General features: G+C 43.5%; 56 protein-coding genes (1 of these 56 running past the window's edge). 37 read left to right on the top strand and 19 right to left on the bottom strand.

What is annotated here, in order from left to right; all coding sequences use genetic code 11:
* Positions 1–660, top strand: partial view of a LysR family transcriptional regulator gene (locus EC846_RS17725; RefSeq protein ID WP_123775933.1) — the 3' portion only. The gene continues 270 nt to the left of window position 1, outside the view; the window shows 660 of its 930 coding nt (coding positions 271–930); its start codon lies beyond the left edge, outside the window; the stop codon is at positions 658–660.
* A 296-nt stretch (positions 661–956) separates the two neighbouring features.
* Complete coding sequence (locus EC846_RS17720) at positions 957–2,414, top strand: aldehyde dehydrogenase family protein (protein ID WP_123775932.1); 1,458 nt, start codon at positions 957–959, stop codon at positions 2,412–2,414.
* Between the two features lie 41 nt (positions 2,415–2,455).
* On the opposite strand, the gene EC846_RS17715 is transcribed toward EC846_RS17720, so the two are convergent.
* A complete protein-coding gene (locus EC846_RS17715) occupies positions 2,456–3,349 on the bottom strand; it encodes a LysR family transcriptional regulator (RefSeq protein ID WP_123775931.1) in 894 nt (297 codons plus the stop codon).
* A gap of 154 nt (positions 3,350–3,503) precedes the next feature.
* Here EC846_RS17715 and EC846_RS17710 point away from each other — a divergent pair, with 154 nt between their 5' ends.
* The 11 genes from EC846_RS17710 to EC846_RS17655 all read left to right on the top strand — a co-directional run bounded on the left by EC846_RS17710 (position 3,504) and on the right by EC846_RS17655 (position 12,444).
* A complete protein-coding gene (locus tag EC846_RS17710; RefSeq protein WP_123775930.1) occupies positions 3,504–4,595 on the top strand; it encodes a cupin domain-containing protein in 1,092 nt (363 codons plus the stop codon).
* Positions 4,592–5,227, top strand: a complete 636-nt coding sequence (maiA, locus tag EC846_RS17705) for a maleylacetoacetate isomerase (protein ID WP_123775929.1) — start codon at positions 4,592–4,594, stop codon at positions 5,225–5,227. The genes EC846_RS17710 and maiA overlap by 4 nt, the downstream gene beginning before the upstream one ends.
* A gap of 38 nt (positions 5,228–5,265) precedes the next feature.
* A complete protein-coding gene (locus EC846_RS17700) occupies positions 5,266–5,964 on the top strand; it encodes a fumarylacetoacetate hydrolase family protein (protein WP_004773265.1) in 699 nt (232 codons plus the stop codon).
* 107 nt (positions 5,965–6,071) lie between these two features.
* Positions 6,072–7,415: an MFS transporter gene (locus tag EC846_RS17695; protein ID WP_123775928.1), complete on the top strand. Its 1,344-nt coding sequence runs from the start codon at positions 6,072–6,074 to the stop codon at positions 7,413–7,415.
* A gap of 64 nt (positions 7,416–7,479) precedes the next feature.
* Positions 7,480–8,748, top strand: a complete 1,269-nt coding sequence (locus tag EC846_RS17690) for an OprD family outer membrane porin (RefSeq protein ID WP_416332323.1) — start codon at positions 7,480–7,482, stop codon at positions 8,746–8,748.
* Positions 8,749–8,941: 193 nt separating this feature from the next.
* The gene (locus EC846_RS17685; protein WP_123775926.1) at positions 8,942–9,469 is read left to right on the top strand and encodes a PadR family transcriptional regulator; all 528 of its coding nucleotides are present in this window, start codon (positions 8,942–8,944) and stop codon (positions 9,467–9,469) included.
* A gap of 146 nt (positions 9,470–9,615) precedes the next feature.
* Positions 9,616–9,918, top strand: a complete 303-nt coding sequence (locus EC846_RS17675) for a DUF3861 domain-containing protein (protein ID WP_004773258.1) — start codon at positions 9,616–9,618, stop codon at positions 9,916–9,918.
* Between the two features lie 31 nt (positions 9,919–9,949).
* Positions 9,950–10,210: a DUF2798 domain-containing protein gene (locus EC846_RS17670; protein WP_228200691.1), complete on the top strand. Its 261-nt coding sequence runs from the start codon at positions 9,950–9,952 to the stop codon at positions 10,208–10,210.
* 139 nt (positions 10,211–10,349) lie between these two features.
* A complete protein-coding gene (locus tag EC846_RS17665; protein WP_123775925.1) occupies positions 10,350–11,297 on the top strand; it encodes a pirin family protein in 948 nt (315 codons plus the stop codon).
* Positions 11,294–11,692, top strand: a complete 399-nt coding sequence (locus EC846_RS17660; protein ID WP_123775924.1) for an OsmC family protein — start codon at positions 11,294–11,296, stop codon at positions 11,690–11,692. Before EC846_RS17665 ends, EC846_RS17660 begins: the two co-directional genes overlap by 4 nt.
* 98 nt (positions 11,693–11,790) lie before the next feature.
* Positions 11,791–12,444, top strand: a complete 654-nt coding sequence (locus tag EC846_RS17655; RefSeq protein WP_062846337.1) for a glutathione S-transferase family protein — start codon at positions 11,791–11,793, stop codon at positions 12,442–12,444.
* Between the two features lie 53 nt (positions 12,445–12,497).
* On the opposite strand, the gene EC846_RS17650 is transcribed toward EC846_RS17655, so the two are convergent.
* The 3 genes from EC846_RS17650 to EC846_RS17640 all read right to left on the bottom strand — a co-directional run bounded on the left by EC846_RS17650 (position 12,498) and on the right by EC846_RS17640 (position 16,313).
* Positions 12,498–13,106 (bottom strand): SPOR domain-containing protein, encoded by a 609-nt coding sequence (locus EC846_RS17650; RefSeq protein WP_004773251.1) that lies wholly within the window; start codon positions 13,104–13,106, stop codon positions 12,498–12,500.
* A 322-nt stretch (positions 13,107–13,428) separates the two neighbouring features.
* The gene (gene argS, locus EC846_RS17645; RefSeq protein WP_123775923.1) at positions 13,429–15,219 is read right to left on the bottom strand and encodes an arginine--tRNA ligase; all 1,791 of its coding nucleotides are present in this window, start codon (positions 15,217–15,219) and stop codon (positions 13,429–13,431) included.
* Positions 15,220–15,392: 173 nt separating this feature from the next.
* The gene (locus EC846_RS17640) at positions 15,393–16,313 is read right to left on the bottom strand and encodes a Dyp-type peroxidase (RefSeq protein ID WP_123775922.1); all 921 of its coding nucleotides are present in this window, start codon (positions 16,311–16,313) and stop codon (positions 15,393–15,395) included.
* Between the two features lie 156 nt (positions 16,314–16,469).
* On the opposite strand from EC846_RS17640, the gene EC846_RS17635 reads away from it, so the two are divergent.
* Positions 16,470–17,093 (top strand): LysE family transporter, encoded by a 624-nt coding sequence (locus EC846_RS17635; RefSeq protein WP_123775921.1) that lies wholly within the window; start codon positions 16,470–16,472, stop codon positions 17,091–17,093.
* A 7-nt stretch (positions 17,094–17,100) separates the two neighbouring features.
* Here the strand turns inward: EC846_RS17635 and znuB are convergent, their stop codons facing one another.
* From znuB to EC846_RS17620, 3 genes are read right to left on the bottom strand one after another with little or no spacing between them, the layout of a single operon-like run.
* Positions 17,101–17,910: a zinc ABC transporter permease subunit ZnuB gene (znuB, locus tag EC846_RS17630; RefSeq protein WP_123775920.1), complete on the bottom strand. Its 810-nt coding sequence runs from the start codon at positions 17,908–17,910 to the stop codon at positions 17,101–17,103.
* Positions 17,911–17,913: 3 nt separating this feature from the next.
* Positions 17,914–18,702, bottom strand: coding sequence for a zinc ABC transporter ATP-binding protein ZnuC (znuC, locus tag EC846_RS17625; protein ID WP_069579211.1), 789 nt, complete (start codon positions 18,700–18,702; stop codon positions 17,914–17,916).
* Entirely contained in the window at positions 18,675–19,172 is a 498-nt protein-coding gene (locus tag EC846_RS17620; protein WP_004773240.1) for a transcriptional repressor, read from the bottom strand. The genes znuC and EC846_RS17620 overlap by 28 nt, the downstream gene beginning before the upstream one ends.
* A 220-nt stretch (positions 19,173–19,392) precedes the next feature.
* On the opposite strand from EC846_RS17620, the gene EC846_RS17615 reads away from it, so the two are divergent.
* The 11 genes from EC846_RS17615 to EC846_RS17565 all read left to right on the top strand — a co-directional run bounded on the left by EC846_RS17615 (position 19,393) and on the right by EC846_RS17565 (position 28,187).
* Complete coding sequence (locus EC846_RS17615; protein ID WP_123775919.1) at positions 19,393–20,232, top strand: metal ABC transporter substrate-binding protein; 840 nt, start codon at positions 19,393–19,395, stop codon at positions 20,230–20,232.
* Positions 20,233–20,402: 170 nt separating this feature from the next.
* The gene (locus tag EC846_RS17610; protein WP_004773236.1) at positions 20,403–20,801 is read left to right on the top strand and encodes an ATP synthase subunit I; all 399 of its coding nucleotides are present in this window, start codon (positions 20,403–20,405) and stop codon (positions 20,799–20,801) included.
* Between the two features lie 99 nt (positions 20,802–20,900).
* Complete coding sequence (atpB, locus tag EC846_RS17605) at positions 20,901–21,776, top strand: F0F1 ATP synthase subunit A (RefSeq protein ID WP_004773235.1); 876 nt, start codon at positions 20,901–20,903, stop codon at positions 21,774–21,776.
* A gap of 82 nt (positions 21,777–21,858) precedes the next feature.
* The gene (gene atpE, locus EC846_RS17600; RefSeq protein WP_000424060.1) at positions 21,859–22,104 is read left to right on the top strand and encodes a F0F1 ATP synthase subunit C; all 246 of its coding nucleotides are present in this window, start codon (positions 21,859–21,861) and stop codon (positions 22,102–22,104) included.
* A 39-nt stretch (positions 22,105–22,143) separates the two neighbouring features.
* On the top strand, positions 22,144–22,614 hold the full coding sequence (locus tag EC846_RS17595; RefSeq protein ID WP_004773233.1) for a F0F1 ATP synthase subunit B: 471 nt from the start codon (positions 22,144–22,146) through the stop codon (positions 22,612–22,614).
* Positions 22,615–22,625: 11 nt separating this feature from the next.
* Entirely contained in the window at positions 22,626–23,162 is a 537-nt protein-coding gene (locus EC846_RS17590) for a F0F1 ATP synthase subunit delta (RefSeq protein WP_004773231.1), read from the top strand.
* A gap of 42 nt (positions 23,163–23,204) precedes the next feature.
* The gene (gene atpA, locus EC846_RS17585) at positions 23,205–24,749 is read left to right on the top strand and encodes a F0F1 ATP synthase subunit alpha (protein WP_004773229.1); all 1,545 of its coding nucleotides are present in this window, start codon (positions 23,205–23,207) and stop codon (positions 24,747–24,749) included.
* Positions 24,750–24,826: 77 nt separating this feature from the next.
* Complete coding sequence (gene atpG / locus EC846_RS17580; protein WP_004773227.1) at positions 24,827–25,696, top strand: F0F1 ATP synthase subunit gamma; 870 nt, start codon at positions 24,827–24,829, stop codon at positions 25,694–25,696.
* Between the two features lie 30 nt (positions 25,697–25,726).
* Positions 25,727–27,121 carry a F0F1 ATP synthase subunit beta gene (atpD, locus tag EC846_RS17575; RefSeq protein ID WP_004656517.1) on the top strand — a complete coding sequence of 465 codons (1,395 nt, stop codon included), beginning with the start codon at positions 25,727–25,729 and terminating at the stop codon, positions 27,119–27,121.
* 28 nt (positions 27,122–27,149) lie between these two features.
* Complete coding sequence (locus EC846_RS17570; RefSeq protein WP_005228378.1) at positions 27,150–27,569, top strand: F0F1 ATP synthase subunit epsilon; 420 nt, start codon at positions 27,150–27,152, stop codon at positions 27,567–27,569.
* A gap of 132 nt (positions 27,570–27,701) precedes the next feature.
* Positions 27,702–28,187, top strand: a complete 486-nt coding sequence (locus EC846_RS17565; protein WP_069579207.1) for a DUF2846 domain-containing protein — start codon at positions 27,702–27,704, stop codon at positions 28,185–28,187.
* A gap of 60 nt (positions 28,188–28,247) precedes the next feature.
* Here EC846_RS17565 and EC846_RS17560 read toward each other — a convergent pair whose 3' ends face one another.
* From EC846_RS17560 to EC846_RS17540, 5 genes are all read right to left on the bottom strand, one after another.
* A complete protein-coding gene (locus tag EC846_RS17560; protein WP_123775918.1) occupies positions 28,248–28,844 on the bottom strand; it encodes a hypothetical protein in 597 nt (198 codons plus the stop codon).
* Positions 28,845–29,017: 173 nt separating this feature from the next.
* Positions 29,018–29,563: a glutathione peroxidase gene (locus EC846_RS17555; protein ID WP_123775917.1), complete on the bottom strand. Its 546-nt coding sequence runs from the start codon at positions 29,561–29,563 to the stop codon at positions 29,018–29,020.
* Positions 29,564–29,680: 117 nt separating this feature from the next.
* The gene (locus EC846_RS17550; protein ID WP_123775916.1) at positions 29,681–30,454 is read right to left on the bottom strand and encodes an AraC family transcriptional regulator; all 774 of its coding nucleotides are present in this window, start codon (positions 30,452–30,454) and stop codon (positions 29,681–29,683) included.
* A 16-nt stretch (positions 30,455–30,470) separates the two neighbouring features.
* The gene (locus tag EC846_RS17545) at positions 30,471–31,685 is read right to left on the bottom strand and encodes an MFS transporter (RefSeq protein ID WP_123775915.1); all 1,215 of its coding nucleotides are present in this window, start codon (positions 31,683–31,685) and stop codon (positions 30,471–30,473) included.
* 315 nt (positions 31,686–32,000) lie between these two features.
* A complete protein-coding gene (locus EC846_RS17540) occupies positions 32,001–33,221 on the bottom strand; it encodes an MFS transporter (protein WP_123775914.1) in 1,221 nt (406 codons plus the stop codon).
* Positions 33,222–33,357: 136 nt separating this feature from the next.
* On the opposite strand from EC846_RS17540, the gene EC846_RS17535 reads away from it, so the two are divergent.
* Both EC846_RS17535 and EC846_RS17530 read left to right on the top strand, forming a co-directional pair.
* Positions 33,358–34,011, top strand: a complete 654-nt coding sequence (locus EC846_RS17535; RefSeq protein ID WP_171254662.1) for a TetR/AcrR family transcriptional regulator — start codon at positions 33,358–33,360, stop codon at positions 34,009–34,011.
* Positions 34,012–34,114: 103 nt separating this feature from the next.
* Positions 34,115–35,035: a DMT family transporter gene (locus tag EC846_RS17530; RefSeq protein WP_123775913.1), complete on the top strand. Its 921-nt coding sequence runs from the start codon at positions 34,115–34,117 to the stop codon at positions 35,033–35,035.
* Positions 35,036–35,432: 397 nt separating this feature from the next.
* Here EC846_RS17530 and EC846_RS17525 read toward each other — a convergent pair whose 3' ends face one another.
* From EC846_RS17525 to EC846_RS17515, 3 genes are read right to left on the bottom strand one after another with little or no spacing between them, the layout of a single operon-like run.
* Positions 35,433–36,002, bottom strand: coding sequence for an L-threonylcarbamoyladenylate synthase (locus EC846_RS17525; protein ID WP_123775912.1), 570 nt, complete (start codon positions 36,000–36,002; stop codon positions 35,433–35,435).
* Positions 36,003–36,040: 38 nt separating this feature from the next.
* Complete coding sequence (gene dprA / locus EC846_RS17520) at positions 36,041–37,171, bottom strand: DNA-processing protein DprA (protein WP_123775911.1); 1,131 nt, start codon at positions 37,169–37,171, stop codon at positions 36,041–36,043.
* A gap of 8 nt (positions 37,172–37,179) precedes the next feature.
* A complete protein-coding gene (locus tag EC846_RS17515) occupies positions 37,180–38,331 on the bottom strand; it encodes a LysM peptidoglycan-binding domain-containing protein (protein ID WP_004773213.1) in 1,152 nt (383 codons plus the stop codon).
* A 123-nt stretch (positions 38,332–38,454) separates the two neighbouring features.
* Here EC846_RS17515 and def point away from each other — a divergent pair, with 123 nt between their 5' ends.
* From def to EC846_RS17500, 3 genes are all read left to right on the top strand, one after another.
* Positions 38,455–38,985 (top strand): peptide deformylase, encoded by a 531-nt coding sequence (def, locus tag EC846_RS17510; protein WP_004773212.1) that lies wholly within the window; start codon positions 38,455–38,457, stop codon positions 38,983–38,985.
* A gap of 24 nt (positions 38,986–39,009) precedes the next feature.
* Positions 39,010–39,441, top strand: a complete 432-nt coding sequence (locus EC846_RS17505) for a DUF2946 family protein (protein ID WP_004773211.1) — start codon at positions 39,010–39,012, stop codon at positions 39,439–39,441.
* 73 nt (positions 39,442–39,514) lie between these two features.
* Positions 39,515–41,635, top strand: a complete 2,121-nt coding sequence (locus EC846_RS17500) for a TonB-dependent copper receptor (RefSeq protein WP_123775910.1) — start codon at positions 39,515–39,517, stop codon at positions 41,633–41,635.
* A gap of 47 nt (positions 41,636–41,682) precedes the next feature.
* On the opposite strand, the gene EC846_RS17495 is transcribed toward EC846_RS17500, so the two are convergent.
* Together EC846_RS17495 and EC846_RS17490 are read right to left on the bottom strand one after the other, a co-directional pair.
* Entirely contained in the window at positions 41,683–42,444 is a 762-nt protein-coding gene (locus EC846_RS17495) for a hypothetical protein (RefSeq protein WP_123775909.1), read from the bottom strand.
* Between the two features lie 315 nt (positions 42,445–42,759).
* On the bottom strand, positions 42,760–46,254 hold the full coding sequence (locus EC846_RS17490) for a PAS domain-containing hybrid sensor histidine kinase/response regulator (protein WP_171410050.1): 3,495 nt from the start codon (positions 46,252–46,254) through the stop codon (positions 42,760–42,762).
* A 184-nt stretch (positions 46,255–46,438) separates the two neighbouring features.
* Between EC846_RS17490 and EC846_RS17485 the strand changes: the two genes are divergently transcribed.
* Positions 46,439–46,771: a DUF485 domain-containing protein gene (locus EC846_RS17485; RefSeq protein ID WP_004773206.1), complete on the top strand. Its 333-nt coding sequence runs from the start codon at positions 46,439–46,441 to the stop codon at positions 46,769–46,771.
* A gap of 1 nt (position 46,772) precedes the next feature.
* Positions 46,773–48,488 (top strand): cation acetate symporter, encoded by a 1,716-nt coding sequence (locus EC846_RS17480; RefSeq protein ID WP_032810733.1) that lies wholly within the window; start codon positions 46,773–46,775, stop codon positions 48,486–48,488.
* 49 nt (positions 48,489–48,537) lie between these two features.
* On the opposite strand, the gene EC846_RS17475 is transcribed toward EC846_RS17480, so the two are convergent.
* Positions 48,538–49,746 (bottom strand): oxygenase MpaB family protein, encoded by a 1,209-nt coding sequence (locus EC846_RS17475; protein ID WP_123775907.1) that lies wholly within the window; start codon positions 49,744–49,746, stop codon positions 48,538–48,540.
* Between the two features lie 85 nt (positions 49,747–49,831).
* Between EC846_RS17475 and EC846_RS17470 the strand changes: the two genes are divergently transcribed.
* Both EC846_RS17470 and EC846_RS17465 read left to right on the top strand, forming a co-directional pair.
* Entirely contained in the window at positions 49,832–50,428 is a 597-nt protein-coding gene (locus EC846_RS17470; protein ID WP_004773202.1) for a TetR/AcrR family transcriptional regulator, read from the top strand.
* Between the two features lie 46 nt (positions 50,429–50,474).
* Entirely contained in the window at positions 50,475–51,158 is a 684-nt protein-coding gene (locus EC846_RS17465) for an ion channel (RefSeq protein WP_004773200.1), read from the top strand.
* Here the strand turns inward: EC846_RS17465 and EC846_RS17460 are convergent.
* Complete coding sequence (locus tag EC846_RS17460; RefSeq protein WP_123775906.1) at positions 51,152–52,108, bottom strand: LysR family transcriptional regulator; 957 nt, start codon at positions 52,106–52,108, stop codon at positions 51,152–51,154. The two genes, EC846_RS17465 and EC846_RS17460, sit on opposite strands and share 7 nt — an antisense overlap.
* Before the next feature lie 228 nt (positions 52,109–52,336).
* Here EC846_RS17460 and EC846_RS17455 point away from each other — a divergent pair, with 228 nt between their 5' ends.
* From EC846_RS17455 to EC846_RS17445, 3 genes are all read left to right on the top strand, one after another.
* Positions 52,337–53,545: an acyl-CoA dehydrogenase gene (locus EC846_RS17455; RefSeq protein ID WP_123775905.1), complete on the top strand. Its 1,209-nt coding sequence runs from the start codon at positions 52,337–52,339 to the stop codon at positions 53,543–53,545.
* Between the two features lie 134 nt (positions 53,546–53,679).
* Positions 53,680–54,903: a CaiB/BaiF CoA transferase family protein gene (locus EC846_RS17450; RefSeq protein WP_123775904.1), complete on the top strand. Its 1,224-nt coding sequence runs from the start codon at positions 53,680–53,682 to the stop codon at positions 54,901–54,903.
* A gap of 231 nt (positions 54,904–55,134) precedes the next feature.
* On the top strand, positions 55,135–57,111 hold the full coding sequence (locus EC846_RS17445) for a BCCT family transporter (protein WP_123775903.1): 1,977 nt from the start codon (positions 55,135–55,137) through the stop codon (positions 57,109–57,111).
* Positions 57,112–57,671: the final 560 nt, after the last annotated feature.

Below are 57,671 nucleotides of genomic sequence, written 5' to 3'. Positions count from 1 at the left end.
GGTAACTTCCGCTTATCTGTACCTCAGGGATTTAGCATTCGGTATCTAGCTGCTGATCTGGCAGAATTCATGAAAATGTATCCTGATCTGAAACTGGATATAGAGTCGTCTGATTATTTTGTGAATTTGAATAATGGAAATTATGATGTGGCCATTCGTATGGGAGAGTTACCTGACTCTAACTTGATCAGCCAAACCATCGCTGAAAATCGTCATTATATTTGTGCGAGCCCAGATTACTTACAGACCCATGGTACTCCAACACATCCAAATGAGCTTTTCCGACATCGTGGTTTGCTTTACCTGCCGCGTGAACCTCATGGGATGTGGCAATTGCCCGTAGATGGGGAAAGGGCGTTTTTCCGGATTTCTCCTTATATGCGCAGTGACAGTGGTCATCAATTACTGGAGGCCGCAAAACTGGGGTTAGGGATTGCGATTTTGCCAGGTTTTTTGGCAGCTGATGCAATTTGCCAGCAACAACTCAAAGTCATCTTGCCCGCATTTTCTCCATCGGGAGGCAATATATCCGTCGTTTATCGCGTATCGAATCGGGCTTCACCAAAGATTCAGGCTTTGGTTCAATTTCTATCAAAAAAAATCGGGCATACCCCAAGTTGGGATATCGCCATTCAAAAAACCCTACAGCAGTCGGTTTAAGTGATCGTTCGAAAAAAACGAATCCAGCTTTTGTTGATCGTGGTCTAGTGAATAAAAAACTTCATTTGTTAGGGTATTTTTCTCTCTTTGAAATCGACCTGCTTATCAGTTGACGTCAGAGAAGATTGGGATTTCAGTTGTCAGATTTTACCGAATCAATGCAATGACTCATCCTGTGGCTCATAAAGTCCCTGAGCTGAAGCTAGGCAGAAGGCAGAGTTAAGTACGGTAAAAATAAGAATATTAGATGGAATATCTAAGCTGATCCTCTCTTGTTTTCTTTTTAGGATGTACAAATGGATAGACTCGCGAAGAACTGGATTAATGGTGAATGGATTGACTCTCAACAGTACGTACAATCCATCAATCCTGCAACATATGAAGTAATTGGGCAGTACGCAGATGTCACTACAGAACAGGTAGAACAAGCTATATCCGCTGCTAAAACCGTATTTAAGAAGTCAGGCTGGAAGCGTGATCGTCATTTGAGAGCAAAAGTCCTAAATGAGATGGCAGATGCGTTTGAGCGACATGCTGATGAGCTGATTGAGATTCTTGCAACTGAAAATGGAAAAATTAAGCCTGAAGCAACTTTTGAAGTCACGATGATTCCTGCCAAGTTACGTTACTATGCTGCTGTGACGTTGACAGAATATGGACGCGCACTGGAACCCAAGCCAGGAAGCTACTCAATGGTTTTACGTGAACCGATGGGGGTAGCAGGTATTATTGTGCCCTGGAATTCTCCTGTTGTGTTGATGGTTCGTTCACTCGCGCCAGCTTTAGCCGCAGGGGTGACAGCGGTCATTAAGATGCCTGGTCAAACCGCACAAACAAATGCACTCATTGCCCGAATTTTTTCGGAACTACCTGCTCTACCAAAAGGGGTGATTCATTTATTTAGTGAATCTAAAAGTCTTGGAGCTCGCCTGCTGATCGACTCGCCAGATGTCCCTGTGATCAGTTTTACAGGGAGTACCGCAACAGGCAAAGCCATTTCAGCAGCAGGTGCCCAACATTTGAAGCGGTTTGGACTGGAATTAGGCGGTAAAACACCAATGATCGTATTCAAGGATGCAGATCTGAATCTGGTTTTGCCGAAGCTAGAAAAAGCTGTGACGATTTTTGCAGGACAATTTTGTATGACAGGTTCACGTTTGCTGGTACAGCGTGAAATTGCAGAGGAATTGAAACAAAAACTGGCGCAACGTTTAAGTGCCGTTAACGTTGGCCCAGCCGCCGATCCAAACAGTGATATGGGACCATTAATCGATAAGAATAATGTGGAACGCGTGAATGCCACTGTCGAAAAGGCGATTGCGGAAGGCGCTAAAGTGATTGTGCGTGGTGGGCCAGTCACGGAAGGTGAATTGGCAAAAGGTGCTTTTTATCGTCCTACCTTCCTAGAAGTGCATGACAATTCACTTCAAATTATTCAGGAAGAAACCTTTGGTCCTGTCTTGACTGTACAGGTATTTGATACCGAAGAGGAAGCGATTGAGTTGGCAAATGACAATCAATATGGATTAGCTGCGTCGGTCTGGAGTCGAGATGTCAATTTGCCATTGCGAGTGGCGGCTGAACTTGAAGCTGGAACCATTTGGATTAACGACTGGGCTGTTGTTTATGATGAGTTTGAAGAAGGTGGTTTTAAAAATTCGGGCTTAGGGCGAATGAATGGAATGGCTGCGATGGATGATTTTATCGAGTACAAACATATCACCATTTCAACAGGCATCGCTGGATCTGAATAAAGTGTGAGGGGGCGGGCTAGTGTCTGCCTGATGCGCTTTATTTATGATGAGAACAGCTTAAAACAAACTTGTCTTAGCCATTGGTTGCTTGGTGTCTGATGTACACGCGAGTGCCAATGCTGCTTTACACTGAACTGAGGAAATTGATAAGGAGGATCAAAACTTTTGAATCCTCCTTGTGACATTAATACCTGAGCCAGATAATTTGGGATCGTCGCAATCGCATCTGTATCTCTGACGATAAGCCCCACGCCTAGATAGCTGGGTAAACGCACCAGAATATTTCGATTTACGCCATGTTTCTGTAGTTCATGTTCAACCACAAAATGTCCTCCAGTCGCCAGAATGTCAACATGTAACTCCTGACAAAAATCCTCGGATGAAAGATGTGTACCTGTAAGCCTTGGATGGTGTTGACTGGCAATACAAGTGTAATGTTGCTGAAAAAAGGTCTGCTGATAAAAACCCGCTTCGAGCTGTGGTAGGAAACCAATGGCGAGGTCAATATCTCCATTTGACATCATGAGTGCGGTCTGGCTATCAATGGGTAAGATTTCCAGACGAATTGAAGGTGCATGCTGACGTAAGTAATTAATCAGACGAGGCAAAAACACTAGATGACTGATATCGGTCATGCTAATGCGAAATTGATAGGCTGAGGTCTGCGGATCAAAATCAATATTGTAATTTTCTACCAGTTTTAAGCGGTTCAAGATTTCTACGATCATTGGGTAGAGTTGTTGAGCCAATTCGGTGGGCTGCATTTTATTTCCAATGCGTACAAACAATGGATCATGAAAATGTGCTCTCAGTTTATTCAGGGCAATGCTTAAAGTCGGTTGCCCAATTTCAAGTTGTTCAGCTGCTTTGGAAATACTTTTGTATTGATAGATTTCAAAGAAAATTTTGAGCAGTCGTGTATCCAGATCAAACATATCAATGAATCACCGTATTGATTTTATCAATACAGCCTATTGTTTTTTGTGCATAGATTCAACACATCCTGATTGTTACATTGATCCAATACCAGATTTTGATGAAATTATGGGCATTGGGATTGCGCTTAATGCAACAAGAAAGGAATGACAGATGGAACAGTTAGGCACATTAGAAGAACTACCTGAACGTTATCGTGAACAACTTGAGGCATCTAATCTGGTGCCATTATGGCCTAATTTAAGAAACTTTATCCCCCCTCATGCTCCACAGCCCCACACTCTCGCAACTGCTTGGTATTTCCACCAGATTAAACCTTTGTTGTTACAGGCGGGTGAGCTAACTCCGATTGAAAAGGCTGAGCGTCGAGTTTTGGCTCTCGCAAATCCGGGGCATGGTTTGGACAATATGAAAGTCAGTCCTGCCATGTATTTGGGGATGCAATTGTTACTTCCTAAGGAATGGGCACCAGCGCATAGACATACACCGAATGCGGTGAGATTAATTATCGAAGGTGAGGGGGCTTACACCACGGTTGAAGGACAAAAATGCCTTATGGAGCATGGTGATATGATCCTGACGCCTTCCGGGCTGTGGCACGAACATGGGCATGACGGGGATCAGCCAGTCATCTGGATGGATATTCTGGATCTCCCGCTGGTTTATTACATGGAGGCTTCTTTTGTAGAAGAAGGACGCCGTCAAGAAGTTGATCGGATTAATCAGGGAAGTACCCATAATTATGCGGCAGGGATTGTCCCAACCCCTCATTTCACTCGTGAAGACGCTGTTTATCCAATGTTGCGTTATGCATGGAAGGATACCAAAAAAGTGCTGGACGCTTTAGCTGCAGGCACAACGCGGCAAGAGGTGATACAGGTCGCATATGTTAATCCTGAAACTGGCCGCGATTGTCAAAATATTTTGGGCTATTCCGCTTTACTGTTACGTGCCAAAGAGACGGTATCTTTACCTTTGCGTTCTACTGCACAGGTCTTTCATGTCATTGAAGGTGAGCTAAAGGTCAATATAGATCAGCAACATTTTAGTTTGGCCAAAGCGGATACCGCATGTTCCCCTTGTTTTGCTGCTATTGATTTAATCAATACATCTGAGCAGCCATGTTATGTCTTTATTGCAGATGAAGCGCCTTTGCAACGTAAGTTAGGACTTTATTCAATACGTGAGCGTCAGCTGAGCCATGAACGCTTTACAAAGATTGCGGTTGAGGAGGCTGGAATATGAAACTTTATAGTTTTTTCCGCAGCGGGACATCGCATCGTACCCGTATCATCCTGAATCTAAAAGGATTGAATTATGAGATGGAATATGTCTCTCTGGCCAAAAATGAACATCATCAATCGGAATTTAAGGCGCTGAATCCACAAGGTTTTGTGCCAGTACTGGATACAGGATCAGAGAGATTATTACAAAGTCCCGCGATCATTGAATGGCTTGAGGAGCAATACCCTGAGCCGGCCTTATTACCTAAAGATGCGCTTGCTAAAGAAAAAGTACGTGCCATCGCGGCCTTGATAGGCTGCGATATTCATCCTCTAAACAATAAGCGTGTACTGGAACATCTACGCCAACTTGGTCTGGATGAGAGTCAGGTAAATGCGTGGTGTGCCAGATGGATTCAGGATGGGTTTTCAGCTTTAGAGAATATTTTGGAACAAGACCAGAATCGCGGAAAGTTCTGCTATGGCAAGCAACCGACCATTGCAGATGCCTATTTAGTTCCACAAGTTGTATCTGCCCAGCGTTTCAACCTCGACCTTTCAGCCTATCCACTGATTCATGAAGTTTATCAGCATTGTATGACGCTTGAGGCGTTTCAAAAAGCTGCACCTGAACAGCAGGCAGATGCTTTTTAAGTCTCGTATGTGAATCTATTATCAAAAAGGAACAAGCCATGTCATTTATTTTCCAGCCAATGACACCAGCGGGCCTATTTATTCATGGCTCAGAACTGCAATTTCCCGTACGTCGTGTTTACTGTGTGGGTCGTAATTATGCAGCACATGCCCGTGAAATGGGCTTTGATCATCGTGATCCTCCCTTCTTTTTCTGTAAGCCAAATGATCTGGAATCAATTGTACCTGTTCAACAGGAAGCGGTAGATATTCCATATCCAACTGAAACGTCTAACTATCACTATGAAATTGAGCTTGTGGTTGCGATTGGACAAGATGCCAAGAATGTCTCGGTAGAAGATGCAGCACAATATATTTATGGCTACGCAGTAGGCTTGGACATGACGCGCCGTGATTTGCAAATGAATATGCGTGAACAGGGACGGCCATGGGAAGTTGGAAAGGCTTTTGATTTTTCTGCACCCATTGGCCCAATTCATCCAATTTCGGAAGTCGGTGAACTCAATCAGGCGGATATTCATTTAACCGTCAACGGTAAAACTGAACAGCGTAGTGATATTAGTCATTTGATTTGGTCTGTTTCTGAAACCATTGCCAACCTGTCAACTTTATTTGAACTTAAAGCTGGTGATTTGATTTTTACAGGGACACCTGAAGGCGTGGGTGCAGTGGTGCGTGGTGATGTGATGCGTGCCGAAATTACAGGACTGACGGGGATTACTGTAAACGTCAAATGATCGCCCTAATTTGAGGAGATAACCAGATGTCCAGATCAAAGAATAAATAAAACTGGACATCTTCGCTAAGGATTGCAAGTGCCATGGTATTGGCAAAAGGAGTAAATATGTCTAGGCAAAGCATGGATGTACAACATTTTATTGATGAAATGCCGTTATCAACCCTACAGAAACTCATTACTTGTTTATGCTTTCTCATTGTTGCAATTGATGGTTTTGATACCGCAGCAGTGGGCTTTATTGCGCCTGCATTAAAGGCAGAGTGGGGATTGCAAACCACTGAACTCGCGCCGTTATTTGGCGCAGGTTTATTTGGACTGATGGCGGGCGCACTTATTTTTGGCCCTTTATCTGACAAATTAGGACGTAAACCGATTTTGATTGGTTCGGTGATCATGTTTGGTTGTGCCAGTATTTTTGCAGCCTTTTCATCCGATCTTCAAACGCTGATTATTTGGCGATTTGTGACTGGATTAGGTCTAGGGGGAGCGCTGCCGAATGCGATTACCTTAACCTCAGAATATGCGCCTACTTCTCGCCGTTCTAATTTGGTCACCATGATGTTTTGTGGATTTACGATTGGTTCAGCATTGGGTGGGATTTTTTCTGCTCAACTCTTACCGCAGATGGGTTGGCAGGGCATTTTGTTGATCGGGGGCTTTGCACCGTTATGTATGGTTCCATTTTTGTATTTTCTATTACCTGAATCGCTTCGCTTTTTAGTTTTGAAAAAGAAAAGTATAAAGAAAATTGAAAGTATCATGCACCGTATTGCGCCGCACGCCAGCAACATCCCAGCTTTGGTAGCCCCTGTAAATGACGTAGAAAAGTCGAGTTTAAAAGACTTGTTCGGTAAAGGGCTGGCTTTGGGCACTTTTCTGATTTGGTTCACCTTTTTTATGAGCTTGCTGATTATTTATATGATCTCAAGTTGGATGCCAACATTACTGACCAATGCAGGTTTTAATTTGTCTCATGCATCGTGGCTCACTTCTATCTTTCAGGTGGGTGGAACCATAGGTGCCATCGTATTGGGCTTACTCATGGATAAGTCAGATGCCACCAGAATCCTCAGCAGTGCTTATGTTTTAGGTGGGATGTTCCTCATCTGTTTAGGTTTTGGGATTGAACATGCGAATACCTTGTTATTGATGCTTGCCACGTTTGGGGTAGGCGTAGGGATTAGTGGTTCACAAGTGGGTGCGAATGCTTTTTCATCTGGTTTTTATCCAACCCATTGCCGTGCTACAGGGGTAAGTTGGGCCAATGCGGCTGGACGGGCAGGCTCTGTCGTCGGATCAATCATGGGGGGCTGGTTAATGTCATTAGATCTATCTAGTTTTACGATTTTGAGCCTTCTTGCGATCCCTGCATTTTGTGCCGCTATCTCAATGCTATTGATTAAACGCCTTAAAAAAGACCAGCCTAAGATTGCAGCGGCTTTAGGCTAAGGTCAAATAATCACCCTAAAAATAAATTGCTGTCTCAAAGGATGATACAGCGTCTTTGCTATGGATGACCTATCTTATGTACACGTTAAAAAGACATACGCTAACGTTTGGTTTATGCACATTGATTTCTGGTGTAAGCCCGACATTGTGGGCTTTTGATCCAAATCAACCTATTCAGGATGAATGGAAATTTACTTTAAAGAATGCGCTGATCAATCGAGATTATCAGAATCCAGAGGTCAAGGATTTTGGAAGCTGGTCACAAGGGGCTTCATTGTTTTATACCTCAAATTTGCGCGATACCCCTTTACATATTTTAGATCAGCCGATTCGGATTGGTGCTGATGCTTCGGTTCAATATGCTGTCCGTTTAAGTGCTGATAAGCATGTCTCTGATACGGTTTTACCTTTTGATAGACAAACCCAGTCGCAGGCAAGTGACTATCTAAAATATGGAGCGACTTTAAAACTCGCTTATGACAAAACTCTGCTGAGTGTGGGTGAATTATGGCTAGATTTACCCGTAACCACTTCAGATGCTAGCCGTCAGTTAATTACATCTTACTGGGGAACAAATTTAAAGTCGCAGCTTTCTGATCAGTTGTATGCTGAAATTGGACGGGTAGAAAAAGTTTCTCCACGTAATGAAGAGGACTTTCGCCGCTTCTCCTTTACCTCGAATGGTCGAACGGAATACTCTGATGGCTTGAATTATCTTGATCTGCGTTATCAGTTCACACCTAGTCTTAAAGGGGAGTACTATTTTGGAAATCTGGAAGATTTATATAACAAACACTATGTTGGTCTAGAGCATATATGGAAACAGCCAAGTTTTTCGCTTAATTCCAAGCTTAAATATTTTAATGCCAAAAATGATGGCAATCACTTCAAGATTGATGCCCAAAATCTTGGGGTGCTGGAAATGCTAAAAGTGAATAACCAGAGCTTTGGTGTGGGTTACCAGCAAATTATTGGTGAATCAGCTTATCCATTGCCTGATGGTTTTTTGCCTGAACTGTATTTTATTAACTGGAATACTACTGGATTCTTTAAAAAGGATGAAAAATCATATCATGTGATGTACGGTTATGATTTTAAAGATTATGTTCCGGGTCTGAATGCTTTAGTGAAGTATGTGTATGGACATGATTTTAAAACGGCCAATGGTGAGAAAAACCATGAAACTGAATCAAATGTTATTTTAAATTATGCATTTCAACAGCCCTTTTTAAAAGGCTTTGCACTTCAGTACTTACGTATTGATTATGATGTAAAACATGGAAATGACTTTAGTGAAAATCGTTTTTTTGTGAACTATACAAAGCGGTTTTAATCGATATGTATGTTGTTAAAAGAGTGCTTATGTACTCTTTTTTATGACTTAACTTTTCTAAATCTCTATTTTTAAAATAAATAACTCATTCAATATCAAAATCTTAAAGTTTAAAGATATATCTTAACTTGTTTTAAGATAAATTAAGATATATCTTACTATTCATAATTTGAGCAATACGAGAAAAATAAAGATGAAACAGGCATCCGATCATCACGAAAGCGAACGTGATCTCCAGCATAGAGAACATCACCGTTCTGGTCGTCGTGGGCGTCTATTTGAATCTGGCAGAATGAAACTGTTGGTGCTGCATCTCATTCAGCAAAGCCCAAAGCATGGTTATGAAATTATTAAAGAAATTAGTGATCTGGTCGGCGATGGTTATTCACCCAGTGCAGGCACGATTTATCCAACCTTGACTGCATTGGAAGAAATGAATTGCATCTCATTACTCGATGCTGAACGTAAGCAATATCAAGTCACCGAATATGGCGAAACTTATCTAAAAGAACAGCAAGAGATGTTGCTGGCGCTTCTGCAAAAATTACGCTTGAGACGTGAAATTCATAACAATGATCAACTGATTGATATCCATCGTGCTATGGAGAACCTTAAAACTGCATTGCGTTTAAAGCTGAATGTTGCTGATCTAAAGCCTGAGCAAATTCATCAAATTGCAGAACACATTGATCAGGCCGCGATTGCCATTGGGCGGTTATAAGGCGGGAGCGAAAGCTGTTAGCGCGACAGCAGAAAATCAAAAGGGCGCAATTGCTGCATTCATTAGACGTTGTATTTAACCAAGATCAAGTTGACCTGATGCAGGTCGAAATTAAAGAGAGTGCTTAAGCATTCTGGAGCATAGCGATGAAACAACATCAATATCATGTGACAGTCCAACACTTAAAAGATAACAAAGGGCAAGCCTCAACCTATACCGAACGTCTGGAATTCTATACAGGCAATCATGATGACATTTTCGAGATTGTTGAGCGTTTAAAGAAGGGCGAGTTCTTTGATGATCAAACCACTAAGTCATTTGCAGTTGGCTTAAAACTGTTTAGTGAAGTCATGCTAGAACATCGGGATCATCCACTATTTGAAGATTTTTGGCCGCACTTTGGTCAGTTTATGAAGAACCTAAAACAGCAAGTGAAAAATTCTGCATGAATATTTCCAGCTTTGAATTGAGTGTGATCTATTGAAAACGTCCAAACCATTCATCCGTAAATTACCTGCTCAATATGCAGCATGGATTATTCCGCTCTTCTTGTCTTGCCTGATGAGTGGCACATTATCCTTTGTAAATCTGTTGATGAACCTCGGTTTTTCAACAGCATTGATCAATCAATGGCTGAGCACATGGATGGTTTCATGGGCGATTGCCTATCCGCTGGTTTTCATTTTCTTGCCTTTGGTGAGGCGATTGACCAGCCTGATTGTGGAAATGCCCCCTCATTAATATTTGAATGAAAGGGCGGTGGGATTGTCTCATGAATGGCACTCTGCGTATTACCAAAAGACTATATTGAATGAGGTGGGTGTTGTTAAGATCAATAAAACAACTCATTGCAATAGCATAGGTAAAAGAGAGCAAAATCATGAGCAATAATAATGACTACGATATTTCTGACTCAAAAGACTGCGAAACGTATATCAATCAATTTATTCAGGAATTTACCATTCGCTCAGCGGAAATTGGCAAAGGAACTGTCATCAAACGTGCGTTACCCAGCCGTCATAAGCGCCTAGTTGGCGCATGGTGTTTCCTTGATCATGCAGGGCCTGTCAGCTTTCCTGCTGGCGATGGGCTTGATGTTGGCCCACATCCACATATTGGTTTACAGACCTTTACGTGGATGATTGAAGGCACCATGATGCATACCGATAGTCTGGGTTCAAAACAGTTGATCCGTCCAAAACAAGTCAACTTGATGACTGCGGGCCAAGGCATTTCGCATACTGAAGTGGCACCTGATAGTGAAACTAAAATGCATGCGGCACAGCTCTGGATTGCCTTGCCAGATGATAAGCTCAATATTGACCCTAAGTTTGAGCATTATCCAGAATTACCTGTGGTCAGCAAAGATCAGGTTGAATTTACGGTATTGGTCGGCGATTTTTTAGAAACAGCGTCACCTGTTCAAGTGCATACACCGTTGGTCGGTGTTGATTTAACGGCACAAGCCGATACCAAAACCCGTATTCCATTGAATCCAAAGTTTGAATATGCCTTTATGGCTTTGGAAGGTACAGCGCGTGTGAATGGGCATGAACTTACAGCCGATAACATGGTGGTGCTTGAAACTGGATTGACTGAAATTGAGGTTGAGTTAACTCAAGGTCATCGTTTGCTGTTAATTGGAGGTGAACCATTTGAGTCCCCAATCTTGCTATGGTGGAATTTTGTCGGACGTACCATGCAAGATTTGCAGCAGGCACGAGAAGACTGGATTAACCATGATGCACGTTTTGGTGAAATTCCAGATTATCAAGGCAAGCGCTTAGAAGCTCCGGTATTACCAGACCAGATGAGGGCTTCAAAATGAGCATCATTGCCAGCAGCAAAGTCCTGACCTTAGCTGAACCTTGGAAAGGTGAGGTGAGTAGCGGTACACATCAGTTCCTCACCGATAAGCCTGAGCAGTTTGGAGGACATGATACAGGCCCAGCGCCGTATGATTTCCTGACCGCGAGTCTGGCCTCATGTACCATGATCACCTTGCGTATGTATACGCAGCATAAGGGAATCGATCTGGGTGAATTTACAGTTGAGGTTGATTTTCATACCAATCGCGAGCAGCAGGAGCGTATAGAACGTCGAGTTGTGTTCAAACAAACTGTTGCACAAGACTTGCAAGAAAAACTTCTCAATGTCTGTAGCAAAACACCAGTAACTAAAACTTTGTTACGTAGTTTAGACATTCATACCATGATTCTTTAAGACTAAAGTGCTATTGTGCTGGGGCAAAACATAATTCTAAGTGCAATTGTGAGAGGGACCTAAAATCGCAATTGCACAGCAAAAAAGCAGGCACAAAAATGATTACCTTACATTATCTACAATGCTCACGTTCGTTCCGCATCCTGTGGGCATTAGAAGAACTTGGGATTGATTATCAGGTTGAGTATTATCAAAGGTTACCAAGTTATGGTGCACCGGAAAGCCTCAAGAATATTCATCCTTTAGGTAAAGCCCCGATTTTGGTAGATGATGAAGAGGTGATTGTTGAGTCTGCTGTGATCTTGGATTATTTGCAGCAAGAATATGATTCACAACAGCAATTCAAACCACAATCAGCCAAAGAACAGCGACAATATGCTTACTGGATGCACTATGCAGAAGGCTCTTTAATGCCTTTGTTGGTCATGACTTTGGTGATGAATAGTGTCAGTAAACATGTACCTTGGGTGATTCGTCCGATTGCCGAAAAAATCACGGGTGGTGTAAAAGCAGGTTTTGTTCGGCCACGGGTGAAAGAACATATTCTGTACCTTGAGCAATATTTATCAGAACATGATTATTTTGCGGGAGATTTTTCCTTCGCAGATATTCAAATGGCATTTCCATTAATTGCGATTCAAAACCGTTTGCATGGCAAGTATCCGAATATTCAAGCCTTCGTACAACGTGTACAGCAACGTTCCGCATTTCAAAAGGCAGAGCAGAAAAGCTTACATTCGCAGTGTGCCTAAATCTGAACAATAAAAAAGGGAGCAAGTCGCTCCCTTTTTTATTTGATATTTGATTAGTGTTTGATCACGATTGAATCAATGCCACTATGTTGTAAAGTTTGTTGAGCTGCAAGCGCCGACTCTTGGCTATCATAAGGGCCAGAGAAAACACGATACCATGTCTGACCATTTTCAACACTTTTTACCACATCCGCAGACAAGCCATTCAAGATGATTTCTGCACGACGTGCATCGGCACTATCAGGATCAGGATAGCTGCGTACTTGTAAAATGTAGGTTGCGCGTGCTGGTGCAACAGGTTCACTTGGGGTGAGGCCCGCTGGATCTTCTGCTGTGGTGGTTTCAGGTTTTGGTGACTCAATAATCACAACATTACCTTGTTGCTTGGTCTCTGGCACCGCCTGTTCAGGGATTGGTGTGACTTGCTGCTGAGGGAGCAAATCATAGAAACGGTAGTCTTTATTGGTATTTTCTTCTTGGTAATGCTCGGAAGTAACCTGATTTTTGGTTGGGACAGGTTGCCAAGGCTGCCAAAGCATCAGCATAACAGCTGCACATAGGATCGCAAGAATAGCGACAAGCATTCCTAACCACTTCGGAATGAGCGGTTTTTTAGGCTTGTTTGGTCGTTCAGATACACCACGTTGCGTTTTTCCAAACACCGGAAATTCCTCTTGATCCTATTCGTTTATTTGTAACTTGAATTTACTTAAAAACAAAGCATTATGTTTAAAAATAATGCTTTGTTTACCATATTGTTTAACAATGATGGCTTAAGTTTACATGGCTTTAAGCTTTGCTGATTAAGGTTCACCTCAGGTATAGCCTAGCCATGTGTGAAGCTATCATTTCACTTATATTGCATGACTACTTCGGGCATAGCCCTCCGTCTTGCGACGATGTGCAAAGCGATGCTTTGCTGTTTTACCACCTCAAGCATAGCTTTCGGTCTTGCAGCCATGTGTGAAGCTTCGCTTCACTTTATTACATGGCTTCAGGAGCGGATACACCGAGCAATTCTAAGCCATTGCGTAACACTTGCTGTACGTTGATTGAAAGCAATAAACGCGCTTGTGTCAGTGCAACATCATCGCCCAATACTTTATGTTCATTGTACCAAGCATGGAACAGAGCAGCTAACTCTTTGAGGTAGTTACCAATCTGATGCGGTTCATAGGCATTGGCTGCACGTACCAGAATATCTGGATAAGCGGCAAGTTTAGACAAGATCTCGGTTTCAGCATCGAGTTCTAAACGGTTGGCATGTTCGCGTGCTGCTGTTGGGTCTAAATTAAGACCTGTTGTCGCTGCTTTTTCTAACATACGGCAAATACGTGCATGGGCATATTGGATGTAATACACCGCATTGTCTTTGCTTTGTGAAACTGCAAGATCAAGGTCAAAGTCGATGTGCTGTTCAGATTTACGCATCACATAGTAGAAACGGGCAGCATCGTTACCTACTTCCTTACGCAAGTCACGTAAAGTCACGAACTGACCTGAACGAGATGACATTTGCACCATCTCACCGCCACGCCATAAGCTCACGAACTGAACCAAAAGTACCGTCAATTTCTTCGAGTCATAACCCATTGCATCAATGGCAGCTTTTACACGTGAAATATAACCGTGGTGGTCTGAGCCCCAGATATCAATCAGGTCAGTATAGCCACGTTGTAATTTATTCAGATGGTAAGCAATGTCAGATGCAAAGTAAGTGGTTTGACCGTTACGACGTTTTACAACACGGTCTTTTTCATCACCAAATTCAGTTGATTTAAACCAGATGTTGCCGTCTTTTTCGTAGAGGTAACCACGTTGATCTAGCGTTTCAAGTGCTTCATCAATCTTGTCAGTCAATGAATCTTCGCTGAACCATTTGTCGAAGGTTACACCAAAGTCAGCAAGGTCATCTTTAATATCATCCAGAATGGCATGTAAAGCTGCCTGATGGAACACGCGATAAGCTGCACCCAAGTGTTGTTGCGAGTTCGCAATCAAACCATCAATGTGCTTTTCTTTATCGCCTGAAAGCACAACTTTATTGCCTTCAGCATCAAGTTCTTCAGCATATTGCACATCTTCTGGTACATCTTTATAGATGTCAGCAACGGCACGAACGTGTGCATCGCCATCTTTATCAATAATTTCTTGTGCGATTTCTTTAACGTAGTCGCCTTGATAAGCATTTTTAGGGAAAACCAGTGTTTGCCCAGTCAATTCTAAATAACGTAAATAAGTTGAAGTCGCCAAGATATCCATCTGACGGCCAGCATCGTTGACATAGTATTCGCGATCAACTTTTGCACCCGTTGCTTCGAGTAAGTTCGCAACGGTCATGCCATACGCTGCACCACGGCCATGACCGACATGCAGGCTAGAAGTTGGGTTTGCAGAAACGAATTCGACCTGAATTTTTTTAGTCGCATTGGCTTGGCTACGACCATATTCATTTTTTTGTGCCTGAATCTGGTCGAGCACTGCATAACGTTGGTCTGCATTTAAAAAGAAGTTAATAAAACCAGGACCTGCAATTTCTGCTTTGGTAATATCAGCCACTTCTGGAAGTGCTGCCAGAATTTTTTCAGCAAGATCACGTGGTTTCATGCCTGCGGCTTTAGAACCGATCATGGCAATATTTGAAGCAAAGTCTCCGTGACTTCGGTCTTTGGTACGGGTTAAATGGCTCGTGTTGGTCCAATCTGAAGGGAGTACACCTTGCTGTTGCAGGGTTTGTACCGCATGATCAAGAGCTGCTTGTATTGCCGTATTCATAGTTACCGAAAATAAATGTCGCGGAAAAACGTCAAATATAGCAAACTTTGCAGGCTTAAGGGGAGAGTGATTTAGCTGGAATTCACATATTCCAGTAAATCTTTTGTCAGTTCTTGTTTTTGTATTTGCAGAATAGATGCTATGCCATTGAATAACATAGCATCTTTGGTTTTTTAATCTTCTAAAACCTGTTCCAGCAATTCATCGCTTGGCGCAAAATAATAAGCGCCGTCGATTGCAGTGGTAAAATGCAATAAGCGGTCATGAATGCCATCTCCAGCTGTTCCAAACATGCGCTTAAGCATTTCATCAATAATGCTTAAATTGTTGGTATAAGCCACAAAGAAAAGTCCTTGTTCGCCTTTACCATCTCCATAAGGTAGGCTGTGACGCAAGATTTCCATTTCTTCGCCTTCATCATCTTCAACGACTGTACGGGCGACATGTGAGTTTTCTGGTTTTACGTCATCATCGAGTTCAATCGATTCAAGTTTGGTACGACCAAATACATGTTCTTGTGCATCCACTTTGAGCTGGCGCCATTTGACTAGGTCATGCGTATAGCGTTGAGCAAAGATAAAACTGCCATCTGCAAAAGCACCGGCTTCTTCAGGAAGTAAAGCCGCCTCAGCACGATCATCAGGGAATTGTGGATTCTCTGTTCCATCAATAAAGCCTGTCATGTCGCGACCATCGAAGAAACGGAAGCAGGCACGCTCATCCAGTACTTCAACTTTATCCTGAATGCCAGTAAAGAAGGTCTGGCTCATGGCAAAGCAGATATCTGCACGCGCACTGGCAATATGAATAAAGACATCAGCTGGCACCACTGGCATGTTAAATGCCCCACTTTGAGGGTCAAGTTGCTTAAACCCTTCAGGTGTTTGTGCATAAAGTTTTGCCCAAAGTTCAGGACCGAAGGCGATTGCTGTTTTGATCTGGTCATTGGGATGTTGAGTGATTAAACGATCGCGCGTTGAAAGTAGAGCTTCAATCTGTTGTTTTAATTCGGCAATGCTTAGGTCTTTTAAACGTAACACAATAAAGCGTGCATGATCAGAAGGTAATGGAAGAATGACAGATTGCGCAGTCATTAAAATCTCCTTAGTGTTTAAGGGATAAAAAAAGAATTATTGTGCCTGATGTTACGAGAGCTGAGTAGCTTATTTATGCAATTTTGTTGCCTAAAAAATCATCGCAACTTGCCAATAAAACAGTATAATTCACCTTTTTGTTTTGATGCTGTGGTTATGTCTTTGCAGGTTTGGTTTGCTTTTATGTTGGCGTGTTGGGTGATTAGCATCTCGCCGGGCGCAGGCGCAATTGCATCTATGTCGAGTGGTCTCAATTATGGTTTTCGGCATGGCTACTGGAATGTGATTGGATTACAGATCGCATTGATGATTCAATTCTTGATCGTGGCCGCAGGGGTAGGGGTGCTGTTTGCGACAACACCGTGGGCTTTTCAGGCGGTGAAATGGTTTGGTGTCGCTTATCTGATTTATCTGGCATATAAACAGTGGACTGCACCCATTCAAACGATTGAGATTCAGCAGGAACAATATCAATCGGCTTTCGCCTTAATCTTGAAAGGCTTTGTGGTGAATATGAGTAATCCGAAAGCAATTGTCTTTTTGCTCGCTGTTTTGCCTCAGTTTCTGGATCTGAGCCGACCACAGTGGCTGCAATACCTGATTATGGCGATCACGATGGTGATCATTGATCTGATTGTGATGGCGGGATATACGGGACTGGCATCGAAAGTACTTAGACTACTGCGCTCACCCTCACAGCAAAAGTATTTAAATCGTGGTTTTGCTGTGATGTTTAGTGGCGCGGCACTGTTGTTAAGTGCGATTCAACAGTCAAGCTAATGGCCGATTAGGCAGATTGAGCTTGGCTTTTTAATTTTTGTACAAGAAAAATAGTGGCAAAGCAGAGTGCCATACATAAAACAATGCTTAAGCCCGTCGAAATATTGAGCGCCGCACTAGACCAAAGACCGACCGTCACGCCGAATTGAGCCAGTATAAAGGCCCAGATCACCATTTGTTTTGGAGAATGAGCCAATAGGCGAGCGCTCAGCGCTGGAATCACCAGCAAAGCACCCATCAATAATGAACCCACCGCACGTAATGCCAGTACTGTAAATAATGCCAGTAATAACATGAAGATTAAACGTTGCCAGTTGGCGCTGACGCCTTCACTCATGGCAATATCTGGATCAATGGCAATTTGGATCTGCGCTGACCATGAACGATAGAGTACGATCAATGCTGCCGCAATGACGACCGCAAACATAGGCAAGTCAGTCCATTCAATGCTGAGCAGATCGCCAAACAAATAGCTAAGCAATTCTGGACGCAAGCTTGGCACTTGCTGGATCAATAGCAGGCCAGAACAGAGCAGGGTGGCAGAGCTTAAAGCCAGCAGTGCATCATTCGGTAAGCGTGAGTCGTGTAATACCCAGAGAATCGCCACCAGTAATAATGCCAGACAGGCGACGCCTAACCAGAACGGTAAATTGAGGATTCCAGCAATTGCGACGCCGAGCAGGGTGCCATGTGCCATGGTATCGGCAAAGAAAGACATTCTGCGCCAAAGCATTAGGCAACCGAGTGGTGCGGTCAGGAAAACCAGCAGTGAACCCATGATCCAAGCAGGTAAGAGGAGTTGTAACCATTCCATCATGGCTTAGACCTTCGGCTCAGGGTGAATATGTGGGCGTGGATCATGGGTGCAAGGCTCGGCATGATCGCTGTGACCGCAGTGGTTGTGATGATGCTGATAGAACATCCGTTGCGTACCAAAAATGGCCTGATACTCGGGGTGCTGCTGAATACTTTCAGGTAAACCGCTACAGCAAATATGTTTGTTCAGACAGACGACACGATGAGTCCCTTGCATGACCCATTGCAAATCATGCGAGACCATCAATACGGCACAGCCATAACGTTCTGGCAGGCTACGTACATATTCGTATAGTTCTGCTTCGGACTGGATGTCCAGACCTTGCATGGGTTCATCCAGCACCAGAATATCTGGCTGACGTAATAAGGCTCTCGCAAGTAAAACGCGTTGCCGTTCGCCACCAGACAGTTGCTGTACTTTAGATGACTGTAACTTCTGGATGCCCGTATCGCGAATGATTTCTGCCCGAAGCGATGCTTCGCAAACTTCCAGATCCAATAAGTCCTGTACACGTAAGGGTAGACTGGCAGAAGGATTAAACTTCTGTGGTACGTAAGCCAGCTTTAATTTCTTTGAGAAATGTATGTTGCCTTTAGTCGGTGACATGATCCCGAGCAGAACTTTAATTAAAGTTGATTTACCTGCACCATTGGGACCGATCAGCGTCACAATCTCTTTTGCTTGTAGCGAAAAATCGACATTTCTCAAAATATCCCGTTCATCCAGTCGAACCGAGATACCCTCCAGTTGAATAAGTGGAGTGCTTATTGAAGTGTGCTGCACTGATGACATTTTCCAGAAATTTCAATAATGCTATGTTGAGCAGAAAACTGGTCTGAGGCAGCAAGTTGATCAAGTTGTTGGATCAGTCCCTGAGCGGAGGCTTCTTTTACAGAATGACATTCAGTGCAAATCAAAAATGCAGCCTGATGTCCTTCACGTGGGTGACAACATGGAATATAGGCATTAATAGATGTTAAGCGGTGAATCAGACCTTTTTCTAATAAGAAGTCTAAAGTGCGGTACACCGTAGGTGGCGCAGCAGGTCGATCTGCCTGACCTTTTATTTTAGCCAGCAAGTCATAAGCACCCATTGGTGCAGAGGCATTCAAAATGAGTTCAAGGACTTCTTTACGTAAAGGTGTTAGGCGTGCGCCAGTCGCAGTACATAAAATTTCTGCTTCGGCAAGTCGCGCTTTAATATCGTGATGACCGTGAACACCATGTAAAGCATTGTCATGTTCATGTGAACAAGAACTCATAGATTGACCTCATTGTTTTTGTAGAGTCTATTGATTCTTCACTGGCACAGAATGGCTCGCTGATGTCTCAATAGCCCTGCTATCATAACATGCAATTTATGATAACTATCTATATAAGTGAAGCGCACGACGGATAGTGCGGCAAATCTGAAAATAGACATAGGTATTTTGCAACTTTTGTTATATTATAACATGCTTCGCCAAATTGAGTAATATTGTGATGTCCCGCCTAATTGTTCTCGTCTTGTTTTCAATATTAAGCACATGGGGCTGGACACAAAGCTTGGTGGTTTCAACACATCCAATTTACCTGATTGCGAAAGAAGTCACGGAAGGGGTGGAAGAACCTGTTCTTTTGTTGAAAGACCAAAGTGGTCATGATGTACAACTAACACCTGCACACCGTAAAGCGATTCAGGATGCCTCTCTCGTTATCTGGTTGGGCAAATCGCATGAAGCGCCTCTCGAAAAGATGTTGAACCAGAACCGTAAAGCGATTGCGCTATTAGACTCGGGTATTTTAACCGTTTTGCCACAGCGTAATCTGCGTGGTGCATCTTTGGCGAACACAGTGGATAGCCATGTCTGGTTAGAACCAAATAATGCCGTACGTATTGCATTCTTTATTGCAACTTTACGTTCACAACAACATCCAGAAAATAAAGCCAAATATCTTGCCAATGCCAAAGCATTCTCACAACAAATGTTGCAGGCATCACAACAATATGAAAGCTCAAGCAAGGCGAAAAACTATTGGTCTTATCACGATGCCTATCAGTATCTGGAAAGAGCATTAAATCTAAAATTTGCGGGCGCTTTGACCGATGATCCACATATTGCACCGACAGCAGCGCAAATTAAGTACTTAAGAGACAATCGTCCGCAGAATAAAATGTGCTTATTGGCCGAAACGACAGCAAGTTCGAGTCAGTACCAAAAAATGAACCCAGTAGTTTTCCAACCCGTCGATGAAAGCATGCGTGGTGAAGACGATTTTGTAACAGCGTGGAAAAAATTGGCTTCAAAAACCGATAAATGCGTAATAAGTGCACAAAATTGATGAAAAAAATAAAAATCAATTGACTCTAGCGTCAAAAAATATGGTAACGAAAAAACCAGACTTAAGTCGAGAAAAGATTGCATGTTCAGGGGTGTAACTCTATAATGCCTGCGATTCGAAACGATCATGATTAAAACTTGTCAAGCAGTTCTGCTGTAAGTGGGTAAAAAATGAGCCAAACTAGTCGCATGATTGACCGACGATTAGCAAAAGCTTTGGTCTTCTTACAAGCATGTATGATTCCCGTTGCCGCTTTACTGGCATGGGCAATGAAAGACACAACTGCTGCTTTGAGTGCTGCGCTTGGGGCTTTGGTATGTTGGTTGGCACATTGTTATTTTGCTTGGCAGTCGTTTAGAACGGCAGGCGCAAGAGCATCAAAACAAGTCATGCTGAATATGTACCGAGGGATGCTCGGTAAGTTTGCGATTGTGATCGTGGGTTTTATATTAATTTTGAGCAATGTTAAACCGCTGTCACCGGTTGCATTGTTTTGTGGATTTATTCTCGTACAAGCGATGTCGTGGGTCGCGCCATTTTGGGTGGCACGTCTACAAAAACGAGTTTAAGACACATTTTAAGATTTTTGGAAGTAGAAGCGGAATCATTGCCATCCGCACGATTCGTTTCTCTTCTTTTTAATGATTGACATTGACCAGGTGTGATTTATGGCTGCTGAAGAACATGCCCTGACTTCGACCGAGTATATCAAGCATCACTTGACCAATATGACCTATGGCAAAATGCCTGACGGTACATGGAAATTGGCTGAGACTGCTGAAGAAGCTCAATCGATGGGGTTCACTGCAATTCACTTGGATTCAATGGGTTGGTCTATCGGACTTGGTGTGATTTTCTGTTTGATGTTCTGGATCGTTGCGAAAGCTGCTAACGCAGGTGTTCCAACGAAATTCCAGTCAGCAATCGAAATGATTATCGAGTTTGTTGACTCAAGTGTTCGTGATACTTTCCACGGCAAATCACGCTTAATTGCGCCATTGGCATTAACCATTTTCGTGTGGATTTTCCTCATGAACTTAATGGACTTAATCCCTGTTGACTGGGTTCCTTATCTAGCTCAACAAATTGGTGCAAGTGTGTTTGGTATGGACCCTCACCACGTGTATTTCAAGATTGTTCCATCTACTGACCCTAACATTACTTTAGGTATGTCTTTGTCAGTATTTGCCTTGATCTTGTTCTACAGTATTCGTGAGAAAGGGATCGGCGGTTTCGTCGGTGAATTGGCACTTAACCCATTCAACCCAAGTAACAAATTTGCAAAAGCGTTATTGATTCCAGTGAACTTAGTTTTGGAATTAGTAACTTTCCTTGCTCGTCCAGTTTCGTTGGCTCTACGACTGTTCGGTAACATGTATGCGGGTGAGTTGATCTTCATCTTGATCGCATTATTGCCGTTCTGGATCCAGTGGGCGTTATCTGTGCCTTGGGCTATCTTCCACATTCTCGTAATCACGCTGCAAGCATTTATCTTTATGATGCTGACCATCGTTTACTTGAGCATGGCAAGCGAAAAGCATTAATGGTATTGCCTAACTGTCACCTGATGGTTGGGCTTAAATTTTAGTTTAATTTGGTAATAACCTAACCTCTGAGGAATTTTTCATGGAACTCACTTTAGGTCTAGTTGCAATTGCATCTGCTATCTTGATCGCTTTCGGTGCTTTAGGTACTGCGATTGGTTTCGGTCTTTTAGGTGGTCGCTTCTTAGAAGCTGTTGCTCGTCAACCAGAATTGGCTCCACAACTTCAAACTCGTATGTTCTTAATTGCGGGTCTTCTTGATGCTGTGCCTATGATCGGTGTTGGTATTGGCTTGTTCTTCATCTTCGCTAATCCATTTGTAGGTTAATAGCTTAATTCCTAAATCCACATATTGAGGAATAGCGAAATGAATATCAACCTCACATTGATTGGCCAAGCGATTGCATTTGCGTTTTTTGTCGCATTCTGCATGAAGTTTGTTTGGCCACCACTAATCAATGCGATTAGTGAGCGTCAGCGTAAAATCGCTGATGGCTTAAATGCTGCTGAAAAAGCAAAAGCTGACCTTGCTGATGCGCAAGCACAAGTTAAGGCAGAATTAGACGCAGCAAAAGCACAAGCGGCTCAATTGATCGAACAAGCGAACCGTCGTGCAGCACAATTGGTCGAAGAAGCGCGTACCCAGGCATCTGCTGAAGGTGAGCGTATTCGTCAACAGGCGAAAGAAACTGTTGATCAAGACATCAATTCTGCTCGCGAAGAATTACGTCAACAAGTTGCTGCTTTGGCAGTTGCTGGCGCAGAAAAAATTCTGAACCAACAAGTTGACGCAGAAGCTCATAATGCCATGCTGAATCAGCTGGCTGCTAAACTTTAAGCGAGGCGAATATGGCTGAACTCTTGACGTTAGCACGCCCGTACGCCAAAGCAGCATTTGCTTATGCATCTGAGCAGAATGCAACTGACGCTTGGTCAAATGCGTTACAACTGCTCGGTGCTGCGGTGCAAGACGAAGCATTTTCCGCTTATTTAAATCGCCCTGAGCTGACTCCTGCGGAACAAGTAGGTCTTTTTGCAAAGGTTTTAGGTGAAGATCAATCACAATCAGTGTCTAACTTTTTGACATTGCTTGCGGATAACGATCGTTTGGTTTTATTGCCTGAAATCGCTGCAGAATACGAATTACTTAAATCGCAGAACAACAACACGTTGGAAGTAGAGATTGAATCTGCTTTTCCAATGGATGCGACACAAGAGCACATTTTGGCTCATGCGCTTGAAAAACGTTTTAACAGAACCGTTCAGGTTACTGTCAACGTTAATCCAGCGTTAATCGCAGGTGTTGTGATTCGTGCAGGCGACCAAGTGATAGATGACTCTGCGCTTAACAAGCTTGAAAAAATGCGGACTCGTCTTCTTGCCTAACAGCAAAAAGACTGAACTTAAAAAAGATTGAGGAATAGCGCAATGCAACAACTGAATCCATCCGAGATCAGTGCGCTCATTAAACAGCGTATCGGCGATCTGGACACCAGCGCGACCGCTAAGAATGAAGGTACCATCGTCATGGTATCTGACGGTATCGTGCGTATTCACGGTCTTGCGGATGCAATGTACGGTGAAATGATCGAATTCGACGGCGGCTTATTTGGTATGGCACTGAACCTAGAACAGGATTCAGTGGGTGCCGTTGTTTTAGGTAACTACCTAAGCCTTCAAGAAGGTCAAAAAGCTCGTTGTACAGGTCGTGTATTAGAAGTTCCGGTTGGTCCTGAACTTCTTGGCCGTGTCGTAGACGCTTTGGGTAACCCGATTGATGGTAAAGGCCCTATTGATGCAAAACTTACTGATGCTGTTGAAAAAGTAGCACCAGGTGTAATTTGGCGTCAGTCTGTCGACGAACCTGTTCAAACTGGTTATAAATCAGTTGATACCATGATCCCTGTAGGTCGTGGTCAGCGTGAGTTGATTATTGGTGACCGTCAAACTGGTAAAACAGCAATGGCGATCGATGCGATCATCGCTCAGAAAAACTCTGGCATTAAATGTGTATACGTTGCGATTGGTCAAAAACAATCAACAATTGCAAACGTTGTACGTAAGCTAGAAGAAACTGGCGCTATGGCGTATACAACTGTTGTCGCAGCTGCGGCCGCTGATCCTGCAGCAATGCAGTATTTAGCTCCGTACTCTGGCTGTACAATGGGTGAATACTTCCGTGATCGTGGTGAAGACGCGTTAATCATTTATGATGATTTGTCTAAGCAAGCTGTTGCTTACCGTCAAATTTCATTACTTTTACGTCGTCCACCAGGTCGTGAAGCGTATCCAGGTGACGTATTCTATCTTCACTCGCGTCTTCTTGAGCGTGCTTCGCGCGTTTCAGCTGATTATGTTGAGAAATTCACGAATGGTGCAGTAACTGGTCAAACTGGTTCTTTAACTGCATTACCGATCATTGAAACTCAAGCTGGTGACGTATCTGCATTCGTACCAACGAACGTAATTTCGATTACTGACGGTCAGATCTTCTTAGAAACATCATTATTCAACGCAGGTATTCGTCCTGCTGTGAACGCGGGTATCTCTGTATCTCGTGTTGGTGGTTCTGCGCAAACTAAGATCATCAAAAAATTGTCTGGTGGTATCCGTACCGCTCTAGCGCAATACCGTGAATTGGCTGCGTTTGCTCAGTTTGCTTCTGATCTTGACGAAGCAACTCGTAAGCAACTTGAGCATGGTCAACGTGTAACTGAGTTAATGAAGCAAAAACAATATGCTCCTTACTCAATCGCTGACCAGGCTGTATCTGTTTATGCATCTAACGAAGGCTATATGGCTGACGTAGAAGTGAAGAAAATCGTAGACTTTGATGCTGCGTTAATCTCTTACTTCCGTTCTGAATATGCTGCGTTAATGCAACAGATCGATGAAACTGGTGATTACAACAAAGACATCGAAGCAGCAATCAAATCAGGTATTGAGAGCTTCAAAGCGACTCAAACTTACTAAGTTTATCTTTAGTTAAGTTTGGTTCACGGATCAACCTTCGGAAGCTCGAAAGAGCTTTCGAATACTAGGTTAAGCGTATGGCAAATTTAAAAGAAATTCGCGCCAAAGTAGCTAGTATCAAGAGCACGCAAAAGATTACTCGCGCGATGCAAATGGTAGCTGCTTCGAAAATGCGTCGTGCGCAAGAGCGCATGGCTCAGGGCCGTCCGTATGCCGATAATATGCGCCGTGTAATTGCTCACTTGGTACAAGCAAACCCTGAATACAAACATCGTTATATGGTTGAACGCCCAGTTAAGCGCGTTGGCTATATCGTTGTATCTTCAGATCGTGGCTTGGCGGGTGGCTTGAACATTAACTTGTTCAAGAAAGTTGTGCAGCATGTCAAAGCACAACAACAGCAGTCAATTGAAGTTGAATTTGCTTTGATTGGTCAAAAAGCGGTTTCGTTTTTTAAGAATTACGGCGGTAAAGTGCTTGGTGCAACGACCCAACTTGGCGATGCGCCGAGTTTGGAACAGTTAACAGGCTCAGTACAAGTAATGCTTGATGCATTTGATAAAGGCGAACTAGATCGTATCTATCTCGTTTCAAATGGCTTCATCAATGCAATGACTCAGCAGCCTAAAGTAGAACAACTTGTTCCTTTAGCACCGGCAGAAGAAGGCGATGACCTCAACCGTACTTATGGTTGGGACTATATCTACGAACCAGAAGCAGAAGAATTGTTAAATGGTTTGTTGGTTCGCTATATCGAGTCTATGGTTTATCAAGGTGTGATTGAAAACGTTGCATGTGAGCAGTCAGCTCGTATGGTCGCGATGAAAGCAGCGACAGACAACGCAGGACAACTGATTAAAGACCTACAACTCATTTACAACAAGCTGCGTCAAGCCGCGATTACTCAGGAAATTTCCGAGATCGTTGGCGGTGCCGCTGCCGTTTAACATTATTAAGTTTGAATTGAGGAGACAGCAATGAGTAGCGGTCGTATCATTCAGATCATCGGCGCGGTTATCGACGTCGAGTTTGAGCGCAATAGCGTTCCTAAGATCTATGACGCTCTCCAAGTTGACGGTACTGAAACTACTTTAGAAGTTCAGCAACAGCTTGGCGATGGTGTTGTTCGTACCATCGCAATGGGTTCTACAGAAGGTCTTAAACGTGGCCTTAATGTAACTAGCACAAATGCACCGATTTCTGTTCCAGTAGGTCCAGCGACACTTGGTCGTATCATGGACGTATTGGGTCGCCCTATCGATGAAGCAGGTCCTGTAGCGACTGAAGAGCGTTTGCCGATTCACCGTCAAGCACCTTCTTATGCTGAACAAGCAGCTTCGACTGACCTTTTAGAAACTGGTATTAAAGTCATCGACTTACTTTGCCCGTTCGCGAAAGGTGGTAAAGTTGGTCTGTTCGGTGGTGCCGGTGTTGGTAAAACCGTTAACATGATGGAGTTGATCAACAACATCGCGAAAGCTCACTCAGGTTTATCTGTGTTTGCTGGTGTTGGTGAGCGTACTCGTGAAGGTAACGACTTCTATCACGAAATGAAAGATTCTAACGTTCTTGACAAAGTAGCAATGGTCTACGGTCAGATGAACGAGCCACCAGGTAACCGTTTACGCGTAGCGTTAACTGGTTTGACTATGGCTGAATACTTCCGTGATCAAAAAGACGAAAATGGTAAAGGTCGTGACGTATTATTGTTCGTCGACAACATCTACCGTTATACACTTGCGGGTACTGAAGTATCAGCATTGTTAGGTCGTATGCCATCTGCAGTAGGTTACCAACCGACACTTGCAGAAGAAATGGGTGTTCTTCAAGAGCGTATTACGTCTACTAAATCTGGTTCGATCACATCGATCCAAGCAGTATACGTACCTGCCGATGACTTAACAGATCCATCGCCAGCAACTACGTTTGCTCACTTGGATGCTACAGTTGTATTGAGCCGTGACATCGCATCTTCTGGTATTTACCCAGCGATCGATCCACTTGACTCAACTTCACGTCAGTTAGACCCATTAGTGGTTGGTGCTGAGCATTATGAAATTGCACGTTCTGTACAGAACGTATTGCAACGTTATAAAGAGCTTAAAGACATCATCGCAATCTTGGGTATGGACGAGTTAGCAGAAGAAGATAAATTGGTTGTTTACCGTGCGCGTAAAATCCAACGTTTCTTCTCTCAACCGTTCCACGTAGCTGAAGTCTTTACTGGTGCACCTGGTAAATTAGTACCACTTAAAGAAACGATTCGTGGCTTTAAAGGTCTATTAGCTGGTGAATACGATCACATCCCAGAACAAGCGTTCTATATGGTTGGTGGTATTGACGAAGTGATTGCTAAAGCCGAGAAACTTTAATTAGCAACTCTAATTTAAGGAGATTCTCATGGCGACTATGCAATGTGATGTTGTAAGTGTTAAAGAGTCGATTTACTCTGGACAAGTTACGATGTTAATCGCAAAAGGTGCGGGCGGTGAGCTTGGTATTTTACCAGGACATGCGCCACTCGTAACTTTGCTCCAACCGGGCCCGATTCGTGTTCAGTTGGAAAATGGTACAGAAGAAATCGTTTATGTATCAGGCGGTGTGTTAGAAGTTCAACCTCACGTTGTGACCGTGCTTGCAGATACTGCAATTCGCGCTGACAACTTGGATGAAGCTGCAATTATGGAAGCTCGTAAACAAGCTGAACAATTGTTAGCCAACCAAAAGAGTGATTTGGATTCTGCTGCTGCACTTGCTTCGCTTGCAGAAACTGCAGCTCAGCTTGAAACGATTCGTAAAATCAAAAACCGCGCACTTTAATTATTGCAGGTTCGAGATTGAAAAAAGCCACCGTCAGGTGGCTTTTTTTATTTAGATATCTTGAATAATTATAAATTTTCTATAAATTACCAAGCATATTTAGAATTATTAAACCAAAGAGTAAAAATCATCATGAAAATGATAAAAAGTCTTCCATTGTTCATTGCTGTGGCTTTTGTGGGGTGTGCATCGGTACCACCAGCGAACAATCAACTGAACGAACAAGCCAAGAAACTTGCAGCTCCTTCTGAGGGTAATGCCGCAATTTATGTTTATCGTTCAAATAGTGTTGTGGGTGCGGCACTCAAGAAAGATGTATGGGTAGATGGGGAATGTTTAGGTGAAACTGCTCGTGGCACATTTTTCTTAAAGGAAGTTTTAGGCAATCAAGAGCATACAATCTCGACTGAATCAGAATTTTCACCTAATCATTTGGTACTTAAAACAGAACCAGGTAAAAATTACTTTGTTCAACAATCGATCAAAATGGGTGCATTTGTCGGTGGTGCAAATGTGAAACAGGTTGATGATGAAACTGGGAAAAAAGCGGTGAGTGAATATAAACTTGCACAATCTGGTAAATGCAGCAAACCAACGATTACGCTCGATAAAAAGTAAAAAAAAAGCCACCGTCAGGTGGCTTTTTTATGGGGAATCGAAAATTAAAATAAACGGACTTTAAGCGTTTGAATCATCTTTATTGCCGAGTACTAAGGTTGCCAGTTTCACCATATCCATTTGAATGGTGTTGAATTGCTTTTCAATCTTGGCAAAATCAATTTTTGAAAGATCAGTTTGACCATGCAATAACGGCATATTTAACAGTTTTTGATTTGCAGTTAATAAGTTTTGGCGGATCTGATCCACTTCATTGCTTCTTAAATTTAACGATAATAAAGCATCATGCAAGCCATGTAGCTCTTGGTTTAAATCGCCTGTTGTATGCTGTAATTTCTGGACATTTTTATCTTGAATGGCTTGTTCAAGATTGCTTTGTGATTGCTTGAGTAGCGTTACATAGTCATCAGTTTCAATTTGCAACTTGGCAATATCGCGGGCGATATTCAGCATATTGCCTTTGCTCAGATTCTGAGTGTCCTGAGCAATGCTTGCTTCACGTTCTATATCTTCAGAGGTTGTTATTGATTTTTCAATCTCAGTGTTTTGCTCAGCTTGCTCATTGTCATGAGGAATCTGATCGCAACCTGCCAGCGTTAAGAGACTAACCAAGGTGGTTACTGAGAGAATGGCTTTGATAGAGAAATGTTCCATCATGGCTGAACTGCACCAGATTATGAGAAGAGCGTCACTATAATGAGAAAATGTGGAGAAAAAAGTGATTTTTGCAATTCAGCAACAGTTTGATGTAGGAAAATGGTAGAAGGAACTGTCTAGGAGCTTAAAAGAAAAGAATAGATAAGCTATTCTTTTCTCTACATTTCTAATGCTTATTTTGCTAACTCGGCTTCAATCGCGCTGACAATGCGCTCATCATCTGCCGTAATATCAGGTGCAAAACGGGCAACCACTTCACCGTTCTTATTGATGAGGAATTTTTCAAAATTCCATAACACTTCAGGTGGGTTGTTTGGTGTTAAGCCGTAATCAACCAGATCTTTCCACCAAGGGCCTTCACCTGTACGTTCAGGAATTGCCTGAGTCAATGTCTGATATAAAGTATGTTTATCATCACCCGCAACCGAGATCTTGGCGAAAAGCGGGAAGTGCACGTCATAATTCAGTGAACAGAATTGTTGAATTTCATCGTTGCTTCCTGGTTCCTGTTCCAAAAAGTTGTTAGCAGGGAAGCCGAGGATTTCCAGACCTTGATCTTTCTTGGCTTGATACAGTTTCTCTAAGCCTTCGTATTGTGGGGTTAAGCCACATTTAGATGCAACGTTTACGATCAAAAGCACTTTGCCTTGATATTGATCAAGATCGACATCCTGACCTTTGATGTCCTTAACAGGGATATGATAAACCGACTGGCTCATGGGATACGTCCTAATTTGTTGTTGTGACAAGACCTGTTTGTTTTAACTGCTATTGAGGCTGAGTGCAATCCTCTTGTTTGCAATACATACAAATAATAAGCAAAACCAAGGATTTGTTTAGCTTGCTGCATTTTTAAGCTGGATCGGCGTTTGTCCAGTATAGCGTTTAAAGAATTCAATAAAGCTGGAGCTATGATGATAACCGAGCGTAAATGCCAGTTGCTTTATGGTCATGCCTTGCCGAATCTGATTGATGGCAAAAATGATTTTGGCCCGATTACGCCATTCAGATAGAGACAATTGCAGCTCTTGCTGGCTGAGACGTAACACATGACGCTCACTGACCGCAAAGTTTTGTAAGACTTTCTGTAGGCTGAGATGAAATAAATCTGGGTCTGCAAGCTGTTCCAGAATTGGAGAAAGAACGGGATGCGTGCTTTGCGGGAGATAATGCGAATAAGCGGGTGCCTGTTTCAGCTGATCATATAAAACCTGAAACAGGTGTTCGAGATACTCAGGTGCTGTCGCCTGTTTTTGCTGTTCCAGAATATGAATGACCAGCGCGCGGAAAAAAGGTTCAATACTAAAACAACGGCAAACTTCGCCCAAAAATGCGCCGAGCCGCGGATGTAATCGAATACAGATATAGTGGATTTCATGCTCAACAGGAAGTGACTGGTGCTCAGTGCGAGGCGGCAGCCACAGTCCATAGCTGGGAGGCGAGAGGTAATATTGCCCTTCAATATCAAACTCTAAAGTTCCGTTCAAACTGAAATTAAAATCCCCCCAGAGCGAAGAATGCGGGCTGACAATATCATCCTTTTGATATAGAAATTCATGGACTTCTATATCGCGTAGCAAGGGAAATTGTTCAGCAAGGTTATGCTTCATTCAGGGAGGCTCACTTTTAGTTTTCGCACGTCATTTTAGGGTTATTCAAGCCTTTGGCTAAAGTGAAGATACTAATCAATGCCAAAGCCACAAAGCTGATGACGCCATAAATCAGGATGTTTTCATTGAAATGATCGACCACATAACCGCCAAGTAATGAACCAGTTGCAATCATGACCTGAAACATGCCAACGAACAAAGGCATGCCTTTTTCTACCGCATGCGGTGCATGCACAAACATCCAGATATTGGCCGAGGTTGGAAATGCGCCGAAGGCAAAACCCCAGAGTGCGGTTAATACAATCGCGCCAAACTCATGAATTGCAAAGATCGGGAAACCAAAGAACACAATCGCAAAACAGATCCCGACAAAGGCGAGGGTATAGCGTACATTCAGATTACCACTATAGCCTGCAAATGCATTACCGAAAATACCCGCAATCCCATAGAGCAATAACAGGGAACTGATGGTGGTGCCGTTGAATCCAGCAATGTTCTTAAAGAATGGTGCCAGATAACTATACGCGCAGAAATGGGCGAGACCGATGAGTAGAACGATTAACATGCCACTACGTGCTTTGGGGGTACGTAATAACGCCGGTAAATCGCGAATATGAATGGCTGAATCAGGTTTTAGTTCAGGCAAGAAAATCAGTTGTACCACCAAGACAATCAAGCCAATGCCAGCAGTAATACCAAATGCACTGCGCCACCCGTAAAACTCGCTAAGCCAGGTGCCGATCGGAACACCGAGTACAGTGGCAAAGGTCACACCTGCCATGACGATGGCGGTTGCTTTAGCGATGGGTAACTGAGGCGGTGCCAGTTTGCCACTCAACGCAATCGCAGTTGCCCAGAAACCACCAATTGAAATGCCTAACACCAAACGGCTCAATAACAGAACATTAAAGCTTTCTGCAAAGGCGGTAATGGTATTGGCAATCACCATAATTGCGGTCAGCAAGATCAATACATAGCGTCGATCAAGCTGCTTCACGGAAACGGGCAAGAGCGGTGCTGCAATTGCAGCCATCACCCCTGGCAAGGTAATGATCAAGCCTGCTGTGCCCACTGAGATATTCAGGTCGGCTGCGACACTGTTGAGCACGCCGACAGGTAAAAATTCACTGGTGACCAGTGCAAAGGCTGCGATGGCAACTGCTAAAATGGCATACCAACTTCCTTGTGTGGTTTGCGTGGGTCGTACGTCTGAAGATGTAGATTGTTGCATGGGATTTTCCTGAGGTATCAGCACAAGGACAAAAGCTAAAGTTTTATTTTATAACGATCACTATGAAATAAAATAAAGAATAAAAAGAGAGACGTCAATTAATTTTATAATGATTGTTATAAAAATATATGTGGCATTTATAAGAATTATGCATGAGCTGTCATCATGAGTACGCAGGAGATTGTTCAAGAAAAATACAGTCGCCCTGAATCATGGGAGTGGGCGAACTGTATAAGAGGAAAAGCAAATTTCTGGATTTTTCTCACAGAGCAAACAGAAGCCGTTTAATCTCCTGTTTGATCTGTAGGCTAAAGACTAATTTTTATAAGTGACTTTAGGATTATTTAAGCCGCGTGCCAGTGTAAAGATCAGGATAAGTGAACAAAGCACCAGCGGAAGCATCGCGAAGAATAAGATTGAGCCATCAAAATGGTCAACGATAATGCCACCGAACATGCTGCCCAGCGCAATCAGGATTAAAAAGGTCAATGTCACCATTGGCATACCTTTTTCAACCGCTTCAGGTGCATGCGTAAACATCCAGATATTCACAGCAGTTGGAATAATCCCGTAGGCAAAGCCCCATAAAGCTGTTAAGACAATGGCAAGCATGACATTTGCCCCGACTAGAGGAAGGGCTAAAAATGCAAGCAAGAACGCAACACCACTCACTGCAAAGGTATAACGGATATTGATCTGTCCGAGGTAGCCTGCAAAAACATTACCAAAAATCCCTGCAATCCCGTAGACCAGCAGTAAACGGCTGATCAGGCTATCCGAAAAATCGACCTGATGTTTAAAGAAGGCAGAAAAGTAGCTATAAGCTGCAAAGTGGGCAAACCCCATAAACAGAAAAATGATCAGTCCTTTGCGGGCGGCAGGATGTTGTACCAAGATTGGCAGCTCTTTCCAGCGCAAAGATGAAGAGGGCTTTAATTGAGGTAGATAGAGGTACTGGAAGATCAAAAGCAAGATGCCCATGAGCGAAATCGCCGTGAAAGAGGTTTGCCAGCCATTATATTGAGCAAGCCATGTGCCCATTGGTACGCCTAACACGCTGGCTAAGGTTACCCCGAAAGCCACCCATGCAGTCGCTTTGGCAATGGGTAAATGAGGGGGTGCCAGACGACCACTTAATGCAACAGCAGTTGCCCAGAATCCTCCAACTGCAACGCCTAAGATGATTCGTCCGAACAATAAAATCATGAAATTAGGTGCAAATGCGGTGAGCAAATTGGCAATGATCATTAACAGGGTGAGCATTAATAACAGCGAACGCCGATCCATTGTTTTGGCTGAGATCGGAATCAGTACCGCAGCAAACATACCCACGATTGCGGTTAAAGAAACGGTGAGACCTGCTGTTCCGACTGAGATTTGAAAGTCACGCGCGATATCATTGAGTACACCAATGGCAAGGAATTCGCCAGTGACTAAGGCAAAAGCGCTAAAGGTGACAGACAGTAAGGCAAACCAGTTACCTTGAGATGGATTAGATTCAAGTGCACTTAGCTCAGCGGGCGTGGAGTTTTCCATAATAATTCCCTTTATTGTTATAGAGATAACAATAAAATTGAAAGAACATTCGTTTTTATAACGATCGATATAAAATAAAATAGTTGATTAAAGTGCGTGCGTCAATTAATTTAATAGTGATCGTTATGAAATATTTGTGACAGTTATGACAAATGCACATGAGCCAACAGTAGCACCCTGTGATGACAGCTTAAAAAAGAAGCGTGGTCGTCCGAAGTGTTTTGACGAGCAGCAGGCGCTGGAAAAAGCCATGTTGTTGTTCTGGGCGAATGGCTATGAAGCGACGTCGATCAGTGATTTGACTCAGGCTTTGGAACTGACTGCACCGAGTCTATACAGTAGTTTTGGTGATAAAGCCGGACTGTTTTATAAATGCATCGATTATTATCTGGCACATGAAGCATGTCCAATTGTCCCTATTTTCTTAGAAGCCAAAACTGCCAAAGTTGCATTTGAGCTGTATCTATATGACAACGTCAAACGTTTGGCACAGCCCAATAAACCAGCAGGCTGTATGCTAGTGGTGGCAACGATGAACTGCTCGGATAATGCGCAGGCGGTGCAACATAATATTCTGGAAAAACGTTTGCAAACCAAGCAGAAACTGTTTGAACGTTTAGAGCAGGGCGTAGCGAACGGTGATCTGGCAGCAACTGCTCCTTTGCAGGAAATGACAGACTTCTATGCCACCGTGGTACAAGGTTTAACCATTCAGGCTCGAGATGGCGCAACGGTTGAGCAACTGCATAAAGTTGTGGAACATGCCATGCGTGCTTGGGAGCTGTTCTAGGCAGGGATGTCGTAAGCGCGATATAAATGTCTGAAATACGATATTTCAATTATTTTGGACATCTTCCACAATACATCCATTGCTGAGATATTGTGAGAAAATGATGGGTCAGTTAACGAAATACCAAAAATGGGCATTTGTATTGCCTTTGATTGCCGTGTTGATTTGGTCACTCAATATTGCGGTAACTCGCTATGTGGCAGACTATATTTCCCCAGTCAGTATCAGCTTTTATCGCTGGTTTGTTGCCTTCCTGATCTTGACCCCTTTTATGTTGCCAAAAGTCTGGAAGCAACGTGCTTTAATTCGTCCATTCATTCCTAAACTGGCGGTACTCAGTGCATTTGGGATGGTGTTGTATCAAGGGCTGTCTTATACCGCAGCGCACTATACCACCGCGACGAATATGGGAATCGTAAATGCCTTTGTGCCTATTTTTACCATTTTCATTTCTTACATTATTTTAAAAGATACACCGAATCGCTATGCCATTTTCGGGAGTTTATTGTCTTTTGCTGGCTTGATTTATGTCATGAGTCAGGGGCGTATTTCTAGCCTGTTTGAGCAGGGTGGTCATTGGGGCGATGCGGTCATGGTATTGGCCGTGGGATTCTATGCCTTCTATGGTGTGTTCCTGAAAAAATGGCAAGTTCAGTTGCCATTGATGACCAGTTTATATGTGCAGATTGCCTTTGCCCTGATTTATCACTTGCCATTCTTATTGTGGTTGGGGCTGGATGGGATCAATGCTGAAAATGCGGCCAGTGTGCTTTATGCAGGGATGTTCCCGTCATTGATTGCACCATTGTTATGGATGGTCGCCGTGCAAGCGATTGGGCCAAACCGTACCAGTATTTTCATGAACTTGATGCCAGTATTCACCGCGATTATTGCCAGTCTGTGGTTATCGGAACACTGGACTATTTACCATACCATTGGTGGTGTCATGATTCTGGTGGGCATCATCATGGCACAAAAGAAAACCCTTAAAGCACCAGTCAAATTAGCAGAGTCTGCCTCATAAAGATGAAAGCCATAGGTGTGTTTGTTTAAAAAATAGACAAACGCACTAATTTATTTTTTGAATGATTCTCCTTTCTACCTGATTTGCAACTATATTTTTAAAGATAGTGAAGGTTTAGGCTCAAAAAAAGCTGAATAAAAATAAAAATATAATTTTATTAAAAAGGTTGAAGTGACAAAAAAGGTACGCTTTTCACATTTTTTGTTAGATAAATAATATATTTGTATAAATGAAATGATTGGCTCATAATACCAGCCACAGCAAAATGATTCATTTTAGAATGAATAAGTTGCTTACCGAATTGATGAACCCTCTGGATGTGATTATACACATCCTTTTTATGCTCAGTTATCCCTATATAACTGAGCTTTTTTTTGTCCGCTATTCACCTAAATCATCAAGCCCGAATAATTTCACCCGTTAGTGCATTGAGGATACGACTCGGCTCCCGACTCAATCCCAGATCACCTTCTAGATAATGTAATGCGTCAGCAAAATACGCTTGAGCATCTGCCAGACTATGAGCAGGTGTTTGGCCTGCTGGATTGGCGCTGGTCGAGACAATAAATCCATTAAAATGTTGGCACAGTTGCACGCATAAAGGATGGGTGGTGACACGCACCGCCACCAGAGGATGCTGACCTTTGATCCATGTTGGAATATGTTGATCAGCTGGTAATAGCCATGTTGTGGCCCGTTCAGTTGGCTGGCGATTTGACCAGCTGTGAATCACTTGCTGACGAATGTCGTTACTTAAACCTTGTAGTAAATGTTCAACCTGATCTAAATGACCTGCTAATAAGATGACGCCTTTTTCAACGGGACGATGTTTGAGTTCCAGAATCTCCTGAAAAGCCTGTTCATTATAAGGGTCACAGCCCAAACCCCAGACCGCCTCGGTTGGGTAAGCCAGAACCTGTCCTTGTTTTAAAAGTTGTGCTGCTTCAGAAATAGAAGAGGTGATCATGCGAGGTCAATATAATAGCAGAGGGAGAGATGACTAGTTTAATGCATTGGGCGGCAACGTAAATAGCGACCTGCCTGTTGCATGCTTAAACCGAGTAATTCTAGTTCCATTAATTGGGCCGTTAATTCAGCAATAGGTGCAGAATAGCGTTGCGCCAGTTGATCCAGATCTTGTCCAATCCAGTCTAAAACTTGATAGAGCTCAATTAAATGAGCGGGTAGCGTTGGCGGTGCAGAGGCAATATCTGTTGCTGGTTGTTGTTGGGCTTGCCATTGTGTAGGTAAAGCCAGATCTTCAATCACCTGTTCAGGATGATCTACCAGAATTGCACCTTCGCGGATCAACTGATGACAGCCCTGATGATGTTCACTATAAATATGTCCCGGAATGGCGAATACCATTTTTCCCTGACTGGCAGCTTCATTGGCAGTAATTAATGAACCGCTTTTAAGTGCAGCTTCGACCACCAATACACCTAGACTTAAACCACTGACAATACGATTCCGCCGAGGGAAATGTTGTTGTAAGGGCATGGTCGTGGGTAGAAATTCAGTCACTACTGCGCCTGACTGGGTAATTTGTTGTGCCAGTTGTTTATGCTGGGCAGGGTAGACGGTGTCTAGTCCTGTACCTGTCACTGCGATAGTACGCTGATGAACCAGACCACCTTGATGGGCTGCTTGATCAATGCCATGAGCCAAGCCGCTACTAATATAGAAACCTTTTTCACTTAAATAATAAGCAAAATCATAGGCAACTTGTCGCCCGTGAGGACTCGGTTTGCGACTGCCGACCATGGCAATTTGAGGTTGTAACAGCGCTTGCGCCTGACCTTGCCCAAATAGAATAGGTGGACGATCTGTATAAGGCAGCAGTTGCGTTGGATAGCCAATATCTTCGGGCGTTAAAATAAAATCACTATGGCGGCAAATCAATTGAATCAGTTGTTCAAATTGTTGCTGGCCTTGTGCTGTCTGGAATTCCGCTAAACGTTTTAAATGATTGGCATGCAGGCCAAGTTGAGACCATTCTGCAAAACGATGACTTTGTGTGGCCTGTTCACAGCTACCGAAATGCTGCTGGATCTTTTGGAAGCTGGAAAGCGAATGTTGAACCAAGTACCACACCAGCACAGTATGGTAGTGATGAGGTGATAATTGATTCAACATCTTAGGCCTTAATCGTCAAGACGTGGTGGTTTGATATCTGAGCCAAGCTTAATTGGTAACTCGCTTTCGAGTACATAGGCATAGCTGATACGGTCAAAACTCTTGAAGATCATGACACTACCCAAATATTGTCCTGGTAGTTTCACTTGTTCTTTGGTTTTTGGGTCACGAACAGTTTCACCATCTTGATAGATACTAAATACCTGACCGACCTCAACACCATCAACCGTTCCACGATCCACGGTTACGACACCATTTTTTGCGGCTGTACCGATAGAACCCATCACACGGATAATTTTACCGCCGTCTTTGACCTGATTGGCGTCGGTTGGATAGAACAGGGTCGGAAGCATGGCATCCTGTTCAGCCATAACACGGTCGCCACGACGTACTTCACCATTATAGCTATCGGTCAGTTCAACCGTAGTAATGTCATTTTCACTACGAATCGCCACACCTGAGGCAACTTGCGTCAGTTCAACGCCAAGATTCTGTTTTTTACCATTCTGATCCAGTACTACATAGGGTTCACCTTCACGGAATACGCCGTAGCGCTGGCCATTTTCAAGGCCTTGGCCACGCACATAAACACTCTGGCCTTTACCTGCCATAACACGGTTATCAGCAGTGCCAAGAATATAAGGTGTATTGGCAATCGCGTCTGCTGGCAGCACAGAAGTGCGCTCTAACCATTGCTGAATATGTGTCAATGGAATAACAGGCACGCTATTGTTCAGTGCTTCAACACGGACTTGCGGGCGCAGGGTAGACGTATTGCCTGTATAGCGGCGAATAATACCGTCACAGCCATCGCCTTCATCTTTACCAATCAACGGCTTACCGTTCAGGCTACAGAGTAATAGGCGATCCCCTGGATAAATCCAGTGTGGATTTTTGACATGTTTATTGCTTGCCCAGATTTCAGGCCAGCGCCATGGCTTCTTTAAAAATTTACCCGAGATATCCCAGAGCGTATCGCCTTTTTTCACCACATAGACATGCGGAGCACCTACTTTCACCGCAGGTGGGCTAACATTCGGGCTGGCTGCATGCGCAAAATTGACACTCATCCCCAATCCTGCACAAATTGCAGCTGCAATCAGTTGTTTTTTTAACCCCAAGGCATGAAATGATGGTATGCCGTTTAAAACCTTTTTCATTATCATAATTCCTAAAAATTATGTGTGTAGTTGCGCTATAATAACGACTTTACACACAATTTTTTTGATCAAGCATTCCCTTCAGTTGGTTTTTTGATCAATGGCATAAGTGAGGACGACAGTATGGCCTTATTACCTATTTTAAGTTTTCCTGATCCCCGCCTTCGTACCATTGCCAAGCCAGTCGAAGAAGTCACTGATGAAATTCGTCAGCTTGCAGCAGATATGTTTGAAACCATGTATGAAGCACCAGGTATCGGTTTGGCGGCAACTCAGGTTGATCATCATATTCAGCTTATTGTTATGGACATCTCGGAAGAGAAAAACCAACCGATGGTGTTCATTAACCCCAAAGTCATTCCACTGACCGAAGATACTCAGCCTTATGAAGAAGGCTGTCTCTCTGTGCCTCAAATATACGACAAAGTTGAGCGTCCGTCACGCGTAAAAATCGAGGCAATTAACCTTGAAGGTCAAGCATTTGAGTTAGAAGCTGACGAACTTCTCGCTGTTTGTATCCAACATGAAATGGATCACTTAAATGGCAAACTTTTTGTCGATTATTTATCGCCTTTAAAACGTCAGCGTGCACGTGAAAAAGTGGAAAAAGTGGTGCGCCAACGCGATAAAGAGAAAGTTGCAGTTAAACGCTAAACTGTAACGACGATGAATTAACAGATGTTGTCCTTGTTTCGTTGTGGATTGTTGCTGGCTTTAACCGCGGTCTGTTTACAGATTGCGGTTTTCTTGCAGCCGCTCCTTCCGAAGCAATATCAGATTGCGCCTGTGTGTGAAACCATCACCCAAGCGCTCCTGTTACCTAAACTACAAAGTACTCAGAGCCATTCGGCACAACATCCTCATGAACATCAGCTTGAGCATGCTCAGGTTTCGATGCCGCATCATGACCATCATGATCCTAATCACCAATGTCAGTACTGTACGGTTTATGCCAATCTGGTCCTGCCGCCTGAATTTGGTGTGAAAGAAGTGCTGGTTCGGATTCAAATCCGTTTAGTTGCTTATCAGCAAGCGTTTAAGCATGTTTATTTTGCACTACAACGATTATTTCTGTTGCCCCAAGGGCGAGCCCCGCCACTCTTTGCATAAATTAAAACGTCATTTTCATTAGGGTTTTCAAAACTCTAGCCTAGTTTTACTTATGTTTTAAGAGAGACCTATCATGGCTCAACCTAAATTTTTATTACAACCGCTCACGGTTGCGATCCTTGCTGCCTCAAATACGGTAACGGTTTGGGCAAATCCAGCTGACTCATCCGCAGCTGAACATGCTCATGTTTCGCTTGCGCCGATTGTGGTAACCGCCCAACAACCAAATGAGAGCAATGGTTTGGTGGTACAAGCCGATCCAAAACAGCCGATTCAGCCAATCCCAGCAACGGATGGGGCAGATTATTTACAAAGTATTATGGGCTTTAATGCGATACAGAGTGGCGGGACTAATAGTGACGTGACTTTCCGTGGCATGTTTGGTTCACGTATCAAAATTCTGACCGATGGTACGGAAAATCTGGGGGCATGTCCGAGCCGTATGGATGCGCCGACCTCGTATATTTCACCTGAAAGCTATGATCGTATTTCGGTGATTAAAGGCCCACAAACGGTTCAATATGCCAATACAGGTTCTGCTGCAACCGTGATTTTTGAACGTCAACCTGAGAAGTTAACCCAAGCTAAACCTTATCGTGGACAAGCAAGTGTACTGTGGGGTTCATTTGGGCGTTTAGACCAAAATGTTGAAGCCGCAGTTGGGGACGAGAAAAAATATATCCGTTTGAATGCCAATCGTTCTGAGTCGAATAGCTATCAGGATGGTGACGGTAAAACCGTGCCTTCTTCATGGGAGCGCTGGAATGCAGATGTTGCTTTAGGCTGGACACCTGACGAAAATACCTGGTTGGAATTGACGGGTGGCAAGGCTGATGGCGAGGCTGAATATGCGGGTCGTGGTATGGATGGTGCCCAATTCGCGCGTGAGAGTTTAGGTCTGCGCTTTGAAAAGAAAAATGTCACCGATGTGATCAAGAAAATCGAAGGTCAGGTGAACTATAGCTACAACGACCATATTATGGATAACTATAGTTTGCGTACACCGCCCATGGTTGAAATGCAGCATGGTGATCACAGCATGCTGATGCCAAACCCAATGGCAATGCAAGTGACGCGCCGTACCTTGAACTCACGTTTGGCGATGACCTCGGAATGGGATCAGTGGAGCTTAATCACGGGAGTGGATTCTCAGTTTAATAAACATGGTGGCAGCATGTCATCACCGATCATGCCATCTATGAATGTTCCATTCCGTCAGGATATGCGCTTCCAGTCTTATGGTGCTTTTGGTGAGTTAACTTATCAGTTGAATCCGCAGAACAAGATTGTAACAGGCGCTCGTGTCGATCAGGTCAAGGTGGATGATGAGCGTGCTGACTCTAAAGCTAAAGGATTCAATACCCAGCTTGAAAAAACATTACCAAGTGCGTTTGTGCGTTTGGAAAATCAAAATGCCGAGCATGGCCTCAACAGCTATGTTGGACTGGGTTATGTAGAACGTATGCCTGATTATTGGGAGCTATTCAGTCCTGAACATGGTAATGCAGGTTCGAGCAATACCTTTAACGGCGTCCGTCCAGAAAAAACCTTACAGCTAGATCTTGGTTTTACCCAGCAACAAGGTGCATTTAACTCATGGGTTTCTGCTTATGCTGGACTGATCGATGATTATATTCTGATGAGTTATCACGATCATAGCCACTTACATGAAGGTGGACATGGCGGGCATGGAGGTGGTGGAATCACCGCAGGTGCCAAGAATGTTGATGCCACCATTGCAGGGGCTGAGGCTGGAATCGGGTATCAGTTTACCGATCATATTCAGGCGGACGTGAGTGCGATGTATGCATGGGGTAAAAATACCAGCGACAATACGCCGTTGCCACAAATTGCACCTTTAGAAGGCCGTGTGAATTTACGTTATGTTGCTGATAAATACACGCTTGGTATGTTGTGGCGTGTCGTCGATCAGCAAAACCGTGTGAGTTTGCACCAAGGGAATATCGTGGGATATGACCTTAAACCAAGTGCTGGTTTCTCAACGATTTCATTGAATGGTAGTTATAGTCTGAATAAAGATGTCGATCTTTCAGTTGGTGTCGATAATCTGCTAGATAAGACTTATACCGAACATCTCAATAAAGCGGGCAGTTCAGGTTTTGGTTTTGCCAGTGAAGAGCAGTTCAATAATACTGGACGCAACTACTGGATGCGTATGAGCATGAAGTTCTAAGCCATACAAAAACAAGGTGGATCAGTCCACCTTGTTTTATTTTAGTTCTAAGCCAAACAATCCTGTTTTGGCATCAGGCTATCGCAATACAATGGATTTAATGCACATTGCAAATCATCAATTTGTTCTTGAGTGACGTAACCCTTATTCTTGAGATATTCAGCCACGCGGTCATCACGCAGGCTTAAAAATGCCGCATCGTAAACGCCTAAATCAACAAATAAAGCGGCTGTTTCCAGACTATTAAAATGATCGAGGAAAACATCATTATCATGCATCAGGAAAATATGTGTGAACGGTGCATTGCTATCGACTTTTAAAAGCTGCGCCAATTGTTCAGGACGCGTTTTGATAAACAATAAGTCGGAAAGTTCATCAAACTGGCTTTTGTCCAGTTGGTTTTCATCACCTTTGACATGACTTAACCACGCTTTAAAGACCAGAACTGCACCGCCGCGTAACAGCATGCTCCAGATTTGATGGCGTGTTTCATGGCCGAGATGAGCAGATTCTGCTTCAAGTGCATCTAAAAATTTCTGTTCTTGCTGTGCCAGCTTTTCAAATAATCCCAAACCTTGTGGATGGTAGGCGGCAGGAGCAAATACATCAAAATTCAGTTCATGGAATACATTCAACGCCAGTGGAACTGCCGCCTGATAGAGGGTATCCAGTGCATGTAAATGTGTCTCTTCGAGTTTGCTATGCGCAAAAATCTGTTGCCACTCTAATTGCGGTAATAAGGCATTCGCGCTGTATTGGCGATAAAACTGTTGTGACGTATGGTCTGTTGTGGGGTGACTATTATTCATGATCAATGTCCTTTTCGACAGTCTGTTTCTAGAAACCCAACACGATGAGACATAGGTTTCCATTAATTTGATCAATTTATGCGGTATCAAGAAAGCAAGTAGAATACGACTAAAGTTGTAGGATGGTTTTTTAGGGTAAAATTATAAAATAAAAACAATAACTTAATTAATTGTAAGTAAGTGTACAAACGTTCACTAATGTAAGTGAACGTTTTTGCCATAGCCAATTATCATTTGAGCACTTTGGTCAATTTATCATCGGTCAAAATGCTGCTTTTTGATGGTTTTTGCCTATATTGCAAAATATTTGGTCATTTATTGCATAGGCATGATTTTTAAACCAGATAACCACGCACGTAAGCCAGCAGGTTTGAGCGGCTTTTTCAGCAATACAATATTCTGCTGTTTTAAATATTGAGGCAGTTCTGGATCAGAATCTGCGGTAATTAACGCGACCGGAATATGCGCAGGACGATATCGTTCAATAAAGTCCAAACCACGTTGATCATGATTCAAATGCTGATCAATCAGCCAGACCTGAATCTCTTCCTGCTCAATGAGTTGGAGTGCTTCTTCAGGTTCTGTTGCCGTGAAGATCTGATAGCCCCATTTGCTCAACAGTGTTCGCATGCCTTCTAGAATGGTTTCATCATTATCCAGACACAGGACTTTATAGGCCGTATGCTGTAATGCTGTCACATGCGGTGTCGCCGTTTGAATTTTAGGTGCTTCCACTAAAGGGACTTCGATCATGAAGCAGGAGCCTTTACCCAGTTCAGAATAAACATGTACGGGGAAATCCAGCAGGCTGGTCATCCGTTGCACAATCGCAAGCCCCAGTCCAAGACCTTGTTCGCCCCAAGGTGAAGTATGCCCACAACGCTCAAACTCTTGGAACAGTTTAAGGCGTTGTTGTTCATTAATCCCTGGCCCTGTATCCCAAACACCAATACGAATATGATTTGGTCGTTGGGCTGAACGCAACACACCAACCACTACACGTCCTTGCGCTGTATAACGTAAAGCATTGCTGACAAAGTTCTGAATAATTCGTCGCATCCATTGAGGATCGGTATCTACCCAAAACTTGGTATCGTGGACGGAGAGTTGAATATCGCGCTGGGCCGCAATGGATTTGAACTGTAATTCTAGGTCGTTCAATAAATCATGCAATGAATAGGCTTGGCGTTTAGGTTGAATGGTACCGCCTTCTAAACGGGCAATATCCAGTAGGGCAGAGAGCATACTTTCTGCACCGTAAAGTGCCCGATCCAGCTGTTGTAATGTTTGCTGATCTTCTGCGGAATGGACACTTTGTTCTAAAGCGGTGCTAAATAGACGTGCTGCATGCATCGGCTGAAGTAAATCATGACTGGCTGCGGCCAAGAAACGGCTTTTCGATTGATTGGCTTTATCGGCTTGTTCTAGCGCCAATTGCTGTTCGGTCAACGCATTAGCAAGCTGTTGGGTTCGGTCACTGACACGTTCTTCCAGTACGGCTTCATTTTCACGGAATGCTGTAATATCGGCAAAAGTGGTGACGAAGCCACCGCCTTCAATTGGATTACCGCGCATTTGAATAACGAGACCATCTTTACGAATCCGTTCGAACTCATGTGCACTGCCAACTTTCATCCAGTGCAGTCGTTTACGCACATGTTCTTCAACTGGGCCTGGCCCACATTCACCACGTTCCGCGTTATAGCGAATCAAGTCCGCAATTGGGCAGCCGACATAGACCAGATCTTTTGGATAATCAAATAGCTTCAGGTATTGGTTATTCCACGCCACTAGACACATATTTTTATCCACCACACTGACCCCTTGTGTCATGTGATCGATCATGGTCATCAATAAATTCTGGTTAAAACGCTGCCATTGCGAGGCTTGGTCAAGAATATTCGCGACTTGACCCAGTGCCAAACCATTATTAATCATGGCAGTGGTTAATAAGGTACGGGCAGAGGCAGCTCCAATAATCCCCGCCAGATATTGCTCGGTAAAGCGCCACCACATGCCATTTGCCACATGATTTTCATTTAAAACTACATGATTTTGTTCACAAAATTGCTGAAAAGCTTGCAAGGTCGGTTTATCGCCAGTAATACGTTTGGCCAATGCTAGTAAATCACCGACTTTAAGTCGTGCAGCATTCAGGTGCAGATCTGTCAGGTCAGTGTTGGACTGGGCTGAGGGCAATGGTTTGCTTTCATAGTAGAAGAAGCTTTCCGCCTGAATTTGTTCGGCCACACTTGGACGGTAGAGGCGCGATACCCAAATATAAAGCACCACGTTCAAACCTAAAGACCACAACACACCATGCGTCAGAGGTGCAAACGATTCAAATCCGAGTAAGGCTTCTGGACGTAAGCCATTAATATTAAAAGGCCCAAACAATAAAATATGTTGTGCAAAATCTTGATAATGATCAGGCAGGCTACGCAGTACGGTCGGGAACAGTAAGGTGTAGCTCCACATAGCAAAGCCCATTAATAGGCCGACGTAGACACCCTGACGACTTGCACCACGCCAGTATAAGCCGCCAATCAAGGCAGGAGAAAATTGTGCGACCGCACTAAAAGCCAGTAAGCCAAAAACAGAGAGTTGGTTGATATCATTAAAGAAATGGAAAAACAAAAAGCCCAGTAACATTACGCTGATGATACTAATGCGGCGGGTGAGTTTGAGTACCCGAGGCAAATGCTGATCATGACGGGAAATAATTTTAAAACGCCACAAGGCAGGCATGATCAGGTCATTACTGAGCATAATTGACAATGCCACTGAGGCAACCAAAAGCATGCCAGTCGAAGCTGAAAAGCCTCCCAGAAAAGCTAAAAGGGCTAACCAATCCTGCTGATAGCTCATCGGTAAAGCCAGTACGGCAATGTCTGGTGTCCCCAGCGATTCGGGTAAAGAATGCAGCGCCCAACTGGCAATTGGAATGATCGCAATCACGGTCAGAATCAGATAGGCAGCGAACCAGCGACGCGCCCCACGAATATGTTTTTCATCCCGTAATTCCACCACCGCTACATGAAACTGACGTGGTAGGCAGATCATGGCTAAACCAGCCAATAACGTTTGCACCCAGAATGTTTCAGGGACACCGAGTTGTTGTAGGTCATGAAAATGCTGATGAACATCAGTACTGACCTGTTTAATATTGTCTGGTGATTGTAATAAGAAAAATGCCGCCACACAGAGCAGGGCAAAGAGCTTAACAAAGGATTCAAAGGCAACAGCCAGCATTAAACCGCCGTGCTGTTCGGTATGCGCAATATGCCGTGTCCCAAAAATCATGGCTAAAATCGCCAGTACAGCCGTCAGCACCAGAACACTATTGGTGGTGGTATGGATATGTGCGTTCTGCTCCAGAATCACCGAGGCGCTAAGTGCAATAGCACGAAGTTGCAAAGCCAGATAGGGCACAATCGCAATGACGGCAAGAATCGTGACCAGTGCTGCCAGACTTCCGCTTTTGCCGTAACGGGCAGCCACAAAATCGGCAATTGACGAAATAGCATGGTGCTGACGGATGCGGCCTAAGCGCTTCCAGATGTCATAACCAAACCAGATAAATAGCAATGGCCCAAGATAAATCGGCAGAAAGATCACGCCTTGGCGAACTGCGGCGCCTGTTGCGCCATAAAAGGTCCATGAAGAGCAATATACGCCCAAAGTTAAGCTGAACAGCAGCATCCGACCACGCGTACTTAAACGGCTGGCGTGCTTTTCACCAAAAAAAGCACAGCCGAATAACAGCACGATGTACAGGGCCAATACCCCAAGAATAAGCCAACTGTTCATATTGCTCACGTGATCAAATTCCATTTTTTATCATACCCGAAGCGTGGGTATAGCAAGGAGTAGAGATTTGCATTTAGAGACCAAAGTCTAAGTTACGAGTCAATCATAATCTTGTTAAGTTGGATAATGAAAAATCCCACGTAAAAAGGGGTCCACGGTTGGACACAAAAATAAGGAGTTGATTATGGATGATTCTCAGGTAGATCGAATTCTACATAATCCAAAGTTTCAAGAAATGGTCAGCAAAAAGCGTACATTAAGTTGGACATTAACAGCAATTATGCTGTTTATCTACGTTGGATTTATGCTTTTGGTTGGCTATAACAAAGAATTTTTAGCAAGTTCATTTAGCGGTGGTGTAACCACTTGGGGTATTCCCCTCGGTTTAGGCATTATTGTGTTGTCATTTATTTTATGTGGGGTGTATTCCTACATTGCCAATAATAAGCTTGACCAGTTGAATGAAGAAGCCCTCAAGGAAGTTGAGGCCATTGCACATGAAAAAGGGATGCACTGAGATGAAAGGGACATCATTCAAAGCGATACTGTTCACACTGCTCAGCTTTTGCTGCACAAGTATTGCATTCGCCAGTCCAGATTTAGGTACAGCTGAACAGCAAGCGACCAACTGGCATGCGATCATTATGTTTACGATCTTTGTCGGTTTTACATTGTTCATTACTAAATGGGCAGCGAAGCAAACCCAGTCTGCACAAGATTTCTATACCGCTGGTGGCGGGATTAGTGGTTTCCAAAATGGTTTGGCGATTGCCGGTGACTATATGTCAGCCGCATCGTTCTTGGGTATTTCTGCATTGGTGTTCAGTTCGGGCTTTGATGGCTTGCTCTATTCACTCGGTTTCATGGTCGGTTGGCCAATCGTTTTGTTCCTTGTGGCAGAGCGTTTACGTAACTTGGGTAAATATAACTTATCCGATGTGGTGTCGTTCCGTCTGGAAGAAAAGCCAGTACGTACCTTGGCAGCATTTAGTTCACTGGTTGTCGTGGCGTTCTACCTGATTGCACAGATGGTGGGTGCAGGTCAGCTCATCAAATTATTATTCGGTTTGAACTACAACATCGCAGTTGTGATCGTGGGCCTCTTGATGATGGCGTATGTGATCTTCGGTGGCATGTTGGCAACTACGTGGGTGCAAATCATTAAAGCAGTGATGTTGCTCAGCGGCGCGACTTTCATGGCATTTATGGTAATGAAAGCAGTTGGTTTTAGCTTCACCAATATGTTCAATCAAGCGATTGAGGTGTATAGCCAGGCGCACAGCATGAGCTGGGATGAAGCCGCTAAAATCATGGGGCCAGGTTCATTAACGGCTAACCCGATTGATGCGCTTTCACTTGGTCTTGCCTTGATGTTTGGTACTGCTGGTTTACCGCATATCTTGATGCGTTTCTTCACGGTGAAAGATGCCAAAGAAGCACGTAAATCAGTTGTAGTGGCAACGGGCTTTATTGGTTACTTCTATCTTTTAACCTTCATTATCGGTTTCGGTGCGATTTTGTTTGTTGCAAACAACCCGCAATTCCTTGATCTTGCGAAAGCAGCAGTGACTGGTAAATTAGAGTTAGTCGGTGGTAACAACATGGCGGCAGTTCACTTGAGTGATGCTGTGGGCGGCGACTTGTTCATGGGCTTTATTTCAGCGGTCGCATTCGCAACAATCCTTGCGGTGGTTGCAGGTTTAACGCTGTCAGGTGCATCTGCAATTTCACATGACCTGTATGCCAACGTATTCAAGAAAGGCAAAACAACCCCTGAATCTGAATTGAAAATGTCAAAAATCGCAACTTTAGGTTTAGCGATCTTCGCCATGATTTTGGGTATTTTGTTCGAGAAACAAAACGTTGCCTTTATGGTTGGCTTGGCATTCTCGGTGGCATGTTGTGCAAACTTCCCAGTACTCGTGTTATCAATGTTCTGGAAAGGCTTAACAACGCGTGGTGCAGTGATTGGTGGTGTCGTAGGTTTAGTCGGTGCGGTGAGCCTGATCATTCTATCTAAAGCAGTTTGGGTAGATACCTTGGCGATTTCTGAAACTGCGCCAAACCCATTCAATGGCCCAGCATTATTTGCAATGCCACTTTCATTCTTCTGCTGCTGGTTCTTCTCTGTAACAGACAAGTCAGCACGTGCAGAGAAAGAGCGTAAAGCCTTTGATGCTCAGTTTGTTCGCTCAATGACAGGGATCGGTGCTTCTGGCGCGTCAGATCACTAATTCGCTTGAGCTAAAAAAAGCCCTCATTGATTGAGGGCTTTTTTATGGCTTATTGATGCATGCTCGCCAGTTGCTGTGACTGATTGCGATAGAGCGACAAGCCAATGCGTTGCAAATGACGCCCATTTTGTTCAAGAAAACGGTTTAATTTTGGAATATGTTTGGCACTGGTATACAGCGCTAAATTTCGACCAATCAGATAATAAGCAAACCAAGCTGCTGATTGTGGAGCTAAACCTAACTTCTGCATTTTCTTGCGACCAATAAAAAACTGGGTAATTTCTAAATGCTGTTTATACGCCAGTTTTTGCTGGAAAGTCCGTAAATAACGATATTTGCGTTCGAATGGCTCTTTGGAAAGACTGGAACCGAGTGAGATGCTACTGGCATCGGACTGTGGATGGGCAAATTGCATCCAGTAAATCAGTTTCCAGCCGTCTGCTTCATGATCGACCAGCCATTTTTCCTCAACACCCATTAGCCAGCCTGCATATTTCCAGAAATGTAAAAAGCTATCGACTTCCTGCTTGCTCGGAAAAATTCCCAAAGCACGAATACCAATCAGCACCACACCACTAAAGGCAATATTGGTCATGGCCTGATCATATTGGTTGATCGGTAGGCCCCAAGTCTCGGCATCCCATTTTTCTGATTTTTGCAGTTGATGACGAACCAGTGAATGAATAAAGCGTACAAAAATGGTGGAGGTAAAACCTTTACTAAAACGTGAAAAACCATCTGCTTCGGTGATATCGACCCACCATTTGGTGGTTTCAGCGAGACGAGTTCCTGCCTGTTTCTTTAATGCACCGGTCAGGATCAGAGGTTGGTTAAAGCCCGGATACATATAGCCAGTCATTAAGGATAAATCCCGCAGGATCAGTCCATTATTGACTCCTAAACGATAAGTAAATTTGAGCGCTTCATCGACTTTGGCTTGCTCATACCAATCAGGTTTCTGTTCCACCAGTTGGAAGAAAGTGGTGAGTTCAGGAATTTCATGTGGTAATTTGTCTAAACCCTCATACAGCGCCGTTTCAAAGTATTTACGATGCAGTTTAGGATTTTGTAGCACCCAAAGCAGCACTTGATCCATCGGTTCATCACCACTTTGCAAGGCTGTGTTCAAGGCAAGATATTCCTGATAACTCGGCTGAACTTCCTGTCGGGTCATATAACTGAGGATTTTCGTTTTGATATTGCGCTGAATCATGTCTTCAAACGCCGCCAAGCGTTTAGGTTTAACGATGCTTTGCATTGCATAAAGTCCCTGATTGTTATTTAATCAAAGCTTAATATGAATAATTATTCGTATTCAATTCGCATTTCAATTGAGGCTGAGCATGAGAAAACGACCGCAGCAGCAACGCGCCAAAATGATCGTTGAAAGTATTTTGGAAGGGGCACAGAAATGTATTTCTGAATATGGGGTTTTGCAGGTGACCACGCCTAAAATCTCTGAAAAATCAGGGGTGAGTGTCGGATCGATTTATCAGTATTTTGAAAATAAAGAGCAAATCATTGCGGAATTATTGCTACGTAAAAGTGAAAATTTGGGACAGGCGGTAAAGCAACTGGTGATGCTACAACAGCAAACTTCTATTCAGGACATCATCACATTAAGTATTGCCTTTGGCTTTGAATCGCTAAAGTCTGATCAAGGTTTTTTTATCGAAATTTTAAAAAACTGGCATGCTTATAGTGATTCGGAAGCGGCACAAGTTTTAGAGCAGCACTTTTTAGAAGTCGGCATGTATTTATTTGGGCGTTATTATCCACACTGGGATTTTGAGACCTTAAAACATAAGTCTTTTGTGATTATTAACAGTACCTTATTTACCATGATGCGTTATGCCAGTAAAAATACTTTTCTTATTGAAGAACAACGCCTGCAACAAGAACTGTCTAAAATGATCGTTTCTTTTTTAGATGCAGTATGATGCACTCAACAAAAATGAAAACCATAACAAGATTCAGGAATATCACATGCAAAGCTTAAAACAATTCTGGAGTACGTTTCGTTTATTGCCATCTGCATGGTTGTTGCTAGTTCAACTGGCTTTATTGGTTCTCTATATGCTGACCTATGGTGATAGTGAATATCGTGCCTTGACATGGTCAATGGGCGTTTTGGCCTTATTGATTATTGCCAAGGTGATTCGACAAACACCTGTATTTACCTTTTGGGGCTTGGTTTTTGTCAGTGGTGCCTTCCTATTTTCGATTATGCTCTTTATTGGTTATGCCACACCGACCATTCAAATTATGGCCTATAGTTTTGAGGCTTTGGCCTATTTCTATGCGGCTTATGGCTTGTTGCGCTATATGTTTGCTGACCGTTATCTGACCAAGGATGAGCTATTTGCAGCAGGTGCCGTATTTACCCTGATCGCTTGGGCCTTTGCTTTTTTATACAGTATTTGTCAGCTACTTTTGCCGAATAGTTTCCTGAATCCCAATCAGCCCCAAGCCTTACAAAGTTGGCTGGATCTGCTGTTCTTAAGTTTTAGTCTGCAATCGGCAACAGGTTTATCTGACTTGATGCCGATGAGCCCAGCCGCCAGAGTCTTAGCAATGTTACAAATGTTTGGTGGGGTGATGTACCTCGCCGTGGTGGTATCCCGTTTGATTGCATTGCAATATATTGCGCATTTACCCAAAAATCAGTGATCCGATGTTGAAATGGAGCGGGTCGCTGTTTCCTGTTCCAGCCATTCGATGAATTTCAGCATAATCGGGTTATGCGGCTGTTCAGCATAAACAAAATAATAGCAACGCGAACCGCTGAGTTTGTGCGATGACACGATGATCAATTCTCCTCGATTCAGTTCTTTTTCAATCAGCATTTGTGGAATCAGTGCTACACCAAGATGGTGAGTAGCGGCAACGGCCAGCATGGAAAATAGCTCATGGCGCTGACCTTCCATCGCATAGGGTGCGTTATAGCCCAGACTGTCGAACCATTCTTTCCAGATTGCAGGGCGAGTGGTTTGTTGTAATAAGGGCAGTTGTGAGAGTTGTGCCGCAGTCAGATCCAGTGCCGCTGGTGATTCATTTAGAATCAGATCAGGGAAGAACTTTTTAATCAGCGTCGGTGAGCAAACAGCAACCACTTCTTCTTGCATCAAAAAATGTGCAGTCGTTCCAGGCCAGTTTTCAACTTGAGCGGGTGTACCTGCATAGATGGCGGCATCAAAAATCTGCTCACTGAATAAAAATGGCTTGGTGCTGGTCTCAAGATGGATGGTAATTTCGGGATAGCTTTCATTAAAGCGATGTAGGCGTGGCAGCAGCCAGCGCGTTGCGAAGGTTGGCACCACCCCCAATTTAAGCGTGCCACCTAAACCTTGATGTGACATCAGGTCGAGTGTGCTGTGTTCCAGTCCCAGCAAATGCGTCTTGATATTTTTTAAATATTGTTCACCCGCAATCGTCAGTTCCACCCCATGTCGTACCCGATGAAACAAGGGCAGATTGAGAAACTCTTCCAGTTGCTGAATCTGTCTGGAAACCGCACTTTGGGTCATGCTGAGTTCCTGTGCGGCATGGGTATAGGTCTTATGTTTGGCAGCGGCTTCAAAACAAATCAATGACTGGAGTGAAGGAATCATACGTCGCATAACAGCATCCTTGTGTTACCTGCAAAAAAGAACCATGAGGTTGGGATAATTCAAGTGTTATACATTATTCTCTGCTGTATTTTTAACAGAATAATGGAGTCCGTTTCAATTGAGCTATGCATAAAACGCATAGCTGTATGAAAAAACATCGTTTGCCTGAAGCTTTAATCTGGCCTAGCATCAAGTGCATCACTGATATTCAGATTGCTTAAAAGGAAGATAAAAGTCATGGCAAATCAAGGAAAGCGTGTCTCTTTTAACTGGCAAGATCCATTTTTACTCGAACAGCAACTCAGCTCAGAAGAATGCATGATTCGGGATAGCGCTCAGGCCTATTGTCAAGACAAACTCATGCCACGCGTACTGGAACAATTCCGCCATGAAAAAACAGATCCAAGTATCTTTCGGGAAATGGGTGAGCTAGGTCTATTAGGTCCAACTATTTCAGAGCAATACGGTGGAGCAGGATTGAACTATGTCAGTTATGGTTTGATTGCACGCGAGATTGAACGCGTAGATTCTGGCTATCGCTCTATGGCCAGCGTGCAAAGTTCGTTGGTGATGGTACCTATTGATGAATTTGGTACCGAAGCACAAAAACAGAAATACCTGCCTAAATTGGCGTCAGGCGAGTACATTGGCTGTTTTGGATTGACTGAGCCCGACCACGGTTCTGATCCAGGAAGCATGCTGTGCCGTGCCAAAAAAGTTGCAGGCGGTTATCGTCTCAGTGGCAGTAAAATGTGGATTACCAACAGTCCAATCGCAGATGTATTTGTGGTTTGGGCCAAAGAAGTTTCTGAAGCGGGCAATGTCGGAGAGATTCGCGGATTTATTTTGGAAAAAGGCTGGGAAGGACTCTCTGCACCAGCCATTCATGGCAAGGTCGGACTACGTGCATCGATTACCGGTGAAATCGTGATGGATCAAGTGTTTGTACCAGAAGAAAATGCGTTTCCTGAGGTGCGCGGTCTGAAAGGGCCGTTTACCTGCTTGAACAGTGCCCGTTATGGTATTGCATGGGGTGCGATGGGCGCTGCTGAATTCTGTTGGCATACCGCACATCAATACACCATGGATCGTAAACAGTTCGGGCGACCTTTAGCCGCTAATCAGCTCATCCAGAAAAAACTGGCAGATATGCAAACTGAAATTGCCTTGGGATTACAAGCCGCTTTGCGTTTTGGGCAAATGAAAGATGCAGGCATTGCTTCAGTCGAAGGCACATCGCTGATCAAACGCAATAACTGTGGTAAAGCGCTGGAAATTGCTCGACTGGCACGTGACATGATGGGCGGCAATGGCATCAGTGATGAATTTGGTGTGGCACGTCATCTGGTCAACTTAGAAGTGGTAAATACCTATGAAGGAACTCATGATGTGCATGCGTTGATTCTTGGGCGTGCACAAACAGGCATCGCTGCATTTTCTAACTAAAAATTCATCACTTGTTGAACGCAAAGATACGCTTTCGGGCGTGTCTTTAGGCACATTCATGCCTAAAAATATCGACCAAGGCTGTGAAGCGGGGTCGTCAATACGATCCACAATAATCATAAGGAAGGAACAGGATGGGTGCATTAACTGGTTTACGTGTACTGGATCTCAGTCGGGTGTTGGCAGGACCGTGGTGTAGTCAGATTCTGGCCGATTTAGGCGCTGAAGTGATCAAGATTGAACGTCCTCAAACAGGTGATGATACCCGTATGTGGGGACCGCCATGGATGAAAGATGATGCAGGACAACCTACACGCGAAGCGGGGTATTATCAGTCTGCCAATCGGAATAAATACTCGGTCGCCATTGATATTGCATCAAAGGAAGGCCAAGCCTTGCTAAGAGAAATGGTCAAGGACAGTGATGTGCTGATTGAAAACTATAAAGTTGGTTCATTAGGCAAATACGGGCTGGACTATGCCAGCCTGAGTGAAATCAATCCGAGATTGGTCTATTGCTCCATTACGGGCTTTGGGCAAACAGGACCGCGAGCATCTGAACCTGGTTATGATTTTGTGATTCAGGGCATGGCGGGATTGATGAGCATTACTGGTGAAAAGGATGATCTGGCAGGGGGAGGCCCACAAAAAGTTGGCGTTGCAGTCACAGATTTACAAACAGGGTTGTATGCCACCATTGCGATTCAGGCGGCGCTTTGGGCGCGTCAAACGACAGGAAAAGGACAGCATATTGATTTGTCCTTACTTGATGTGCAGGTCGCAGGCTTAGCCAATCATGGCATGAACTATCTCATTACAGGTCAGGCACCGAAACGTTGGGGGAATGCCCATGCCAATATTGTGCCTTATAAAACCTTTAAGGCAAAAGATAAGGACTTTATTATTGCGTGCGGAAATGATGCCCAGTTTAAAGCCTTGTGTCAGGCCATTGGCCAAGCTGAATGGGCAAAGCATCCCAAGTTTCGATTCAATCAGGATCGGATTGCGCATCGTGGGGAATTGACCACTTTAATGGATCAGCATTTTCTCACGCAATCTGCACAATACTGGGTAGAGCGGATTCATGCCGTTAAAGTACCAGTAGGTATGATCAATAATGTGGATGAGACCTTGCAAGAACCGCAAGTACAAGCACGGGAAATGGTGGTGTCGATTCCACATCCACAATATCGTCAATTTAAAATGATTGCATCGCCATTGAAGTTATCTGAGACACCTGTGGAATATCGTCTTGCACCGCCCCGTTTGGGAGAGCATACCCAACAGGTTTTAGCAAAATATTGTTCAACAGAGGTCTTGGCGGCGTTGACTGAGCAAGGGGTGATTGGGCATTTGTAGAGAATGCCCTGTGTCGTTTAGATCGCTGGAAATTGAAGCTTTATCTACATAAAATCAGAATTTATCGTTTAATTTCATATCCTGTTACAGCATTACAACTGCGTTATTCTTGATATTTTTTATACTAGAGCACGAGTTTTACATGACATGAACTCGCTTTTATTCACGTTGTGAATGTCTTATTTGACCCTTGCGGTCTGTCCACTATCATTAGAATAACGTGGGGGAATTATGCCTTCCAAGCCATCTTCGCAGTTTGCGAATGTGAATCCGAACGTGTTTTTAAGCACGGTGATTATCATTGCGATTTTTCTCGCAATCGTCATTATCGCACCGAGTTCATTTGAACTTTTGACCCAACAGTTAAAACAATGGATCACCGATTCATTTAGCTGGTTTTATGTTTTATCAGTCGCCGTCTTTTTGATTCTACTGATTTATATTGCCTGTTCCGCCAGCGGAAAAATCAAATTAGGACCTGATCACAGTCAGCCTGAATATAGTAATGGCTCATGGTTTGCCATGCTATTTACAGCTGGGATGGGGATCGGTCTGATGTTCTTTGGCGTGGCGGAGCCCGTGATGCATTACGTCAGTCCGCCGAGTGGTGATCCTGAAAGTGTAGAATCGGCACAGCAAGCCTTACGCATCACCTTCTTCCATTGGGGTTTACATGCCTGGGCGATTTATGCCGTTGTCGGGTTGGCACTTGCTTACTTTGCTTATCGCCATAATCTCCCGTTAAAAACCCGTTCCGCTTTATATCCAATTATTGGTAAAAAGATTTATGGTCCTATAGGCGATGGTATTGATACATTTGCCACTATTGGTACGGTATTTGGTGTTGCGACTTCTTTAGGTTTTGGGGTGACCCAGATTAACTCTGGTCTCCATTATCTCTTTGGTATTGAACAAAGTAGCCAAGTCCAAGTCGGTCTGATTATTTTTGTCAGTATTTTGGCGTCAATGTCAGTATTTTTAGGTTTGGATAAAGGCGTGAAACGTCTTTCAGAGCTGAATCTGATCTTGGCATTGGTGTTGTTGGCCTTTGTATTTATTGCTGGCCCAAGTATCTATTTGCTACAAACCACAATTCAGAATGCAGGTTCATATTTCTCCAATCTATTTAGCATGACGTTTAATTTATATGCCTACCAACCGAACGGCTGGATTGGTGGCTGGACGATCATGTATTGGGCATGGTGGATTTCTTGGTCGCCATTTGTCGGAATGTTTATTGCGCGAGTTTCGCGTGGTCGAACCATCCGTGAGTTTATCGTCGGCGTATTACTTATTCCAACGGGCTTTACCATCATCTGGATGGGTTTCTTAGGAAATGCTGCACTGTTCAGCATTATGCAAGAACACAACGTGACCTTGCTGCAAGCTGTACAGAATGATTCGTCAGTAGCATTGTTTGAATTCCTGAATCACTTGCCTCTTGCTGGTGTGATGAGTTTGTTGGCAACAGTGCTGGTGATGCTATTCTTCGTGACCTCTGCCGACTCTGGTGCATTAGTGACGGATTATTTGACGGCTAAAACCGAAAACTCACCGACATGGCAAAGACTGTTCTGGACAGTATTAATGGCCGTGTTGGCGATTATTCTGCTTCTGGTTGGTGGTCTCGCTGCGTTGCAAGCGTCCATCATTATGAGTGCCTTGCCGTTTACTTTCGTTATGTTGTTAATGAGTTGGGGGCTGTTAAAAGCCTTAAAAATCGATGTGACCAAAATGCAAGCTATTCAGGAAGCGCGTATTACGCCACGGGCAATTCATAATCCGCGTAGTTGGCAGCAACGACTAGGTCTGATTATGCATTACCCGCATACTGAAGCTGAGGTAAGAAACTATATTGATACTCAGGTGAGAAAAGCGTTTGAAAGTATTCAGAAAGAATTTAAACGCCGTCATCTTGAAGTGAATATTGAAAATACCGAACAAGGCTTGCAGTTGCGTGTCGATCATCATCATGAGATTAACTTCATCTATACGGTATATGCCCATGAGACCGTACCGCCAAGTTTTATGCTTGGACAAGGTGACGCTGACGAAGCTCAATATTACCAGGCAGAAGTATTCTTGAGAGAAGGTGGTCAAAACTACGATGTCATGGATTGGACCCAAGAGGATTTAATTCAGGACATTATTGATCAGTATGAACGTCATCTTTACTTCTTGAATGTTGTACGAGGTACAAATTCTTAATCAAAGATTCGTACTAAAACAATAGAAACAACGGTTTTGAGCATTTCAAAACCGTTGTTTTCTTTTTGGAGCATCTTTTTTAAAGCTAATTTTTAGCTGAAAGCGCTTTTATAAATAAAAAATAAAATGAATCTGCTAAAGAAATGATCAACTTTAAGAAGTTTTTGATGTTAATTAAAGCGATTTTAATTAAAAGTCATTAAATAATAACGGGTTATACGTGTTTTTGTGCCTTTAAATTATTTTTTAAGATAATGAATAAATTTTAAATTATATAAATCAGTGAATTAGATAAGTTAAAGTTTAAAAAGAAAACAACCGAATAATTTAATTTTTAAAAGTGCTTGCGTCTAATCTGAAATGCTGTAGAATGCACATCCATCGGCGGTGATGCAGATAAAAACTTGTTGATAAACAAGGATTTGGCTAGATAGGTTGGATTCTTGGATTGATTGATAAGTTTTAAAAAATATCGAAATTACCTGTTGACTTTGAAGAAATTTAGAGTAATATAGCCGACCTAGCTTGATGATGACGAATCATCGAGAAGATCATTAAGA

This window comes from Acinetobacter sp. BIGb0102, from assembly GCF_003815055.1.
GTDB classification, from domain to species: Bacteria; Pseudomonadota; Gammaproteobacteria; order Pseudomonadales; family Moraxellaceae; genus Acinetobacter; species Acinetobacter vivianii.
This window is presented reverse-complemented; position numbering and strand designations above follow the sequence as displayed.

What these genes read in the sequence shown, in the direction of transcription:
- EC846_RS17590 (WP_004773231.1), top strand. Translation starts at nt 22,626, where the DNA reads ATGGCTGAACTCTTGACGTTAGCACGCCCGTACGCCAAAGCAGCATTT.
- EC846_RS17620 (WP_004773240.1), bottom strand. Translation starts at nt 19,172, where the DNA reads ATGAGTTCTTGTTCACATGAACATGACAATGCTTTACATGGTGTTCAC.
- EC846_RS17500 (WP_123775910.1), top strand. Translation starts at nt 39,515, where the DNA reads ATGGCTCAACCTAAATTTTTATTACAACCGCTCACGGTTGCGATCCTT.
- EC846_RS17710 (WP_123775930.1), top strand. Translation starts at nt 3,504, where the DNA reads ATGGAACAGTTAGGCACATTAGAAGAACTACCTGAACGTTATCGTGAA.
- EC846_RS17530 (WP_123775913.1), top strand. Translation starts at nt 34,115, where the DNA reads ATGGGTCAGTTAACGAAATACCAAAAATGGGCATTTGTATTGCCTTTG.
- EC846_RS17515 (WP_004773213.1), bottom strand. Translation starts at nt 38,331, where the DNA reads ATGAAAAAGGTTTTAAACGGCATACCATCATTTCATGCCTTGGGGTTA.
- EC846_RS17505 (WP_004773211.1), top strand. Translation starts at nt 39,010, where the DNA reads ATGTTGTCCTTGTTTCGTTGTGGATTGTTGCTGGCTTTAACCGCGGTC.
- EC846_RS17615 (WP_123775919.1), top strand. Translation starts at nt 19,393, where the DNA reads ATGTCCCGCCTAATTGTTCTCGTCTTGTTTTCAATATTAAGCACATGG.
- EC846_RS17460 (WP_123775906.1), bottom strand. Translation starts at nt 52,108, where the DNA reads ATGCGACGTATGATTCCTTCACTCCAGTCATTGATTTGTTTTGAAGCC.
- EC846_RS17490 (WP_171410050.1), bottom strand. Translation starts at nt 46,254, where the DNA reads ATGAACAGTTGGCTTATTCTTGGGGTATTGGCCCTGTACATCGTGCTG.
- EC846_RS17540 (WP_123775914.1), bottom strand. Translation starts at nt 33,221, where the DNA reads ATGGAAAACTCCACGCCCGCTGAGCTAAGTGCACTTGAATCTAATCCA.
- atpB (WP_004773235.1), top strand. Translation starts at nt 20,901, where the DNA reads ATGGCTGCTGAAGAACATGCCCTGACTTCGACCGAGTATATCAAGCAT.
- EC846_RS17655 (WP_062846337.1), top strand. Translation starts at nt 11,791, where the DNA reads ATGATTACCTTACATTATCTACAATGCTCACGTTCGTTCCGCATCCTG.
- EC846_RS17640 (WP_123775922.1), bottom strand. Translation starts at nt 16,313, where the DNA reads ATGACTGCGCAATCTGTCATTCTTCCATTACCTTCTGATCATGCACGC.
- EC846_RS17455 (WP_123775905.1), top strand. Translation starts at nt 52,337, where the DNA reads ATGGCAAATCAAGGAAAGCGTGTCTCTTTTAACTGGCAAGATCCATTT.
- EC846_RS17485 (WP_004773206.1), top strand. Translation starts at nt 46,439, where the DNA reads ATGGATGATTCTCAGGTAGATCGAATTCTACATAATCCAAAGTTTCAA.
- EC846_RS17445 (WP_123775903.1), top strand. Translation starts at nt 55,135, where the DNA reads ATGCCTTCCAAGCCATCTTCGCAGTTTGCGAATGTGAATCCGAACGTG.
- EC846_RS17685 (WP_123775926.1), top strand. Translation starts at nt 8,942, where the DNA reads ATGAAACAGGCATCCGATCATCACGAAAGCGAACGTGATCTCCAGCAT.
- EC846_RS17465 (WP_004773200.1), top strand. Translation starts at nt 50,475, where the DNA reads ATGCAAAGCTTAAAACAATTCTGGAGTACGTTTCGTTTATTGCCATCT.
- def (WP_004773212.1), top strand. Translation starts at nt 38,455, where the DNA reads ATGGCCTTATTACCTATTTTAAGTTTTCCTGATCCCCGCCTTCGTACC.
- atpD (WP_004656517.1), top strand. Translation starts at nt 25,727, where the DNA reads ATGAGTAGCGGTCGTATCATTCAGATCATCGGCGCGGTTATCGACGTC.
- EC846_RS17665 (WP_123775925.1), top strand. Translation starts at nt 10,350, where the DNA reads ATGAGCAATAATAATGACTACGATATTTCTGACTCAAAAGACTGCGAA.
- EC846_RS17475 (WP_123775907.1), bottom strand. Translation starts at nt 49,746, where the DNA reads ATGCAAAGCATCGTTAAACCTAAACGCTTGGCGGCGTTTGAAGACATG.
- znuC (WP_069579211.1), bottom strand. Translation starts at nt 18,702, where the DNA reads ATGTCATCAGTGCAGCACACTTCAATAAGCACTCCACTTATTCAACTG.
- EC846_RS17450 (WP_123775904.1), top strand. Translation starts at nt 53,680, where the DNA reads ATGGGTGCATTAACTGGTTTACGTGTACTGGATCTCAGTCGGGTGTTG.
- atpE (WP_000424060.1), top strand. Translation starts at nt 21,859, where the DNA reads ATGGAACTCACTTTAGGTCTAGTTGCAATTGCATCTGCTATCTTGATC.
- EC846_RS17715 (WP_123775931.1), bottom strand. Translation starts at nt 3,349, where the DNA reads ATGTTTGATCTGGATACACGACTGCTCAAAATTTTCTTTGAAATCTAT.
- EC846_RS17470 (WP_004773202.1), top strand. Translation starts at nt 49,832, where the DNA reads ATGAGAAAACGACCGCAGCAGCAACGCGCCAAAATGATCGTTGAAAGT.
- EC846_RS17635 (WP_123775921.1), top strand. Translation starts at nt 16,470, where the DNA reads ATGTCTTTGCAGGTTTGGTTTGCTTTTATGTTGGCGTGTTGGGTGATT.
- EC846_RS17560 (WP_123775918.1), bottom strand. Translation starts at nt 28,844, where the DNA reads ATGATGGAACATTTCTCTATCAAAGCCATTCTCTCAGTAACCACCTTG.
- atpA (WP_004773229.1), top strand. Translation starts at nt 23,205, where the DNA reads ATGCAACAACTGAATCCATCCGAGATCAGTGCGCTCATTAAACAGCGT.
- EC846_RS17690 (WP_416332323.1), top strand. Translation starts at nt 7,480, where the DNA reads ATGACCTATCTTATGTACACGTTAAAAAGACATACGCTAACGTTTGGT.
- EC846_RS17495 (WP_123775909.1), bottom strand. Translation starts at nt 42,444, where the DNA reads ATGAATAATAGTCACCCCACAACAGACCATACGTCACAACAGTTTTAT.
- EC846_RS17525 (WP_123775912.1), bottom strand. Translation starts at nt 36,002, where the DNA reads ATGATCACCTCTTCTATTTCTGAAGCAGCACAACTTTTAAAACAAGGA.
- EC846_RS17480 (WP_032810733.1), top strand. Translation starts at nt 46,773, where the DNA reads ATGAAAGGGACATCATTCAAAGCGATACTGTTCACACTGCTCAGCTTT.
- EC846_RS17720 (WP_123775932.1), top strand. Translation starts at nt 957, where the DNA reads ATGGATAGACTCGCGAAGAACTGGATTAATGGTGAATGGATTGACTCT.
- maiA (WP_123775929.1), top strand. Translation starts at nt 4,592, where the DNA reads ATGAAACTTTATAGTTTTTTCCGCAGCGGGACATCGCATCGTACCCGT.
- EC846_RS17555 (WP_123775917.1), bottom strand. Translation starts at nt 29,563, where the DNA reads ATGAGCCAGTCGGTTTATCATATCCCTGTTAAGGACATCAAAGGTCAG.
- EC846_RS17565 (WP_069579207.1), top strand. Translation starts at nt 27,702, where the DNA reads ATGAAAATGATAAAAAGTCTTCCATTGTTCATTGCTGTGGCTTTTGTG.
- EC846_RS17595 (WP_004773233.1), top strand. Translation starts at nt 22,144, where the DNA reads ATGAATATCAACCTCACATTGATTGGCCAAGCGATTGCATTTGCGTTT.
- EC846_RS17550 (WP_123775916.1), bottom strand. Translation starts at nt 30,454, where the DNA reads ATGAAGCATAACCTTGCTGAACAATTTCCCTTGCTACGCGATATAGAA.
- EC846_RS17570 (WP_005228378.1), top strand. Translation starts at nt 27,150, where the DNA reads ATGGCGACTATGCAATGTGATGTTGTAAGTGTTAAAGAGTCGATTTAC.
- EC846_RS17610 (WP_004773236.1), top strand. Translation starts at nt 20,403, where the DNA reads ATGAGCCAAACTAGTCGCATGATTGACCGACGATTAGCAAAAGCTTTG.
- znuB (WP_123775920.1), bottom strand. Translation starts at nt 17,910, where the DNA reads ATGATGGAATGGTTACAACTCCTCTTACCTGCTTGGATCATGGGTTCA.
- EC846_RS17700 (WP_004773265.1), top strand. Translation starts at nt 5,266, where the DNA reads ATGTCATTTATTTTCCAGCCAATGACACCAGCGGGCCTATTTATTCAT.
- EC846_RS17675 (WP_004773258.1), top strand. Translation starts at nt 9,616, where the DNA reads ATGAAACAACATCAATATCATGTGACAGTCCAACACTTAAAAGATAAC.
- EC846_RS17695 (WP_123775928.1), top strand. Translation starts at nt 6,072, where the DNA reads ATGTCTAGGCAAAGCATGGATGTACAACATTTTATTGATGAAATGCCG.
- EC846_RS17660 (WP_123775924.1), top strand. Translation starts at nt 11,294, where the DNA reads ATGAGCATCATTGCCAGCAGCAAAGTCCTGACCTTAGCTGAACCTTGG.
- atpG (WP_004773227.1), top strand. Translation starts at nt 24,827, where the DNA reads ATGGCAAATTTAAAAGAAATTCGCGCCAAAGTAGCTAGTATCAAGAGC.
- dprA (WP_123775911.1), bottom strand. Translation starts at nt 37,171, where the DNA reads ATGTTGAATCAATTATCACCTCATCACTACCATACTGTGCTGGTGTGG.
- argS (WP_123775923.1), bottom strand. Translation starts at nt 15,219, where the DNA reads ATGAATACGGCAATACAAGCAGCTCTTGATCATGCGGTACAAACCCTG.
- EC846_RS17545 (WP_123775915.1), bottom strand. Translation starts at nt 31,685, where the DNA reads ATGCAACAATCTACATCTTCAGACGTACGACCCACGCAAACCACACAA.